Annotated in this window: 51 protein-coding genes and 3 pseudogenes (1 of these 54 running past the window's edge); 30 read left to right on the top strand and 24 right to left on the bottom strand. The window is 45.8% G+C overall.

Annotated features, from left to right (window positions below; translation table 11 throughout):
• Nucleotides 1-48: 48 nt before the first annotated feature.
• Together HMPREF0671_RS03600 and tsaA are read right to left on the bottom strand one after the other, a co-directional pair.
• Entirely contained in the window at nt 49-531 is a 483-nt protein-coding gene (locus HMPREF0671_RS03600; protein ID WP_036896749.1) for a ferritin, read from the bottom strand.
• 462 nt (nt 532-993) lie between these two features.
• A complete protein-coding gene (tsaA, locus tag HMPREF0671_RS03605; RefSeq protein WP_036896750.1) occupies nt 994-1,653 on the bottom strand; it encodes a tRNA (N6-threonylcarbamoyladenosine(37)-N6)-methyltransferase TrmO in 660 nt (219 codons plus the stop codon).
• 42 nt (nt 1,654-1,695) lie between these two features.
• Here tsaA and HMPREF0671_RS03610 point away from each other — a divergent pair, with 42 nt between their 5' ends.
• On the top strand, nt 1,696-2,394 hold the full coding sequence (locus HMPREF0671_RS03610) for an HAD family hydrolase (RefSeq protein ID WP_036896751.1): 699 nt from the start codon (nt 1,696-1,698) through the stop codon (nt 2,392-2,394).
• 4 nt (nt 2,395-2,398) lie between these two features.
• On the opposite strand, the gene HMPREF0671_RS03615 is transcribed toward HMPREF0671_RS03610, so the two are convergent.
• Nucleotides 2,399-2,866, bottom strand: a complete 468-nt coding sequence (locus tag HMPREF0671_RS03615) for a nucleoside deaminase (RefSeq protein ID WP_036896754.1) — start codon at nt 2,864-2,866, stop codon at nt 2,399-2,401.
• 241 nt (nt 2,867-3,107) lie between these two features.
• On the opposite strand from HMPREF0671_RS03615, the gene HMPREF0671_RS03620 reads away from it, so the two are divergent.
• The 3 genes from HMPREF0671_RS03620 to HMPREF0671_RS03630 all read left to right on the top strand — a co-directional run bounded on the left by HMPREF0671_RS03620 (nt 3,108) and on the right by HMPREF0671_RS03630 (nt 5,299).
• On the top strand, nt 3,108-3,602 hold the full coding sequence (locus HMPREF0671_RS03620) for a pyridoxamine 5'-phosphate oxidase family protein (protein WP_036896756.1): 495 nt from the start codon (nt 3,108-3,110) through the stop codon (nt 3,600-3,602).
• Between the two features lie 218 nt (nt 3,603-3,820).
• A complete protein-coding gene (locus HMPREF0671_RS03625; protein ID WP_036896757.1) occupies nt 3,821-4,354 on the top strand; it encodes a hemerythrin domain-containing protein in 534 nt (177 codons plus the stop codon).
• A 63-nt stretch (nt 4,355-4,417) separates the two neighbouring features.
• On the top strand, nt 4,418-5,299 hold the full coding sequence (locus HMPREF0671_RS03630) for a PfkB family carbohydrate kinase (protein WP_036896758.1): 882 nt from the start codon (nt 4,418-4,420) through the stop codon (nt 5,297-5,299).
• On the opposite strand, the gene HMPREF0671_RS03635 is transcribed toward HMPREF0671_RS03630, so the two are convergent.
• From HMPREF0671_RS03635 to HMPREF0671_RS03645, 3 genes and pseudogenes are all read right to left on the bottom strand, one after another.
• Complete coding sequence (locus tag HMPREF0671_RS03635; protein WP_036896760.1) at nt 5,277-6,083, bottom strand: ABC transporter ATP-binding protein; 807 nt, start codon at nt 6,081-6,083, stop codon at nt 5,277-5,279. The genes HMPREF0671_RS03630 and HMPREF0671_RS03635 overlap by 23 nt on opposite strands.
• 110 nt (nt 6,084-6,193) lie before the next feature.
• Nucleotides 6,194-6,541 (bottom strand): DUF488 domain-containing protein, encoded by a 348-nt coding sequence (locus HMPREF0671_RS03640; protein WP_369793919.1) that lies wholly within the window; start codon nt 6,539-6,541, stop codon nt 6,194-6,196.
• A gap of 8 nt (nt 6,542-6,549) precedes the next feature.
• Nucleotides 6,550-6,948: pseudogene (locus HMPREF0671_RS03645) on the bottom strand (1-deoxy-D-xylulose-5-phosphate synthase N-terminal domain-containing protein); the annotation flags it as partial.
• A 247-nt stretch (nt 6,949-7,195) separates the two neighbouring features.
• Between HMPREF0671_RS03645 and HMPREF0671_RS03650 the strand changes: the two are divergent.
• Both HMPREF0671_RS03650 and HMPREF0671_RS03655 read left to right on the top strand, forming a co-directional pair.
• A complete protein-coding gene (locus tag HMPREF0671_RS03650; protein WP_036896766.1) occupies nt 7,196-7,651 on the top strand; it encodes an arsenate reductase ArsC in 456 nt (151 codons plus the stop codon).
• 24 nt (nt 7,652-7,675) lie between these two features.
• Nucleotides 7,676-8,651, top strand: a pseudogene (locus HMPREF0671_RS03655) (permease).
• Between the two features lie 27 nt (nt 8,652-8,678).
• Here HMPREF0671_RS03655 and HMPREF0671_RS03660 read toward each other — a convergent pair.
• Nucleotides 8,679-10,985, bottom strand: coding sequence for a glycoside hydrolase family 20 protein (locus HMPREF0671_RS03660; RefSeq protein WP_036896852.1), 2,307 nt, complete (start codon nt 10,983-10,985; stop codon nt 8,679-8,681).
• Nucleotides 10,986-11,127: 142 nt separating this feature from the next.
• On the opposite strand from HMPREF0671_RS03660, the gene HMPREF0671_RS03665 reads away from it, so the two are divergent.
• The gene (locus HMPREF0671_RS03665) at nt 11,128-12,999 is read left to right on the top strand and encodes an AAA domain-containing protein (RefSeq protein WP_036896769.1); all 1,872 of its coding nucleotides are present in this window, start codon (nt 11,128-11,130) and stop codon (nt 12,997-12,999) included.
• Nucleotides 13,000-13,001: 2 nt separating this feature from the next.
• Nucleotides 13,002-13,403 (top strand): hypothetical protein, encoded by a 402-nt coding sequence (locus HMPREF0671_RS03670; RefSeq protein WP_036896770.1) that lies wholly within the window; start codon nt 13,002-13,004, stop codon nt 13,401-13,403.
• 22 nt (nt 13,404-13,425) lie between these two features.
• Here HMPREF0671_RS03670 and HMPREF0671_RS03675 read toward each other — a convergent pair whose 3' ends face one another.
• The 4 genes from HMPREF0671_RS03675 to HMPREF0671_RS03690 all read right to left on the bottom strand — a co-directional run bounded on the left by HMPREF0671_RS03675 (nt 13,426) and on the right by HMPREF0671_RS03690 (nt 19,311).
• Entirely contained in the window at nt 13,426-14,376 is a 951-nt protein-coding gene (locus HMPREF0671_RS03675; protein ID WP_036896772.1) for an alpha/beta hydrolase, read from the bottom strand.
• A gap of 98 nt (nt 14,377-14,474) precedes the next feature.
• Nucleotides 14,475-15,785: a phosphopyruvate hydratase gene (eno, locus tag HMPREF0671_RS03680; protein ID WP_036896774.1), complete on the bottom strand. Its 1,311-nt coding sequence runs from the start codon at nt 15,783-15,785 to the stop codon at nt 14,475-14,477.
• A 162-nt stretch (nt 15,786-15,947) separates the two neighbouring features.
• A complete protein-coding gene (locus tag HMPREF0671_RS03685) occupies nt 15,948-18,092 on the bottom strand; it encodes an FUSC family membrane protein (RefSeq protein ID WP_231725601.1) in 2,145 nt (714 codons plus the stop codon).
• 94 nt (nt 18,093-18,186) lie between these two features.
• Complete coding sequence (locus tag HMPREF0671_RS03690; protein ID WP_036896854.1) at nt 18,187-19,311, bottom strand: 5-methyltetrahydropteroyltriglutamate--homocysteine S-methyltransferase; 1,125 nt, start codon at nt 19,309-19,311, stop codon at nt 18,187-18,189.
• A 242-nt stretch (nt 19,312-19,553) separates the two neighbouring features.
• Between HMPREF0671_RS03690 and HMPREF0671_RS03695 the strand changes: the two genes are divergently transcribed.
• Nucleotides 19,554-20,051: an Lrp/AsnC family transcriptional regulator gene (locus HMPREF0671_RS03695; RefSeq protein WP_369793918.1), complete on the top strand. Its 498-nt coding sequence runs from the start codon at nt 19,554-19,556 to the stop codon at nt 20,049-20,051.
• Nucleotides 20,048-20,560, top strand: coding sequence for a phosphodiesterase (gene yfcE / locus HMPREF0671_RS03700; protein ID WP_036896779.1), 513 nt, complete (start codon nt 20,048-20,050; stop codon nt 20,558-20,560). Before HMPREF0671_RS03695 ends, yfcE begins: the two co-directional genes overlap by 4 nt.
• 86 nt (nt 20,561-20,646) lie before the next feature.
• Here yfcE and HMPREF0671_RS03705 read toward each other — a convergent pair whose 3' ends face one another.
• Nucleotides 20,647-21,693, bottom strand: coding sequence for an endonuclease/exonuclease/phosphatase family protein (locus HMPREF0671_RS03705; protein WP_036896780.1), 1,047 nt, complete (start codon nt 21,691-21,693; stop codon nt 20,647-20,649).
• A 184-nt stretch (nt 21,694-21,877) separates the two neighbouring features.
• On the opposite strand from HMPREF0671_RS03705, the gene HMPREF0671_RS03710 reads away from it, so the two are divergent.
• The 4 genes from HMPREF0671_RS03710 to HMPREF0671_RS03725 all read left to right on the top strand — a co-directional run bounded on the left by HMPREF0671_RS03710 (nt 21,878) and on the right by HMPREF0671_RS03725 (nt 28,093).
• Complete coding sequence (locus HMPREF0671_RS03710) at nt 21,878-24,409, top strand: TonB-dependent receptor (protein ID WP_036896781.1); 2,532 nt, start codon at nt 21,878-21,880, stop codon at nt 24,407-24,409.
• 12 nt (nt 24,410-24,421) lie between these two features.
• The gene (locus HMPREF0671_RS03715) at nt 24,422-25,264 is read left to right on the top strand and encodes a DUF5689 domain-containing protein (RefSeq protein ID WP_036896782.1); all 843 of its coding nucleotides are present in this window, start codon (nt 24,422-24,424) and stop codon (nt 25,262-25,264) included.
• 37 nt (nt 25,265-25,301) lie between these two features.
• Entirely contained in the window at nt 25,302-27,116 is a 1,815-nt protein-coding gene (locus HMPREF0671_RS03720) for a choice-of-anchor J domain-containing protein (RefSeq protein WP_156958359.1), read from the top strand.
• Nucleotides 27,117-27,196: 80 nt separating this feature from the next.
• A complete protein-coding gene (locus tag HMPREF0671_RS03725; RefSeq protein WP_036896783.1) occupies nt 27,197-28,093 on the top strand; it encodes a DNA/RNA non-specific endonuclease in 897 nt (298 codons plus the stop codon).
• A 348-nt stretch (nt 28,094-28,441) separates the two neighbouring features.
• Here the strand turns inward: HMPREF0671_RS03725 and dgt are convergent, their stop codons facing one another.
• A complete protein-coding gene (gene dgt / locus HMPREF0671_RS03730; protein ID WP_036896784.1) occupies nt 28,442-29,779 on the bottom strand; it encodes a dGTP triphosphohydrolase in 1,338 nt (445 codons plus the stop codon).
• A 119-nt stretch (nt 29,780-29,898) separates the two neighbouring features.
• Between dgt and HMPREF0671_RS03735 the strand changes: the two genes are divergently transcribed.
• The gene (locus HMPREF0671_RS03735) at nt 29,899-30,807 is read left to right on the top strand and encodes a LysR family transcriptional regulator (protein WP_036896786.1); all 909 of its coding nucleotides are present in this window, start codon (nt 29,899-29,901) and stop codon (nt 30,805-30,807) included.
• On the opposite strand, the gene murF is transcribed toward HMPREF0671_RS03735, so the two are convergent.
• Nucleotides 30,808-32,115 (bottom strand): UDP-N-acetylmuramoyl-tripeptide--D-alanyl-D-alanine ligase, encoded by a 1,308-nt coding sequence (murF, locus tag HMPREF0671_RS03740; protein WP_036896789.1) that lies wholly within the window; start codon nt 32,113-32,115, stop codon nt 30,808-30,810.
• A 939-nt stretch (nt 32,116-33,054) separates the two neighbouring features.
• Between murF and HMPREF0671_RS03750 the strand changes: the two genes are divergently transcribed.
• Complete coding sequence (locus tag HMPREF0671_RS03750) at nt 33,055-33,441, top strand: CidA/LrgA family protein (protein WP_036896861.1); 387 nt, start codon at nt 33,055-33,057, stop codon at nt 33,439-33,441.
• 9 nt (nt 33,442-33,450) lie between these two features.
• Complete coding sequence (locus tag HMPREF0671_RS03755; protein ID WP_036896793.1) at nt 33,451-34,164, top strand: LrgB family protein; 714 nt, start codon at nt 33,451-33,453, stop codon at nt 34,162-34,164.
• Nucleotides 34,165-34,334: 170 nt separating this feature from the next.
• Here HMPREF0671_RS03755 and HMPREF0671_RS03760 read toward each other — a convergent pair whose 3' ends face one another.
• Complete coding sequence (locus tag HMPREF0671_RS03760) at nt 34,335-35,153, bottom strand: pyridoxamine kinase (protein WP_036896794.1); 819 nt, start codon at nt 35,151-35,153, stop codon at nt 34,335-34,337.
• Between the two features lie 191 nt (nt 35,154-35,344).
• Between HMPREF0671_RS03760 and HMPREF0671_RS03765 the strand changes: the two are divergent.
• The 3 genes and pseudogenes from HMPREF0671_RS03765 to tatC all read left to right on the top strand — a co-directional run.
• Nucleotides 35,345-35,992: pseudogene (locus HMPREF0671_RS03765) on the top strand (AraC family transcriptional regulator); the annotation flags it as partial.
• A 207-nt stretch (nt 35,993-36,199) separates the two neighbouring features.
• A complete protein-coding gene (locus HMPREF0671_RS03770) occupies nt 36,200-36,385 on the top strand; it encodes a twin-arginine translocase TatA/TatE family subunit (protein WP_036896796.1) in 186 nt (61 codons plus the stop codon).
• A 4-nt stretch (nt 36,386-36,389) separates the two neighbouring features.
• Nucleotides 36,390-37,184: a twin-arginine translocase subunit TatC gene (gene tatC, locus HMPREF0671_RS03775; protein WP_036896798.1), complete on the top strand. Its 795-nt coding sequence runs from the start codon at nt 36,390-36,392 to the stop codon at nt 37,182-37,184.
• A gap of 317 nt (nt 37,185-37,501) precedes the next feature.
• Here tatC and HMPREF0671_RS03780 read toward each other — a convergent pair whose 3' ends face one another.
• Together HMPREF0671_RS03780 and HMPREF0671_RS03785 are read right to left on the bottom strand one after the other, a co-directional pair.
• On the bottom strand, nt 37,502-40,615 hold the full coding sequence (locus HMPREF0671_RS03780; RefSeq protein ID WP_036896800.1) for a glycoside hydrolase family 2 TIM barrel-domain containing protein: 3,114 nt from the start codon (nt 40,613-40,615) through the stop codon (nt 37,502-37,504).
• Between the two features lie 206 nt (nt 40,616-40,821).
• Nucleotides 40,822-41,778 (bottom strand): LuxR C-terminal-related transcriptional regulator, encoded by a 957-nt coding sequence (locus HMPREF0671_RS03785; protein WP_036896802.1) that lies wholly within the window; start codon nt 41,776-41,778, stop codon nt 40,822-40,824.
• Nucleotides 41,779-42,008: 230 nt separating this feature from the next.
• Here HMPREF0671_RS03785 and HMPREF0671_RS03790 point away from each other — a divergent pair, with 230 nt between their 5' ends.
• Nucleotides 42,009-42,275: a hypothetical protein gene (locus HMPREF0671_RS03790; protein WP_036896804.1), complete on the top strand. Its 267-nt coding sequence runs from the start codon at nt 42,009-42,011 to the stop codon at nt 42,273-42,275.
• Between the two features lie 85 nt (nt 42,276-42,360).
• Here HMPREF0671_RS03790 and nadD read toward each other — a convergent pair whose 3' ends face one another.
• From nadD to HMPREF0671_RS03810, 4 genes are all read right to left on the bottom strand, one after another.
• Nucleotides 42,361-42,924: a nicotinate (nicotinamide) nucleotide adenylyltransferase gene (gene nadD / locus HMPREF0671_RS03795; RefSeq protein WP_036896806.1), complete on the bottom strand. Its 564-nt coding sequence runs from the start codon at nt 42,922-42,924 to the stop codon at nt 42,361-42,363.
• A complete protein-coding gene (gmk, locus tag HMPREF0671_RS03800) occupies nt 42,921-43,628 on the bottom strand; it encodes a guanylate kinase (RefSeq protein ID WP_232223163.1) in 708 nt (235 codons plus the stop codon). Before gmk ends, nadD begins: the two co-directional genes overlap by 4 nt.
• 16 nt (nt 43,629-43,644) lie before the next feature.
• Nucleotides 43,645-44,112 (bottom strand): endonuclease domain-containing protein, encoded by a 468-nt coding sequence (locus HMPREF0671_RS03805; RefSeq protein WP_232223164.1) that lies wholly within the window; start codon nt 44,110-44,112, stop codon nt 43,645-43,647.
• A 280-nt stretch (nt 44,113-44,392) separates the two neighbouring features.
• Nucleotides 44,393-45,268, bottom strand: a complete 876-nt coding sequence (locus HMPREF0671_RS03810; RefSeq protein ID WP_036896808.1) for a YicC/YloC family endoribonuclease — start codon at nt 45,266-45,268, stop codon at nt 44,393-44,395.
• A gap of 89 nt (nt 45,269-45,357) precedes the next feature.
• Here HMPREF0671_RS03810 and tsaB point away from each other — a divergent pair, with 89 nt between their 5' ends.
• From tsaB to HMPREF0671_RS03845, 7 genes are all read left to right on the top strand, one after another.
• Entirely contained in the window at nt 45,358-46,050 is a 693-nt protein-coding gene (tsaB, locus tag HMPREF0671_RS03815) for a tRNA (adenosine(37)-N6)-threonylcarbamoyltransferase complex dimerization subunit type 1 TsaB (RefSeq protein WP_036896810.1), read from the top strand.
• A gap of 28 nt (nt 46,051-46,078) precedes the next feature.
• Entirely contained in the window at nt 46,079-46,681 is a 603-nt protein-coding gene (locus tag HMPREF0671_RS03820; protein ID WP_036896812.1) for a DUF4290 domain-containing protein, read from the top strand.
• On the top strand, nt 46,681-47,991 hold the full coding sequence (gene murA / locus HMPREF0671_RS03825; RefSeq protein ID WP_036896814.1) for a UDP-N-acetylglucosamine 1-carboxyvinyltransferase: 1,311 nt from the start codon (nt 46,681-46,683) through the stop codon (nt 47,989-47,991). The genes HMPREF0671_RS03820 and murA overlap by 1 nt, the downstream gene beginning before the upstream one ends.
• Nucleotides 47,984-48,511 (top strand): ribosome maturation factor RimM, encoded by a 528-nt coding sequence (gene rimM / locus HMPREF0671_RS03830; protein ID WP_036896816.1) that lies wholly within the window; start codon nt 47,984-47,986, stop codon nt 48,509-48,511. The genes murA and rimM overlap by 8 nt, the downstream gene beginning before the upstream one ends.
• Before the next feature lie 13 nt (nt 48,512-48,524).
• Nucleotides 48,525-49,685 carry a 1-deoxy-D-xylulose-5-phosphate reductoisomerase gene (locus HMPREF0671_RS03835; protein ID WP_036896873.1) on the top strand — a complete coding sequence of 387 codons (1,161 nt, stop codon included), beginning with the start codon at nt 48,525-48,527 and terminating at the stop codon, nt 49,683-49,685.
• 42 nt (nt 49,686-49,727) lie between these two features.
• Nucleotides 49,728-51,104, top strand: a complete 1,377-nt coding sequence (rseP, locus tag HMPREF0671_RS03840) for an RIP metalloprotease RseP (protein ID WP_036896818.1) — start codon at nt 49,728-49,730, stop codon at nt 51,102-51,104.
• A gap of 291 nt (nt 51,105-51,395) precedes the next feature.
• Nucleotides 51,396-52,631, top strand: coding sequence for an OmpA family protein (locus HMPREF0671_RS03845; RefSeq protein ID WP_052052815.1), 1,236 nt, complete (start codon nt 51,396-51,398; stop codon nt 52,629-52,631).
• 92 nt (nt 52,632-52,723) lie between these two features.
• Here HMPREF0671_RS03845 and HMPREF0671_RS03850 read toward each other — a convergent pair whose 3' ends face one another.
• The 3 genes from HMPREF0671_RS03850 to HMPREF0671_RS03860 form a co-directional block, all read right to left on the bottom strand.
• Nucleotides 52,724-53,614 carry an FKBP-type peptidyl-prolyl cis-trans isomerase gene (locus HMPREF0671_RS03850; RefSeq protein WP_036896821.1) on the bottom strand — a complete coding sequence of 297 codons (891 nt, stop codon included), beginning with the start codon at nt 53,612-53,614 and terminating at the stop codon, nt 52,724-52,726.
• A gap of 84 nt (nt 53,615-53,698) precedes the next feature.
• The gene (locus tag HMPREF0671_RS03855) at nt 53,699-54,574 is read right to left on the bottom strand and encodes an FKBP-type peptidyl-prolyl cis-trans isomerase (RefSeq protein ID WP_036896822.1); all 876 of its coding nucleotides are present in this window, start codon (nt 54,572-54,574) and stop codon (nt 53,699-53,701) included.
• A 29-nt stretch (nt 54,575-54,603) separates the two neighbouring features.
• The gene (locus HMPREF0671_RS03860) at nt 54,604-55,209 is read right to left on the bottom strand and encodes an FKBP-type peptidyl-prolyl cis-trans isomerase (protein WP_036896879.1); all 606 of its coding nucleotides are present in this window, start codon (nt 55,207-55,209) and stop codon (nt 54,604-54,606) included.
• A gap of 256 nt (nt 55,210-55,465) precedes the next feature.
• Between HMPREF0671_RS03860 and HMPREF0671_RS03865 the strand changes: the two genes are divergently transcribed.
• Together HMPREF0671_RS03865 and HMPREF0671_RS03870 are read left to right on the top strand one after the other, a co-directional pair.
• Nucleotides 55,466-56,158 carry an NAD-dependent deacylase gene (locus HMPREF0671_RS03865; protein WP_036896824.1) on the top strand — a complete coding sequence of 231 codons (693 nt, stop codon included), beginning with the start codon at nt 55,466-55,468 and terminating at the stop codon, nt 56,156-56,158.
• A 551-nt stretch (nt 56,159-56,709) separates the two neighbouring features.
• Nucleotides 56,710-57,437, top strand: partial view of a phosphorylcholine transferase LicD gene (locus HMPREF0671_RS03870; protein ID WP_052052817.1) — the 5' portion only. The gene runs 187 nt beyond the window's last position; the window shows 728 of its 915 coding nt (coding positions 1-728); it begins with the start codon at nt 56,710-56,712; its stop codon lies beyond the right edge, outside the window.

Genomic DNA, 57,437 nt, shown 5'->3' on the forward strand with positions numbered 1-57,437 from the left:
GATTTGATGAATTCATCAAATCGCCCCTCTTGGTATATCGTATGTGAATTATACGCGTGCACCGTACTGTTGGTCAAGACCGAAGATAGCAGATTCGCCCATCTTCTTGATGCGGTCTACGATGCCACTTGCAGTAGCTTCCTCTTCCACCTGTTCGCGAACAAACTGCCAAAGGAAGTCTTGTGTAGCCTTATCGCCTTCGGCAATAGCCTTATCCAAAAGGTTATCGATGAACTTGCTTACATGGCATTCGTGCTTATAAGCGTCTTCGAAAGCCTCCAAAGGAGAGTTCCATGTCTGACGAACAGCAGCAATCTGGTTTACAGTAGCTGTTCCGCCACGCTTGATAATGTAGTTAGCCATTTGGTAAGCGTGGTCCATTTCTTCAGCCGATTGCTTTTTCATCCATGTTGAAAAACCCTCAAATCCCTCTTTCTCCATGTAGAACGACATTGAAAGATATAAGTTAGCAGAGTAAATCTCGTTTACTATCTGTCCGTTTAGCGCTTCTTGTAATGTTTCTGAAATCATAATAGTAATTGTATTAATTATTTATTTGGTGCAAATATACGAAAAAGAATCTATCGTTGTGTCGTTTCCTATAGAATTTTAATATTTTTATATTTGCATGTCGAAAAGAAGCCATTATGAATTCATAAAGGCAGGTTGCTCATCTAAAACTCTAAATTTCTTGCTCTTAACTCATCACTCCTCACCCAAAACTTGTCTATTTGTCAACTCAATACAATCTTCCTCTCTTTGGGATAGAGTTGAGGAGAAGTTATTGCAGGGGCGTATCAGCATCGCTGTTTGGGCTTTTCAGCAATGCTGCATGGGCTAGGCAGTAATGCTGAGAAGTGGTTGCAGCAATCTCACCCCGGCTCTTTCCCAAGGAGAGGGAGTATTGGATGTGGGATGAATTCTTTTGCTTGTGAGTCTATAAGTGGATGAGTTATGGGACAAGGCAGGCTAAGATATGTGCTCACATATAATTTATGGTAGCACGGTCAGTACTCCATCGGCTACGCGGAAGTGTACATCGCGGCCACCGAAAGGCATGCCATAGATACGGGTGGGGTCTTCTTGATAGTGCGGACGCGGGTCGAGTTCGAGCGAAGCTTGCAAGGCCGACAGTTCATCGGGGCTATACACCTCTTTTAATAGGTCGATATTCTCTACTCGGAGTCGCTTGATGGGCTGCCGATCTACGAATCCACTGCGGGCATCGGGGTGACAGTCGGCATACACTACGTAGGGTTTGATGTCGTAAATAGGTGTTCCATCCATCAAGTCAGCGCCTTCGACATGAATTACGGGGCCTTGTGTGGTGTTCCATTCCACATGTGACAGACGTACGCAGGAGAGTCCGATGTTATTCGGACGGAACGGACTACGCGTGGCAAACACACCCATCTTGACGTTTCCTCCGAGCAGTGGAGGTCGCACAACAGGACTGTTGGCACGCTGACGGTTGGCCGAAAACTCCCAAATGAGCCATAGATAGTCAAACTCTTCGATGCCTCTGAGCGAGTCGGCATTTCGATATTCGGGTGTAAAGACGATGGTGCCTTGCAGCGACGGAGCCAGTCCGCTCTGTTTGGGAATGCCGAACTTCGATGTAAAAGGTGAATGGAAAGTGGCTATTTGAATCATGTTATATGTCGGATTTTGGTTATATTTGCACGAAATTGAATCATGGAGAAATTACAAAACATACGGGCTATCGCCTTCGATGCGGACGATACGCTGTGGGATTGCCAGTCGCATTTCGACCAAGTAGAGCGTCGTTATTGTGAATTGTTGGCCGAATATGGTGGGGCAGAGGCTATTTCGGCTTCGCTCTTTGATGTAGAAACGGCCAATATGGACGACCTTGGCTATGGCGCGAAAGCCTTTATGCTGTCGTTGGTAGAAAATGCCGTGAAGGTGAGTGAGGGACAAGTAAAGGCCGAAATCATTGCCGAGATATTGCAACTGGGTCGCCAATTGCTGCATATTCATGCTCGTCCGTTGGCCGAGGTGCCCGATACGCTGGCTCGGTTGCGAGCCTGTGGGCGTTTTCGTATGGCTGTATTCACTAAAGGGGAGCTACTAGACCAAGAGAAGAAGTTACACCGATCGGGGCTGGAACCGTATTTCGACCAAGTCGCTATCGTCTCTGATAAGACGGAGAAAGCCTACCATCAGCTTTGTGAAAACCTAGGTGTGAAGACCGAGGAACTGGTGATGGTGGGCAATTCGTTCCGCTCTGATATAGCTCCAGTGCTCCAAATCGGTGGCAAGGCGGTGCATATACCGTTCCATGCGACGTGGCAACACGAGCACATGGAGGCTTTTGTACATGAGAATCTGCGGACGATTGAGCGGTTCGGTGAACTGCTCAATATCCTCTAATCGGCTAATACTCGGTCTTGCTGTCGCTCTGTTGCCATAGTTCGAAGGCTTCTCTAGCCTCTTCGGGTAGCAGTTTGATGAGTGCTTTTTGGCGGTATTGTGGTGCCAAAGAAATCTCGCGGTAGATGAACTCGTCGTCGAAGCCTATTCGGGCAGCGTCTTTGCGGTTGTTGGCATAGAAGATTCGGTCGATATGCGCCCAATAAATGGCTCCCAGGCACATCGGACATGGTTCGCAACTGGTGTAGATGTCGCAGCCTGTAAGGTCGAAAGTGCCCAGCTTGGCAGTCGCTTGACGGATGGCATTGACCTCTGCATGCGCCGTAGGATCGTGGTCAATGGTGACGCTATTGGACGCTTCGGCAATGATTTCACCATCTTTTGCGATGACGGCACCGAAGGGTCCACCACCGTTTTTTACACTATTTATCGACAAGGCAATGGCCTTGCGCATCAATTCTTTATCGCTCATAGCTTGTTATATTGATTGTAACTTTTTACCAAAGAAAGGCAAATGGGAGCAATGAAAACTTGTTTTCAAATTGCCGAATGCAGCCTTTCTTCTACAAAGATAGGAATCTTATTAGGCTTATCATGCTAATCGGCCTAATAATCTTAACTAACATTAACTCTAAAAAGGTAACATTTGTGCCTTTAGGAGTGTCTGAATCTTTCTACTTTTGCTACCGAAGAATCCTCAAAACCACGTGATAATGAAATATGTGAACGAGACTATCAGGCGACAAGACCGCCTCATGGACAAGGAAAGAGCTATCGAACTGCTGCGTACAAGTGAGTTCGGTGTGTTGTCAATGGCCGATGCCGACAGTACACCTTACGGTATTCCGGTGAACTATGTATGGGATGGAGCCGACAGTATCTATATTCATTGTGCGCCCGAAGGTCGCAAATTACGTATCATCAACAATCATAATAAGGTGTCGTTTTGTCTTGTAGGGCGTGTACACCTGTTGCCCGGACAGTTTACAACAGAGTATGAGAGCGTGGTGTTGACGGGTATTGCCCACGTGGGATTGGACGAAGAGGAGCGCATGAGGGCCTTACATCTACTTATAGATAAACTATCGCCCGACTTCAAAGAGATTGGAGATAAGTATGCTCACAAGAGTTTTCACCGCACAGAGATTATCCGTGTGGACTTCACGGAGTTCAGTGGGAAACGCAAGAAAGTGCATACTGCTGATTAAGAAGATAAAGAATAACAGGTAATTTAAGTTTTGCGAACTTGTGTATGGATAGAAGTTAGTGGGAGTAAAATCCTCTTTGAGGCTTGAAGTTAACAGACGTTTGTTTATTAACTCCTTTATTACTCCAACGTTTTTAAGACGTTTAACTTCCGGATAACTCCAAATTTGAGCATTCATGCGAAACTTATAAATAGTAATTTTAAGGTAAAAAGATTGATATGAAGACTATTTTGGATTTTGAACAGTGGCCACTCGACCTGCTCATCGACTATGTATTGAAGATTCACCATCGCGGTATTCGCGAGCAAGGACCGGAACTCCTAGAACAGTTACAGCGTGTGGCACTGGCTCATAAGGCTGATGCTCCCGACTTACAGAAGGTTGTCGACCACTTCAGAAACAGCCTTGAAGACCTTGATATGCACCTACAGAAAGAGGAAAATGTACTGTTCCCCTTCTGTATGGAGATGTATGAGTCTTATCGTAACGGCCAACAAGCACCGATGTTCCATTGCGGTTCGGTGCAAGGACCTATCTCTGTGATGATGGCCGAACATGCCGATGAGACCGAAAGACATAACCGTATAGCGCAATTGACAAACGATTATACGGCTCCTGAGGGTACCGATGACGATTATCGGGAGGCAATGAGAGGGTTGAAAGAGTTTCGTGAACACCTCGAAGAGCACACTACAGTGGAGAATGAGGTGCTGTTCCCGATGGCTATGCAAGTGGAAATGGCTGGAAGATAAATGTCTTTTTATTTTGAAAAGCCTGCAAATTAGTTTATCTTTGTAGCCTTAACAATTCACTAAATGAAAGATATTTGCTGCGTAGGCCATATTACTCGTGATAAGATAATCACTCCTAAGCAGACTGTAAAGATGGCCGGTGGAACGGCATTTTATTTTGCTTACGGTATTAATCAGCTTCCCCGAAAGGTGGACTTTCAACTCTTGACGAAGGTAGGGGAGGGTTCTATGGACGAGGTTGAGAAGATGAGACAGGCCGGAATTGAGGTGGTTTGCCATCCAAGTAAGCATACCGTGTACTTTGAAAACAAATATGGGGCTAACTCTAACAACCGAACGCAACGCGTATTGGCTAAAGCTGACCCATTCACAGTGGCTGAAATGTACGATATCGAGGCTAAAATCTTTCATTTAGGTTCGCTTCTCGACGACGACTTCTCGCCTGAAACGGTGAAATATCTATCCACAAAAGGACGTATATCTATTGATGTTCAGGGCTATTTGAGGGAAGTTCGGGGTGAGAATGTGCATGCTGTTGACTGGAAAGATAAGGAAGAAATACTGGCTTGCACAGATATATTGAAACTCAACGAGCACGAGATGACAGTCATATCCAACTCGAAGAACCCACGTACGGTGGCTATCCAGTTGCACGAAATGGGTGTCGATGAGGTAGTCATTACACTTGGAAGCTATGGTTCGTTGATTTATTCAGACGGCAAGTTCTATGAGATTCCTGCTTATAAACCTCAAGAGGTGGTCGACGCGACGGGTTGTGGAGATACTTATTCGGCCGGTTATCTGTATTGTCGGTCGCAAGGTTTGGACTGTTTAGAGGCCGGAAAGTTCGCCGCTGCCATGTGTACTTTGAAGCTAGAGCATTCAGGTCCGTTCGATAGAACGATAGAAGAAGTCGAAGAAATTATTCGTGCGGAGAGGCGCTAATGTCTTTTTGAAGATGTATCGCTAATGTCTCGGCATCGAATTCGATGCCGTTTTTCCCAACATATCGGCTTAAAGTGCCGTTTTCGGCCAACTGTTCGGAGGTGCCGATATGTAGTTTTCGCTCGCTATCCAATAACCATAAGCGGTCGGATAATTGCAAAGCTAGTTCTAAATCGTGTGTAGATAGGAATATCGTTTTATTGTGTTGCGCGGCCAATCGACGCAGCAGTTGCATCATGTCTACCTTGCTTGGAAAGTCGAGAAAGGCTGTCGGTTCGTCTAAAAATACAATAGGTGTCTGTTGAGCTAGCGCCTTTGCAATCATGATCTTTTGCCTTTCGCCGTCGCTCAGTGTCTGTATCATACGGTCACTCATGTGCTTCATGCCTACAAGAGTGAGTGCTTCGTCTACGGCTTGGCGGTCTTCGGAGTGCAATCTGCCCCAGAATCCTGTGTAAGGAGCACGTCCCATCTCTACCATCTCGCGTGCCGTGATGTTTTGGATAGTCATTTTTTGCGTGAGAACTACGCTGACCAACCGAGACAGTTCCGCATCGGAAAGACTTGACAACGGCTTTCCACAAATGTCTATACTGCCCTTTAACGGTGGTTGGAAGCCTGCTAATGTGCGCAAAAGGGTCGATTTGCCGACACCATTAGCTCCAAGCAAGCAAGTCAATTCGCCTGCCTGCAACGCGGCCGTCAAGTTGTTGGCCACCTCTTTTACATTGTTGCCTTGTCGATAACCTATTGCTAAGCCACAGAGTGTAATGGTTTCGTTCATATTTACAAAGTTAATGCAAATGAGTGCAATGGAAGTTAACTTCCTAATTGCCGAGTGCCGGTTAACTTCTACAAAGGTAGTGGAAACGTAAGACAATCAGAAATAAAAGCTCAAATACTTAATATGTTGAGCAAAACAACGGCATTATTGTGGGCTTCATCGTGTGCACTGTAAAGTAATGTCACGTCTCCTTGCTCGCTCTCTTGCCTTATCATCGTCTCAAAATCGGCAAAACGAGGGTTTGCTTGTAGTTCTTCTTGGTAACGACGAGCAAACTCTTCGAACTTCTCAGGGGCGTGTCCGAACCACTTACGCAATTCGTTGGTTGGCGCAATCTCTTTTTCCCATAAGTCTATATGGGCTGTTTCCTTCTTCAATCCGCGTGGCCATAGCCGGTCAACGAGAACCCGATAGCCGTCTGTATCGGCTACCGGGTCGTATATACGTTTGGTTTTTATCATTTAATCATGATGTCGCGTGCTTTCTGTAAACCCGATGCCAATGATACGGAAGTTGAGGTGTGTCCAATCTCAAAATTGTCGTATACAGGCGATTCAAGAGGTGAGCTGAATCCAGAAACGCTGTCAATCTTGCTTGAATCCAAGAACCCTTCGGCACGTCCGGTGAGCATCTTGTGCGGATAACTCTGGTGAGAAATATCAAAAACAATTTTATCTTCGGGAGCGTTGAATACGTAATGAAGCGCTACAGTAGCCTCTGTGAAACCCAAATTAGGGCCCACATGACCACCGTGCTGGCTCACGCGGTTCAAGATTCCGGCACGTATTTCATCGGCAACAGTGTTGAGTTGTTCTACAGAGAGTCCCTTCAAATCCTTGGGACTGTTGATTTTTTCAATATACATATGATGTTATAGTTTGTTTATCTTGCTTTTTAAATCTGATGATTCACGGTGCAAAGGTAAATAAAAGACTCGTGCATGATACTATAAATATTACATTTATAAGTACCAATATTACAGAATGATTTCTTGATTCAAATGATATTGGGCTTAAGCCGAAGCTTTGCAGGAAAGTAAGTAAGAGATTGTGGAATGATGAAAGGGGAAATTATGCAATTATTCCTAACTTAGTCTTATTTTTATTAAAAAGATGTCACGGATTCTAATATTATGTACAGGCAACAGTTGTCGTAGCCAAATGGCACATGGTTTCCTGCAATCGCTTGATAAAACATTGGAAGTCTGTTCGGCAGGCACACAACCTGCTGCCCATGTTAATGCTATGGCGGTATCTATGATGCAGGAGATAGGTATTGATATCAGCACCCATACGCCCACATCGGTAGAACGTTATCTAGACCAATGTTGGGATTATGTCATAACGGTATGTGATCATGCTAACGAGACTTGCCCTATATTCCAAGGTAAAGTGGGCAAACGAATGCATATAGGCTTTGAAGATCCCTCTAAGGTGACAGGCTCCCCGGATTTTATATACAATGAATTTGTTAGGGTTCGCGAAGAGATTAAGCGTGAATTCACAAAGTTCTATTTTACAGAGATTAATTCATCTGATTTGCCAAAATGTATATGTAGTAACGGCTAATATTCCATTCAATACGATATAAACATGTTACAGGCTTTTGCAGATTGGCTTTCCTTTCGTTGTATTGGACTAGATTCCCACAGTTCATTGGGCATCGCAGTCAATTTTTTCTTTTATGATACGATGAAGATTTTATAGTTACTCTTCTTTATCAGTATCATCATGGGTATCGTCAATGCTTATTTTCCGATAGAAAGATTGCGCAATTACCTTGTCAACCATAAACTTTATGGTATGCAATATGTTCTGGCTTCGGTCTTTGGTGCAATCACTCCATTCTGTTCTTGTTCGTCTATTCCTCTTTTCATCGGCTTTGTGAAAGGCGGCATTCCATTGGGAGTGACGTTGGCTTTCCTCATTACTTCACCCTTAGTCAATGAGGTCGCTGTCGCTATGTTTCTTGGAACATTCGGTTTCCGAATTACAATAATTTATGTATTGAGTGGGTATCTTGCTTGGCGTAGTCGGAGGATTTATACTTAACAAGATACATCTAGATAACTATCTGAGCGAATGGGTTAGGCATATCCAACAGAATTCCACTGTCCAAACAGAAGAATGGGAGCACGACCATGTTACTTTTGTTCAGCGGATGCCATCTATCATCCGCGAAGCATGGAATATTGTGAAAGGTGTCATCATCTATATTTTTGTAGGAATTGGAATCGGGGCAGCCATGCATGGGTATGTTCCGGAAGGCTTTTTCGCTGAATATATGGCAGCTAATCAATGGGTTGCAGTGCCACTCAGCGTCATATTGGCTGTCCCCATGTATGCTAATGCCGCAGGAATTGTACCTGTCATTCAAGTGCTTGTGGCTAAAGGTATTCCCATGGGTACAGCCTTGGCGTTCATGATGGCAGTAATAGGACTTTCGTTACCGGAAGCTACACTGTTGAAAAAAGTCATGACGTGGCGACTCATTGGTATTTATTTTGGGACAGTCACACTTTTTATCGTGATACTAGGCTACTTCTACAACTTTATATTTAGTCTGTAGAAAAAGAACATTCCATTCTTCTCATCTTTATTCCACTATCACCTCGTCGAAGAAGAAACGGGATTTTTGGCCGGGACGGACGTGGGATGGGGGACAAATACCAGCTCCACGCACTTGTATCTTGACATATCGAGCCTTTGATTGGAAGGCGAAAGAAAGGTCTTCACGGAAAGTTCCATCGGCAAACAAGTCGGCTTCATCGCACTGGTAGGTTGCTATGGGACGGAACTTTCGCCCATCCTTAGATGCCAAAACGTCTATTTGAGCCGGCCGATGTACGGCTACTCCATAGTTATTGATACATCCTAGACGGATGTATTTAATGGGTTGGATGCGTTGTAGGTCGATGATGAATGATGCGCTATCGGTATTATTCCACGAGCACCACTCTGAATCGGTGTACTTCATGGTACCTCGTACCCCGTTGGTCAATGTGTAGGGTAGGGTGGCGCCCATAGTTTTGATGGGGCAAGCTGTGGCTTTGTTCCAATGAATGGGGAATGACAAGGTCTCACCTTCCTGATGGTTATCGCGGAAAGTGGCAGCCTGAATGGTGACATCGGTAGACACTTCGAGTGGTGAGGTGTATAGGGGAGAGGTCGGGCTAGGTGGTGTGCCATCGAGAGTGTACCGTATTTGCACGTCGGGACGGATACAGTCGAGTGCCACTTGTAGTTTCCCATTGTGCGGAACGACCGATTCTTGAATGTTAAACATCGAACGTGCCGGTACGATACCCATGTTTCCGAGTTGTTCGCAGTAGTTGTCGGTGGCTTTCAAGAATCGATTCCAATCTTTATGTACGGGCATAGTCCACGCTGTTTCGGCCAAGGCTAGCATGCGAGGGAAGAGCAGATAGTCGACATCGGCAGTGGTCTGGCAGAATTCTGTCCACAAAGAGCCTTGTATACCAAGTAGTTGTTGTGTGATGGCGGACGTCCAATCGCGTTGTACGGGTTCGTAGTCGTACACATCTTTCAGCGTGTTGTTGCCGAAATAGGTAATCGGTTCAAAGCGTTGGGGGCCCTGATAGCGGATGAGATAGAGTTTTTGAGCCGGTGTCATAACGATGGGATGTCCCTGTCGGGCAGCTTTTAGAGCGGCTTGTCCCATTCCTCGCCAACCGAAGATGACAGCCCCTTCGGGTAGTGTTTGGCTGTTAGTCAGTTCGTCCCAGCCTATCACTTTGCGCCCTTTGCTGCGTATATATTGTGCTAATTGTGACATGAAATAGCCCTGTAGGTCTTCTTCGTTGGTTATATGTTCGTGCTTCATGCGTGCTTGACAGCGCGGACAACGTTTCCAATAAGTTTTGTCGGCCTCGTCGCCACCGATGTGAATGTAATGCGAGGGGAACAACTCCATCACCTCATCGAGTACGTTGTGGAGGAAAGAATATACGCTGTCGTTACCTGCACAGAATATAATCTTGGCACGAGCAACACCCAGTCCGGGTAGTACACCGGTGGGTTGGTCAACTACCGGACACTTCAATGCCGGGTAAGCGGCCAATGCAGCGTTGCTATGGGCAGGTAGGTCGATTTCGGGAATCACCTCTATTTGCCGAGCAGCAGCGTAGGATACAATCTCTCGAATGTCGGTTTGAGTGTAGAATCCCTTCTCATAAACCGGTTCACCGGGCTCCGGATTGCGTCGTTCGGGGAAGAGTTTGCCCGGCCTAACCACGCGTTTAGAGCCTACAGACGTGAGCCGTGGATAACGTTTTATTTCAATACGCCACCCATTGTCGTCTGTCAAATGCAGGTGAAGTCGGTTGAGTTTAAGCATCGACATGCAGTCGATGATTTGTAGAAGATGGTCTTTGGGAGTGAAAAAACGTGCAACATCAATCATTACACCACGATAGCCAAAGCGTGGCGAGTCTTTGATGGTAACAGCAGGTACGCACCATGGTGATTGCGTAGGCATGAGTTGGCGAAGCGATTGTATCGCATAGAAGACTCCACTATTACCAGCCGAGCGGATTGTGATATGTTTGGTATCGACGTCAAGGATATAACTTTCGTCCGCTAGACTGCTATCTGTGATGATGCGTATGTCGGCTTGGTCGGTCGATACCATCTTGGATGTAAAGCCAAAATCTCGCCGTAACGCGTCGACGAATAGCTGTATGACGGGCTGTTGCGATGGGTGAGCCACGCCAATCGTGGTAGATGGGGAGAACAGGAAAGTACCTTCGCCAACTTGAATCTCTTGTGGTTGAGGGATAAGATGGATGGTCGGTGATGGCTGTGCAGCTTTCAAGGGCATGCAACTCCATGCCAAGCTAACTAGAAAAATGCGTATACTTATGGATAAAAACGTTTCTCTCATTAGGTTATAACGGGATTGAATGATATTGTATAGATGCAAAATTACGAAATAAAATAGAGACCGACAACGTAACTTTCTCAAAAAAAAGCGATGACGACAGGCTTTGTTGTTAGCATATTTATTGCTATTTTTGCATGCAGCTATGAGTGAAACGTCGACCATACAAAGTCTTAAACAGCAACGATTGTTGCTAGAGTTGGAATACAACACAGAGAAAGAAGCCTTTCGGAAGCAAACCGAAACGATGGGATTGCAACGAAAGGTGAAGCGTGGCGATGCTTGGTATCCGCTGAGAGTGGGCAAAAGCTACTATAATTCGCTGAACCAACTGTCGTTGGAAGTGTTTCGTACGACCGATGAGGAGATAGAATGTAACTTCGAGTATGGCCGACCGGTGGTATTCTTTCGCGTCGATGGTGAGAGCGGACGCATACATTATTTCCCTTTTACTGGTTCGGTGGGCTATGTAGAAGGTGAGCGCATGGTTGTCACTGTGCCCGACTCGGCTTGCTTGTCGGATGTGCAGGCCTGTACATCTATGGTGGGTGTGCAGCTATTTTTCGACGAAACAAGTTACCGACTGATGTTTGAAGCACTTGACAAGGTGACCCGTGCCGATGGAAACCGATTGGCCTATCTGCGCGATTTGTTCTATTCGCATCGCCCGGCCGAACGATTTACTTTTGCAGCCACGCGTTTCCCATGGCTCAACGCTACGCAGGAGAAGGCCGTGAACGAGGTGTTGTGGGCTAAAGATGTGGCGGTGGTGCATGGTCCACCGGGCACTGGGAAGACTACCACATTGGTAGAAGCCATCAACGAAACACTGATGCGCGAGAGTCAGGTGCTCGTTTGTGCACAGAGCAATATGGCCGTAGACTGGATTTCGGAGAAGTTGGTAGACCGTGGTATTAATGTGCTGCGTATCGGTAATCCATCGCGTGTGAATGATAAGATGTTGTCGTTTACCTATGAGAGACGCTTCGAGTCGCATCCGGATTATCCCCAGCTGTGGGCTATACGGAAAGCTATACGTGAGTTGAGAGGCCAACGGCGTGGCCGAGACGACCGTTACCATCAGAAATTGGAACGTTTGAAGAGTCGAGCAGCGGAACTTGAGATACGCATCAATGCCCAACTATTTGGCGAAGCTCGTGTTGTTGCATCTACATTAACGGGTGCAGCGAACCGTTTACTCGACCGTCAGAAGTTCGGAACGCTCTTCATCGACGAGGCAGCGCAGGCTCTTGAAGCTGCTTGTTGGATAGCTATTCGTAAGGCAACACGTGTCATCTTGGCTGGCGACCATTGTCAATTGCCGCCTACCATCAAGAGTATTGCGGCATTGGAAGCTGGACTAGGCAAGACGCTCATGGAACGGATTGTGGAGAACAAGCCCGAAGTGGTGACGCTGCTCAAGGTGCAATACCGTATGAACGAGCAGATAATGCGTTTTTCGAGCGACTGGTTTTATGGCGGACAGGTAGAGAGTGCGCCGCAAATCAAGTTCCGTGGCATTCTGGATTATGATAATCCTATTGAGTGGGAGCGTACGGAAGTGACGACAGGAGAGACTTTCGTGGGAGAGAGTTTCGGCCGAATTAACAAGGAGGAGGCTGAATTGACGTTGCAAAAACTGGAGGCTTATTATCATAAGATAGGTAAGGAGCGCGTGTTGGAAGAGCGTATCGACGTGGGGATTATTTCTCCCTATCGTGCCCAAGTGCAATATTTGCGACGCCTCATCGGTAAGCGCGAATTCTTCAAATCCTATCGACATCTCATCTCGGTAAACACCGTTGACGGATTCCAAGGGCAGGAACGCGATGTGATTCTGATTTCGTTGGTGCGCAGTAACGATGAAGGGCAGATAGGATTTCTCAATGATTTGCGACGAATGAACGTGGCTATCACGCGTGCCCGAATGAAACTCATCATCCTAGGTGACGTAGATACGCTCACCAAGCATCCTTTTTATAAAAAGCTATACGAAAGTATTCAAAACGAATCATAACGATGTTACAACGCGACTACTACCTCAGACTCATACAAGAGTTTATGGCTGCACTGGCCAAAGTACTGGAAAAGAAAGAGTTTACGGCTCGAAAAGAAGAACTGCATAAACTATATGAGCAGTATGTAGGGCCTTATGCGTTTTACGGTACGGCCACTATTGACGAAGTGATGCAGGCACTTGAGGGTGAAACCCCGGAAAAACGCATCATGAAACTCGAAATGTTATCAGAGTTATACTACCATGAAGGTTGTATAGAAACCGGACCGACACGTGACATCCTGCTCTCTAAAGCCTTCTCGCTCTTGGATTATTTAGAAGCCAATAGCGGTACCTACTCCATGGAACGACATGCCCGCATAGCAGAACTACAACGGGAATACGGGAAGAAAGAGGGGGAGTAGATCAGCAAAAATAGGCTTACTGTTATTCCATATATTTTCCAACGAATCGTTTTACGATCTCGGTATACTTTTGACGATGGTCGGTATAGCTCATGGCATGAGCCGAGTGGGGGAAGAGGGCGAGTTGTTTGGGCTGCGGTTTGCCCGTATAGAGCGGGTAAACCATACGGGTGGGTACGTAGGTATCGGTCGTACCATGGATAAAGAGCAACGGTTTGTTGCATTTTGCAACTTGCTTTAATGCTGAAGCTTCAGCAAAAGACCAACCGTAACGCAGCTTGCAAAGTGCACTCGTGGTGTACATCAAAGGGAATGAGGGGAGGCTGAATTGGTTTGAAAGTTCCCCTCTAAACTCATCCCACACGTCGGTATAGCCACAATCTTCTATGAAACAGCGAATGTAAGACGGGGTGTTTTCACCTGATAACATCATCACTGTGGCTGCTCCCATGGATATACCATGAAGCACTTGCTTCGTTCCGACGAACAGCGAATCGGCAAACGCTGACCAGCGCAAGACATCTTTGCGGTCTTCCCATCCCATTTGTATATGGTCGCCATCGCTTAGGCCGTGTCCATAGAGGTCGGGCAACAGCACGTTATACCCCATTCGGGCGTAGATATAGGCTATATGCAGCATCTTCACGGCACTGTCTTTATACCCATGGATGAGCAAGGCTGTGAGTGGGGTACGGCTCGGTGCATAGGCATAGTAGGCGTGCATACGCTCACCATTCACCTTATATATAATGGTGTCGTGTAGTGCATGAATATGCAGCAGGCTGTCTATCCACGGTTTAATTTCGGGATTTGCAGCTACCACTTCCTGTAATTGTGTCTTCACATACGTTTCCCGGTTGTCTCTAGGAGACAGGGAGAACGAGAGCATGTAGCACGATGCGGCTGTGATGATGATGATTAGGGTTCCCAAAAGGATGCCCAGCCATCGGCCGATATACGATTTCTGTTTCATAAGTAAACGAAAAAAGGATAGCTTCATGGTATGAAACTATCCTTTATTTATTTGAGCTCAATACCTTCTCTCTTTGGCGAGGGAGGCGTAGGGCTGTTTTACTTCATCTTAGTATAACCATACTTAGCTGAGCAGCACAATTCTTCCTCGATGCGGATGAGCTGGTTGTACTTAGCCATACGGTCTGTGCGGCTCATAGAACCGGTCTTAATCTGACCGGAGTTGGTAGCTACGGCGATGTCAGCGATAGTAGTATCCTCTGTTTCGCCCGAACGGTGAGAAGTAACAGTGGTGTAACCGTGACGGTGAGCCATCTCGATTGCGTCAAGAGTTTCAGACAATGAACCGATTTGGTTGACTTTAATCAAGATTGAGTTAGCTGCACCCATCTTGATACCCTTTTCCAAGAACTTCACGTTAGTTACGAACAAGTCGTCACCAACCAACTGGCAACGGTCACCAATCTTAGCTGTCAGCTTCACCCAGTTCTCCCAGTCGTTCTCATCAAGACCGTCCTCGATAGAGTCGATAGGATATTTTGTGATAAGTTCTTCCAAGTAAGCGATTTGCTCTTCAGCTGTAAGCTTCTTGCCATTCTTTACGTCCTTCGGCATACCGTTCTTGAGTTGACGATAGTCGTAGAACCACTGACCGTTTTCCTGAACAGCAAATTCAGAAGCAGCACAGTCCATAGCAATCTTCACATCATCACCCGGCTTGTAACCAGCGTCCTTGATTGAAGCGATGATAGTGTCGAGAGCGTCTTCGATACCATCAAAGCTAGGAGCGAAACCACCCTCATCTCCAACAGCAGTAGAGAGTCCGCGCTTCTTCAAGTTCTTTGCCAATGCGTGGAAAACCTCAGCACCCATACGGATAGCTTCTTTCTCGTTCTTAGCGCCTACAGGGCGAATCATGAATTCTTGGAATGCGATAGGAGCGTCAGAGTGAGCACCACCGTTGATGATATTCATCATAGGTACGGGCAAAGTATAGGTATTGCAACCACCAATGTAGCGATACAAGGGGATATTGAGAGCCTTGGCAGCAGTCTGAGCAACAGCCAAAGAAACACCGAGAATGGCGTTAGCACCGAGCTTACTCTTTGTAGGAGTACCGTCGAGTTCAAGCATCTTGTTATCGATCTTGCGCTGTTCGAGTACGCAGAAGCCCTTCAATGCTGGAGCGATGACGTTGTTTACGTTCTCTACAGCTTTCAAAACGCCCTTGCCACCGAAACGGTTCTTGTCGCCGTCGCGAAGCTCAAGAGCCTCGTTTTCACCGGTAGAAGCACCAGATGGTACGCTAGCGCGACCCATCACACCATTTTCCAATGTTACTTCTACTTCTACTGTAGGATTGCCACGAGAGTCAATAATCTCACGAGCATGTACTTTTTCAATTACCATAGTTGTTTTCTTTATTTTATAAAATACAAATATATTCGTATTGTCTATGTATGCAAAGTTAGCATAAATTTCGCACATAGCATTCTCCCATGCGCAGTAGAGAGGTGCATTTTATATAAATTAACGCATGCGCGAGATTGATACAGTGCGTATACTGCTTTCTTAGCGTCTTCTGTTTTTACTGATGCTCTCTTTCAACAGTTCTGCGGCCACTTTCGAGATGTTGTATAAGATGACCATGTTGTGGTTGTCGGTGGTGGAGAGTTGCTTGACGAAAGCGGTATTCCAAGCCTTTACCTCATCTATTGTGACGGGATGGTCGGTCTTTATCGGAGTGGGAGAGAAGTTATGCTGCACTTGTTCTATCACGCGAGTGATGTATCGACATGTCTCAATATCCTCTGCTGTGAGTGGTTTGCTGTAATAATGCGCCCCAAGAGCCGATACATACGACAGCAAAGAGTGGTGCATATAGGTCAGTGCATAGGCCTCTCGCTGTAGCTTCCGCTTCTTCTTGGGTTCGGCATGCATACCCTTCCAAGCCTTTGCCAAGGCGTTATCAGCCTGATGAGCGGTGCGTCTGTTGTGATAATAAGCGGCTCCTCGCACATCGTTCTCGTAGATGGTGTTGAAATAGCGTAGCGTCTTGGTGATGGCATCAGTCATCAATTGCTGTAGATGGCGATATTGCCAATCGGGCCAAATATACCTTACGGCCAAGAAAGCCATGATAGAACCGAGCAGCGTATCGAGCAGTCGGTAGGTCATGACGGCTATACCGGTGCCAGTCTGTAGGTTGAATGCGGCAATCACGAACATGGTAATGAAGACCACGGCATACGTGTAGCGCTTGCGAACCCAATAGAAGAACGTGAATATAGAGAATAATAAAAGTACGATTTGACCAGCTACGGTGGGTAACAAATGAGCCCAAATGACGCCTAAGGCTACTCCGACAAAGGTTCCGAAGATACGTTCGAAGAGGCGTTGGCGCGTAGCTACGTAGCTCTGTTGGCACACAAAGAGAATCGTCAGTACCACCCATGCGCCTTTGTTCATGTGGAAAGCCTCGACAAGGGCGTATCCCGCCACTAGGCAAATAGACAGTCGCACGGCATGGCGGAATCGCGGATGGTTCTCGTTGAAGAGAGCCCGAAGTCGTTGTTTCAGTGATGCCGGCTTGTATTGTAGTGTTTCTACGGGTACAGGCTCGCTGTGATGGCTGTCGTCGGCGTGTTCCAAGAGCAGCGAAATGCGCGACAGGTTGGAATAAAGCATGGACAGTGCGGCGTATTCGGGGTCGTCGGTACTCTCCTCCAATTGGTGTCCTACCACCTCTTTCGTCCATCGTAAGTCGGCCGGTAAGGCAAATCTTTCGCCCATAATAATCGTGTCGGCATAGTGCCGAATAGCTTCCGACAAGCAATAAAGATATTGCCCGAGTCCTTCGAGTAACAAAGGGTGTTTGCAACGACGGCTCAACACATCGTAACGTTGATGGGTTGAGGCTGCACGCTCGTGCAGTTGTTGCAACAATATCCATTGATGGTAAAGTGGAGCGAGCCCCTCTGTGCTTTTTCCACCAAGTACATCGAGGCACGAATAAATCACGTCTTTGCAGCTATCTATGCCGCGTCCCACGGCAATATTGCGCTCGGCCAGTTGTGTGCGCCCCGCTTTATACTCGTCTTTCGTACATGGGAAGAGTTCGGCTTTTACGCTTAGATAGTCGGCTAAATGCCCATAAGCCACGACCAACTGCTCTTTCAGCAATCGATAAGGACGTAGCGAAAGTAGCAAGAGAGAGATGCTGCCGTACATCAAACCGCCAAGTGGCAGCAGAATGGGTTGATAGTACCACGGTTTAATGCCCGCGCCGAGCATGGCATAGACCGACACGAGTAGCGCACCAAAGGTCACCCCTTGATACCGAGTACTTAGTCCGCCGAGTAGAATCAGTATGAACGACGTGGCTCCCAAGCCGATACCAAACAGCCACGGATAGTCTTTCAGCAGTTCGACGCTTGTACTTACAATCACGAAACTCACGATGGTAACGGCTAAACTGCGCATGCGGCCGAGTGGATGGTCGTCGTTTTCGGCTAAGGCAGCGCCTACTGCCCCTAGTGCCAACGTACATCCTACGAACGGTTCGCCAAATAAACAGCACGGTATCAACATCAAGGCGATAGCCAATGTCACCTTGAGAGCCCACAAATTGTCGGGATGTGTCCAGAAACAATCTATCCAAATCCGTCGTAATTGCCGTATGAAGGCGTTGTATGTCTTTGCTAATAATTTGTTCATACTTGTCTGCAAAGGTAGTGATTTTCCACGGATTAGGACATAAAAAATGACGTCTGAACGATAAAATCGTTCAGACGCCAACTCACAACAATTATTATTCAAACACCGTGGCAGCAATCTTCTGTACCAGTGCTATCTTTTTCCATTGCTCATCTTCTGTCAACTTGTTGCCAATCTCGCACGAAGCGAAGCCACACTGCGGACTTAAGCAGAGTCGTTCGGCCGGTATATACTGCTCGGCTTCCTTGATTCGGTCGATAATAGTCTGTTCATTCTCAAGTTCGGCACGCTTGGTGGTAATCAGTCCGAGCACCACTTTCTTGTCAGCGGGTATGTATTTCAAAGGTTCGAAACTTCCCGAACGCTCGTCGTCGAACTCTAAATAGAATGCATCCACATTCTCGTGGGCGAACAGATAGGGCGCGATGGCATCGTAACCTCCCTTACATGCGTAGGTGGAATGGTAGTTTCCACGACACACGTGGGTGTTGATTGCCAAGTCGGCAGGTCTGCCTTCGAGTGCCAGATTGTTCACGTGCAGATACTTCTTAGCCTCGCTTTCTATAGTAGCACCGTCGCCCATCTTCGCCTTCCAGTAATCTTCGTCAACTATCATGCCCCAAGTGCAGTCGTCGAACTGGATGTTTCGGCAGCCGGCCTCATACAAGTCGCGAATCACGGTGCGATAAGCGGCTGCTAAATCTTCCACCAATTCATCAAAATTAGGATAGATAGACTCCGTTTGCTTGGCATTGTCGCCACGGAAAAGCTCTGCTAATGTCTGTGCCGGAGCAGGGATTGTCTGTCTGGCCACGACTCCCGGACGTTCAAATTGCTTCACGTATTTGAAGTGTTCTACGAATGGATGGTTTTCTCCGGAGATTTCTCCGACCAGTTTGATAGACCCTTTTGTGGTCTCTTCGCCATGAAAGAAGTAGCCATGTTCGAGTTCAATGTGCTCTATTCCCTGCAATCCCCACATGAAATCGAGGTGCCAATAGCTGCGACGATATTCTCCGTCGGTGATGACATGTAGCCCTGATGCTATTTGTTTTTCTATCAACTCTTTGATGAGCCGGTCTTCCACGGCTTTCAGTTCGGCATCGCCAATCTCTCCATTGGCATACTTGGCTCTTGCAGTCTTCAATTCTTCCGGTCGCAAAAAACTCCCTACGATGTCGGCACTAAACGGTGCTCTAGTCTCTTCTCTCTTACTCATAGTCTCTATTTTATCTCGTTTTACCTTATTTCGTTGTTGTGAAGGCAAAGGTAAATGGTTTTACTTTTACTAGCAAATAATTTTGGTAAATAGGAATATTATGCTACTTTTGTCGGAAATATAATGCTTTGTGTAGAATATTATTCTATAAAAATGTGTTATTGGAGAGATGAATAAAGGACTAAAAGAGACTTCCGCAATGGTTATGATGGCTATTGTAAGTCCCTTATCGCAATCGTATAATGATGGAAAATCTAGACGAAACCGATATTCGCATCCTACGCGAACTACAACAAAATGCCCGACTCACAGTGAAAGAGTTGGCTGCCAAGGTGCATCTATCGCCCACTCCAGTCTTCGAACGACAGAAAAGACTGGAGCGAGAAGGTTATATCAAGCGGTATGTAGCGCAGCTAGACAGCCGTAGACTTGGTACGGGTATCATCGTATTGTGTAACATTCGGTTGAAACAACACTCCCAACACTACATTCAAGAGTTCATGGATGCTGTGCAAAATATAGAGCAAATCACCGAATGTTACAATATCAGTGGCGACTTCGACTTCATTATTAAGGTGCATGCTCGCGATATGCGCGATTATCAAGCGTTCATGTTGAATACGCTCGGTACGATAGATTGCATCGGAAGTCTGAACAGTGTCTTTGTCATTGGCGAAATCAAAGGCAGCCAAGGCATCCCTCTCCCACGTATCAACAGTCAAAACAAACACAACGTATGAAATATCTTATCATCTCAGACATACACGGTTGTCTGCCGGCATTGCAAAAAGCACTGAAATTTTACCGTGAAGAGCATTGCGATATGCTTGTTATTCTAGGCGACATCTTGAACTATGGACCGCGTAATGGGTTGCCCGAAGGACTCGACCCACAAGGTATTGTGCGCGAACTCAATGCCATGGCCGACGAGATTGTGGCTATTCGAGGCAATTGTGATTCCGAAGTCGACCAGATGTTACTTGATTTTCCTATTATGGCCGACAGTATGTTGCTCGTTGATAGTGGCCGTCGTATCTTACTTACTCACGGTCATATCTACAACGAAACGAATATGCCACGCGGTCCATACGACGCCATCGTCTATGGGCATACGCATCTCTACAAACTCGAACAGCATGGCTCGCTCACTGTTTGTAACACCGGTTCCATCACTTTTCCTAAAGGTGGTAATCCGCCTACGATGGTTGTGTATGAGAATGGAGAATTTAAAATTATCGTATTACCATAAGACGAGGTAATACGATAATTTCTCTTTGATGCTTGGCGAGAGGTTTCGCCATATCAAGCTGGGGGATAAAAAGGGGTGGAAAAGAATTATTTCTGTTCTTTTACCAAATATACGACTACCGGAAGGTGGTCTGAGAAACCATCAAGCCATACTCCGCCGGCTGTCGTACGCAATGGAGCACCCTTGTATTTTCCTGTTTGTTGGAACAGATAATCACGACGGAAGATCTGTTTTTTCCAATATTTCAGTGTTGAGAAATCTTTCTTTCCGTCCTTATCAAGCAGTGTCGGTGAAAGAACTATTTGGTCGAAGAGATTCCAACTGCCGTTGTACATCAACGTACCGGTACCTTGTTTCGCGAGAATATCGTAGAACGGGTTGTACATATCGTTCGGTCCAACTTCGGAGATGTCGCCCTTGGCCGCCAATCCTACTTTCATGCTGGCGTTCATGGGGTCGTCGTTCATGTCGCCCATCACAAACACTTTCAGGTCGGGATTGGCTTGCAACAAGCTGTCTTTTATCTTCTTCACCTGTCTACCGGCAGTCTCTCGATAGGGTGAAGTGTTGAAACGGCTAGGCCAGTGGCATACGATAACGCACACAGAATCGCCACCCAAGATTCCTTTCACGGTGAGATAACCGCGTGTATGGAATGCGGTGTCACCTTTCACTTCGTCTTTATATTGATAAAGGTGGCTCCATGTAGGCGTGAACAAACTTGGATTATACAGCAAGGCACAGTCGATGCCACGGCTATCGGGGCCTTCTATGTGTACAAACTGGAAGTTGCGGGCTTTCAAAGGTTCTTGAGCCACGAGGTCGGCCAAAGCCATTGAATCTTCCACCTCGCTCACTCCGATAAGCGAACAGCCCACGCCGGGCAATACATCGGTCCCCATATCGGCCAACGCCCTACTCATATTGCGAAGTTTATGTGTGTAGCGTAGCTTGTCCCACTTATAGATTCCATTAGGTAAGAAGTCGTAATCGCGCTTTCCCTCGTTATGAACAGTGTCGAAAAGGTTCTCTTGATTATAGAATCCTACAGCATAAACGTTGAACTTTTTCTGCGCTGTAGACATGATAGACACAAAGAGACATGCCATCAGCATCAAAGTTGTTTTTCTCATTACTTGCTTTTTTGCTTTTTGATATTACGTTAACCGACAAATATTTTAAAACTATACTTGTCTTTGCAAATGTCGTAAAATTATGCGAGAAATATCCCTTTTTTATGAATAAAAGTAATTTTATAAGGTGGAAATTCAAAAATAAGTACTTATTTTGCAAACAAAGTCAAATTTAAAAACAACCATGCAAAAGAAGATTAAACTTGCTGCGATAGCGATATGCTACTCATCGTTGGCATTTGCACAGTCTGTTGGTAATGGCCAAAAGAACGAAGTTCAGAACGAATCGGCTTTCACCTTTACCGAATCACAGCTTGGAGAAGATGACAATATCACCCAGAATGTGACCATCATCAATTCCAATTCCAATGTCTATGCCAGTGGTGTGGGTTATCTTTTCTCACCAGTGCGGTTCAGATACCGTGCTTTCAATCAGAAATACAACGAGGTCTATATCAACGGTATGCCCATGAACGATATGGAAAGTGGTCAATTCCGCTTCTCGTTGATTGGTGGATTGAACAACCAGACACGTAATTCTGATACATCACTCCCGTTTGAGAACAATGCTTATATGGTATCTGCCATGGCCGGTTCTACCAATTACGATTTCCGTCCGGCAAACATGCCGAGAGGTCATAGAGTCTCTATAGCAGCGGCCAACCGTAGTTATACCGCTCGTGGAGTGTACAGTTACAACAGCGGTCTCAATAGTAAAGGCTGGGCATTCTCTGTCGGTCTTACTTACAGATGGGCCAGTCGAGGCTATGTAGAAGGTACTTTCTACAATTCGTTGTCTTATTTCTTGGGTGTTCAAAAGGTGCTTGGCTCTCGCATGCAGCACTCGCTGAGCTTCACCACATGGGGTAATCCCACCGAGCGTGGTACTCAAGGAGCTGCCACAGACGAAAGTTACTGGTTGGCCAACGACTATCAGTACAATCCATATTGGGGTTATCAGAATGGTAAGAAGCGCAACTCGCGCGTGGTAAACGAGTTCTCTCCTTCTGCATTATTTACATGGGATTGGAAGATAGATAACGATATGAAGTTGACAACCACTTTGGGTGGTAAGCTCGGCCACTACAGTAGCACCAAGCTCAACTATAATAACACCGACAATCCACAGCCCGATTACTATAAGCTTCTGCCTAGTAGCTACTATGATGTGTTCGATCCAACCGACACCGGTAATCGTACCGAGGCTTCGTTGGTGGGATGGACAAAGGCTTATAATTACCTTACGGCATCGAAAGCCAATCGGCAAGTCAACTGGGATCGCTTGTATTTAGCCAACGCCAATGCCTCGGCTCAGGGCTCAGATGCTATGTACTATGTGGAAAATCGTCACAGTAACCAAAGCATGTTGACCCTTGCGTCGACGCTTAATGCCAATATTAATAAACTCACGACATGGAATTTGGGTGTGATTCTCGCTACCAGTAGAACACATCATTATAAGACTATGGAGGATTTATTGGGCGCAACATCGTTCCACAATATTAATACTTACGCTTTAGGTACATACGCTCCGGGCGCTGATGAATTGCAATACGACCTTAACCATCCCAATGCTTTGGTAGGAAAGGGCGACATCTTCGCCTACGACTACAACATCTTTGTCAATAAGGGGTATGCTTGGACAAGCTTCACCCGCACATTTGGTCGTCTTCATGGATTGGCAGCTATCAAGGCCGGAGGCACTAGTATGAGTCGAGATGGCAAGATGCGCAATGGTCTCTTCCCCAATAATTCATTTGGTGGAAGCGGTACGGCAACCTTCGCCGAGGCAACCGGCAAACTGGCTTTGACGCTGAATGCAGGTCGTGGACACACGTTCTCCATGGGCGCAAGCTATGGTTGGAATGCTCCTACGGCTTCCGTAGCTTTCCAAGCTGCCGAGATGAACAACGATTTCGTCACCAATCTGAAGAACGAGCGTGTATTTAGTTCTGAGATAGGGTATCAATACCTCTCTTCTTGGCTCCATGCCAATGTCAGTGCATACTATAGTTATGTAGACCGTGTGACCGAATGGATTCCTATCTACTTCGATGATATCAATTCATTCTCTTATGTTTCGCTAACCAACAACGCCAAACGATTCTACGGAGTAGAAGCCGGACTCGACTTTAAGTTGTCGTCTGCCTTCAATCTCAAGTTCCTTGGAACTGTGAGCGAAGCCAAGTATGCCAACAATGCCAACGTTCGTTACCTCAACAGTACAAAGGGAACTTACGACACAGATGTGTTGTTGAACAAGGGAATGCGCGAATCGGGTACTCCTCTCACGGCTTTGAGTGCAGGCATTAGTTATCATCAAGGTGGCTGGTATGTCGACCTCAACGGCAACTACTACGACCGAATCTATCTCTCTTATTCCCCTTATTACCGCTATCAGAAGGTACTTGCCAAGCTCGGACGTGTGGACGAGAGCAACAATTACATCGTATCTTCGCAAGATAAGGGCAAGGGTGGTCTCATGCTCGATGGGTCTATTGGTCGAAACATCTATCTGAAGAAAGGTTCACTCTCTATCAACTTGATGGTAACCAACATTCTTAACAACCGTCGTATCGTGACCGGTGGTTACGAACAGAGCCGTTCCGATGCTACAGCTTCGGGCAATACACGTGGCTATAAGTTCTCTGCCAATCCTAAGAAGTTCTATGCTTACGGCACGAACGGTATGCTTAACATCACCTATAAATTCTAAACAGACATCGCAATGAAACAAATTCTATATTTCATCGTGGCCGTACTGACTTTCATGGCTACCGGCTGTATGAACAACGATTGGGATAATCCCGATAACAAGAATGCATTTGGCAATGAGAAAATCCAAGAAAGCAATGTCATAACCATTGACAAACTCAAATCTCAGTATGCCGATTACATTTATCAAACGACTAATACATACACCGAAATCACCGACGATGTGCAGATAAAGGCTCGTGTTACGGGTAACGATGTGGGTGGAAACATCTATAGCGAAATCTCTGTCGACGACGGAACTGGTGCTCTTCTCATCTGTATCTCGCAGAATGGACTCTTTGGTTTCTTGCCCGTAGGTCAGGAAATCTTGATAGATTTGAAGGGGCTTTACATCGGTGGATACGGTCAGCAGGCCGAGATTGGTATACCATATACCAATGCACGTGGCAAGAGTTACGTGAGTCGAATGAGCCGTTATATTTGGAATGAGCACTTTAAACTCATTGGTACGGCCGACGCTTCAAAGGTTACGGTCGAAGATTTCGATGGTAACAAGATGAAAGATGCCAACTATCTCAAGTCTAATAGTGGCAAGTTGATGACCATTAAAGGCGTGAAGTTCAATGAAGGTAACGGTACCGACACCTATGCTTCTACCGGAACGCCTGATGCAGCCAACTGTGTGAACCGTGGTCTTGCTGGTTATAATGCGTCCAATCTTGTAGTTCGCACAAGCACCTATGCTGATTTCGCTGCTTCAAAATTACCTACTAAGACTGTCGACATCACCGGTATCTTCACCCGATACGGCAATACATGGCAGATACTCGTGCGTACCGAAGCCGACGTGAAGTAAATATCAATTACCCAAGTAAACAAAAAACAACCATAATATGAAAAAGATTTTTTATTCAATGATCGCAATGGCTATGGCAGCCATGATATTTACAAGTTGCGAAAATGTTCCCGCTCCATACGAAGTTCCCGGCAGTGGAAACACAGAAACGGCTGCTATTTTAAAAGAGACCTTCGCTTCTAGCTTTGGTTCCTTTACCGTTGAGACTCCGAAAGGAATCGCATGGGTTATCAGTCACAACACTGCTACGGCTACAGGATATGTAGATAAGAAGAATACCGAGAGCGAGAGCTATCTAGTTTCGCCAGAAATAGACCTTACCAAAGTCGAAAAAGCTAACTTGCAATTTGATTATATCTTGCAGTATGCCAATAATGAGGGAGCCGACAAAGTGCTTATTACCAAGAATTATACCGGAAAACCTACCGAAACTCAATGGGAAGACATCACCGGAACATTGACGCCGGGCACTCCGGGTGAATGGTCTACATTCGCACACTATGCTAAGAACATCGACGCTAAGTATCTTGGTGGCAAGTGTCGCATTGCTTTCTACTACAGTGGCACAGCAAAAGGTTCTAGGACATGGGAAATTAAGAATGTCGTAGTGGCTTCAGGCGAAGTTGAAGAACAGAAAGAAGTACTCCCACCTGTTACCGGTACGGGTGAAGGAACAAAAGATTCTCCTTACAATGTAGAGAAAGCTACTAGTCTTATTGCTGCAAAACAAAACGATAGAAACGCAGAAGTCTATGTTAAGGGTATCATTACCAAGGTAGACAGTGTAAGTGCTAAATACCACAACGCTACTTATCAGATTGCCGATACCAAGGATGGTACGAACACCCTTATTATATTGGGTGGTCTGAACTTGGGCAAAGCTAATTTCAACAACGAGAAAGAAGTGCCTGTAGGTAGTACTGTTGTCGTAGTTGGTAAACTGGTAGAATATAAGGGACTGAAAGAGATGTCTGCTAAAAACTACATCTATTCTGTCGATGGCAAGACCGCTCCGGAGAAACCTGATACCCCAATTGGAGAGGCAAAGGGCGATGGTAGCGAGGCTAAACCTTTCAACGTAGCCGGTGCCTTGGCTGAGATTACAGCGAATCCCAAGGACGAGAAGACTGCTACCGACTCTTATGTGAGCGGTGTAGTTTGTAAAGTTGATAAATTTAATAAGAGTTATAACAGTCTCACCTATTATATCTCAGACAACGGTAAAAATGAGAATGCTCTGCAAATATACAGTGGATTGAGAACTAAAGATAATCCTTTCAAGGCAGCAACCGACTTAAAGGTGGGCGATAAAGTAACAGTGAAAGGAAAACTGATAGATTTTAAGGGAACCAAGGAGGTTGCCAAGAACAGCATTATTACGAAGTTTGAGACTGGCTCTGGCACCACTACTCCCGATGTAAAACCTGCTGAGGGCAGTGGTTTGACTATCGAAGGCACCACAGTTACATTGACCAACAGCAAGTTCACAGCCGGTCCGTCTGTCACAATAGATCTTAGCAAGGCTGGACTTACAGATAAGAAAGAAGTTGCTCAAGTTGCATTGAGCGATGGAAGTACCATCGAATTTAGCAAGGGAACAGCTTCTACCAATGCTAAATTTTATGCTCAGAGTAAGGGGATCCGTTCATATGCGGGTGGTATTATCACCTTTACAGGTAAGAACAATATTGCTAAGATTGTGATTACTTGTGATAATTTCCAAGGTGCAAATGTTGGTAATGCTGATGCTTCTGTTGTTTACGATGGCAAGAAGGTAGTATATACCAATTCAAAGACAGACCCAAAGAAGCAGATTCGTCTACAAACTGTCACTATCTATTACGCTAAGTAATAGCTTATCATATATAGGTGTGCCAAGAGAAATACACTTTTGGTGCACCTATTTCTTTTTATTTATTATCCATTTATTTCATGTTCAGGAAACTATTTACTATCTGCACGGCTGCATTCCTTTTTGTAGCGTGTTCAAGTAACGACGATATAATCCCCGACAATGAAACCAATAACGCCAATGCCAACGACGCCTCTGTATTCCCGGAATACGCCCGTTTGGAATTTCCCAAGCTTAAAGGGGGAGCCAACAATCGTGTCCTTATCCATAAAAGCAATGATGGTTTCGGTGTCAACTACTGTACCGAGTGGGACGATAGCAAGAAGTCGCAGCGCTGGTCGTGCTATCAACTTTATAAGAGCAACCTTGCTACAGGTAAGGGAGTAAAGCGTTATGTGGCTGATAGGCGGAAAGGTGAGTTGCAATACTTCCAAGATGAACTTATTCCGGCTATGTACCGATTTGCTTATGACCCATATTATAGAACTGGATACGACCACGGCCACATCTGTCCTTCTGCCGACCGACTCTATACGCAGACTGCTAACATCGAGACATTCTATCTTTCCAACATGCAACCGCAGTCGCATGCGTTCAACGATGGAGTGTGGAAAAACATGGAGACTGCCGTTCGCCAGTGGGGGACTCGAAATAATTATGGGTTTGCCGACACCCTTTATGTGTGCAAAGGTGGTACCATTGATAAGAACGACTATATCCTAAAGAGGCTGTCTAGCGGCCTTATCGTGCCTAAATACTTTTGGATGGCTATCTTGCGCGTGAAAGATGGACAGTACAATGCCATCGCTTTCTGGGTAAAGCACGAAGACAACAAGGATACAGCTTTGGCCAAGTATGCCATTTCTATCAACGATTTGGAGAAGAAACTCGATATTGATCTCTTCTGTAATCTGCCTGATGACCGCGAAGAACGAATAGAATCTTCAGTGAATATCAATCTTTGGGGATTGCAGTAAATGCTGAGTTGTCGCACTGCATTCGCTCTTTAAGTTGACAAGTGTACAAGTGAACGAGTAGGCAAATAGACGAGTTAAGGTTTTAGTTTTAAAGTTTTTGGGTTGATAAGTTATTGGTTGAGTTTGTAAGTTCATGTGTTTTTGAGTTGAAAACTATTGGAGTGGGATTTAGAAAAGAGGAATTTCCTGCCTGAAAGGCAGCCTTTTCATAGCCGGATGCCTTTAGGCTTCCGGAGCACAATGATAAAGAAAGATCGAGTCTGAAAGACTCCCCTACATATAAAAGGTTATATATCAACTAATAAAAAAGATATTTCTTGTCAGGCGAATTGCATTCGCCCTGAATAATTACACCAACGGCAATGAACTGCCAATGAGCTTCTGATAGATGTCAAGGGCATAGACATCGGTCATTCCACTGACGTAGTCGATGACGGCCATGATGCAATTTTCGAGGTTGGCATTGCGAATATCGTACTGGCTGCTTACCAAGTTGATAAGCTGTTTGGAATGGAATTTATTGGGATTGACCACCGCATCGACGAGTGTATCCATCAATGTCTCCATGATTTTATAACCGCTCAGTTCGATGTCCAACACAGGTTTGCTAGTGTAAATCAGTCGGTACGACTCCTTGGCACATCGTTGATAGGCATCGCGTTGTAGCGGGTTGATGTGGTCGACAAGGCATCCTTTGAACGTTCCGGCAAGTATCTCGTCTTCGTGTTCAACGAAGGTTGCCACACATTCGCTTTCCAGTTTGCCGATAGCACAAGCTCGCATGTAGACCACGCGTTCGTTCTCGTCGGTTATATGTTCATCTTCGATACGTTGTTTTACACGTTCCTGTTCCTCCGGAGAGAGGAAACCGAGCAGCAAGTCGCTCGTCTGTTCGTAGGAGAGGATGCGTAGTTTATGCGAATCTTCAATGTCCATGACCTCGTAACAGATGTCGTCGGCCGCTTCAACGAGATATACCAACGGGTGTCGGGCGTATGCCAACGGTTCGTCGGGAGCCGAGTGGCGAATGATACCTAGTTCTTCTGCAATCTTACAATAAGTGTCTTGCTCAAATTGGAAGAACCCGAATTTGCCGTGATGACCATCTTGTCCTGACGAAAATGGGTATTTGACGATACTCGCAAGTGTCGCGTAGGTCATGGCAAAACCACCTACACGGCGACCATTAAACTGGTGGGTGAGCAGTCGGAAAGCGTTGGCATTACCTTCAAAATGGGTAATATCGCTCCAAAATTGACGGCTCAAGCGAGCCTTGAGAGCTGCTCCGGCCCCCTCTTCAAAGAAAGCTTGTATGGCTTTCTCACCGCTATGACCGAATGGCGGATTCCCCATGTCGTGCGCCAGACAGGCTGTGCTGACGATGGTTCCTATCTCTTCGAAAAGCGTACCGACCAGTTCGGGATGGCGTCGCTTCAATTGTGTGGCCACATCGTTGCCTAGCGACATGCCTACCGAGGCCACTTCGAGCGAGTGGGTGAGGCGATTGTGTACGAATACCGAGCCCGGAAGAGGGAATACCTGTGTTTTATTTTGCAGTCGACGGAAGGGAGCCGAGAAGATAAGACGATCGTAATCACGCTTGAATTCCGAGCGGTCGTCGTGCCGATTGGCATGTTTATATTCTTGTCCTAGTCGTTTGTTGGATATGAGTTGTAGCCAGTTCATGTGCTGATAGCGTCTTTTATAGGTTGACTGGGAGTCTGTCCCATCGCATTGTTTGACAAAAGTAGCAATAAAAAGTCATAACCTTGTGTCTTTTGATAGTTTTTTGTATTTTTGCAATGATGGAACTTCGACAACTCAAATATTTCTTGAAGACAGCTGAACTGCTCTCATTTTCGGAGGCGGCCAAGGCTTTGTCTATCACGCAAAGTACGCTTTCGCAACAGATAAAACATCTGGAAAACGAGCTTGGTGTGGAACTGTTCCACCGCAATAGTCACGAAGTGCAACTCACGGAAGCTGGCGAACACATGGTTCCCAACGCTCGTGCCACGCTTGTATCGGCCGATACCTGTGTGGAAAGCATCAACGAATTAAAGGCCATCATGACCGGGACGTTGAACATCGGAGTCACTTATACGTTCAGTCCGCTGCTTACCGACGCCCTGTTCGACTTCACTCGGCATTATCCGCATGTCCACATGAACATCATCTATAAGTCGATGAACGAACTCATGGAGATGCTGCAACAGCGTGAACTCGACTTTGTGCTGGCTTTCAAACCCTCCGAACGCTATGCCAATATAGATAGCCATGTGCTCTTTAGCACGCATCTGACGGCCGTGGTACGTACCGGTCATCCCTTGACGAAGCTATCTTCGGTGTCGTTATCGGAGCTTGACTACTACGATATGGCCTTGCCGGCTACGGGATTACAGGCACGTAATGCCTTCGACAAGATTCTTGCTGACAGCGACCATCATCCCCATGTGCTCATAGAGTTGAACGATGTGGAGATATTATTGAAATTGGTGCAGCTTAGTAATTACGTTTCGGTACTGGCAGAGACTACCATTCACGGTCTAGAAGGAATAAAGGGAGTGCCCTTGAAGAACTGTGAAGACCTGATGGAAGGTTGCATTCATGTGCGTAAGAATACGTATGTGAAGAACTCTGCCCGCGAATTCTACCGCATTCTCAGCGACTCTGAAGCTATCAAACGCTATTCCGTATTAGCCGATTTGATGTAATTACAGCAGTTCTTTCAACTGTGCTAGATGGATGCCGTTGCTCCCTTTGATGAGAATATAATATCCGCGAGGTTGCATTTTTGCAATCTCGCTTTTTACTTCCTCCACATCTTTGAACTTCCGGAAGTTGCATTGAGTCTTCCCGAATTCCTCTCCGACGAGCCATACAGTGCCTAATTGTTTCTCGGCCATGAGTTCTACCATCTTCTGATGTTCTTCCATGCTCGCCTCTCCCAGTTCTCTCATGTCGCCTAGAATGGCCATCTTATGCTCGTTTGGGATGAGACTGAAGTTTTGTAGAGCTGCCGCCATACTTGTAGGATTGGCATTATAGGCGTCGACGATGAGTTTGTTGTGCGCCGTTACGTCTAGTTGACTGCGGTTGTTGCTCGGAATGTAGTTGGCAAGTGCCTCGCTTATCAGTTCCGGAGCGATGCCGAAGCGCACACCGACAGCAATGGCTGCCAACATATTATCCAAGTTGTAGGCTCCGATGAGATGTGTTTTGACTTCGTACCACTGTCCATTGCTCGACTGCCAACGGAAATGTAAGAACGGCGTACAGTCGATTAACTCTCCGCGAGTGGTAATCTTGGCATCTTCGCTTTGCCCATAATAGATGGCTTCAGTGATGCCTGCGTGCTCCCGCATCTTTTCCAGATAGGGGTTATCTAAGTTGGCAAACACCTCGCAATGGTTAGCATGGAGATAGTCGTACAACTCTCCTTTAGTGCGCATCACGCCTTCAAACGATCCGAAACCTTGCAAATGAGCCTTGCCAACATTCGTTATCAGTCCGCAAGTAGGTTCCACCGTCTCCACCAAAGTTTTGATGTCGCCGGGATGACTGGCTCCCATCTCGATGACGGCTATCTCGTTTTGCTTCTTAAGACGCAACAAAGTTTTGGGCACTCCCACGTCGTTGTTGAAGTTGCCGAGTGTGTATAACACATCATAGCGCTTTTCCAATACGGCAGCAATGAGTTCCTTGGTCGTCGTCTTGCCGTTGGTTCCGGTGATACCTATCACAGGAATGTTGAACGTACGGCGGTGCTCGCGTACCATATCCTTGAATGCTTGCAGCACATCGGGCACCAATATATAGCGCATATCGCCCTCTACAGCATACTCGGCTTCGTCTACAACGGCATAAGCGCATCCTTTTTCCAACGCGGCAGCAGCAAACTTGTTGCCATTAAACGACTCGCCCTTGAGGGCAAAGAAGATAGAGCCGGCAGGGCAATCGCGGCTGTCGGTGGTAGCTTGTCCCTGTTTTAGGTACAAAGCATATAATTCGGTTGCATTCATGAACACTATTTGTTAGAGAATGAAATTCCTCTTTGAGGAGTTATGGTGGCTTCATTCGTATCATGGAGATACACGATGGTACCTTCATCTTATGCAAAGAAAGTGCAATTGAGCGCAATGAAAACTTGTTTTCAAATAGCCGAATGCAGCCTTTCTTATGCAAAGATAATGATATTTTCTGATTCTGTCGCGCCATGAGTGGGAAAATCGGAAAGCAACTTTGTAACCGTTGTTACAGTAACCATGGTTACAAAGTGAATAGATGGAAAATGGTGACTTCACTCGCATGCCTTTTTCTGTCTGTTATCTAGTCTACTTGCCAATTCCAAACTCTTTGTTTTCATAGCGAAGTGGTGGGTGTTCTGTTCACTCCGAGTAGCTATCTTGGTTAAAGGACAGCCCTTTGTAATGAGCGTAAGCCTAAAGGCATCCGGCTATGAAAAGGCTGCCTTTCAGGCAGTAAATTCCTTTTTTTCAATCCCACCCCAATAGTTTTCAACTCAAAAACCTATGAACTTATAAACTCAACTAATAACTCATCAACTCAATAACTTACAAACTAAAACCTAAACTTGTCTATTTGTTTACTCATTAACTTGTCTACTACTTCGCTGCAAAGCCGAGGCAGCGATGTTGACAAGACTTTGCAGTAATGCTGAATGGACTTGGCAGCAATACTGAGGAGCCGTTGCAGCAACCTCTCCTCAACCCTCTGTAGCCCCACCCCCGCCCTCCCCAAAAGGAGAGGGAGATGGTTTTGAGTTGATAAGTTCTTTAGTTTTGAAGCTGATGAGTTGTTGAATTTTGGGGAGAAAGACTTGATATTCATCACTTTTTGTATGTATTCTTTAAAGTAAAAGGGTGTTAATCATGCTACTATAGTCGAAAAGTGATACCTTTGCGGTCGCGTTTCGACGTTTGAAAAGTTTTATTGTATTCATGGCTAGACAGTTTTTTATCATCTTCGGATGCTTGGCATTGGGAGAGTTTGCAGTGTGGGCCACCGGCATCAAGTTGCCATCGAGCATCATAGGGATGTTGCTCCTGACCCTGTTTTTGAAACTCAAGTGGGTGAAATTGGAATGGGTTCGCCAACTGTGTGACTTCCTTATCGGTAACCTAGGATTCTTTTTTGTGCCACCGGGGGTGGCTATTATGCTCTATTTCGACATTATCAAGCCGCAGATAGTGCCTATCACAGTGGCCACTTTCGTGAGTACGGCCATCGTATTGGTGGTTACCGGTCATATGCACCAGTTGGTGATAGGCAGCGAGCGTACGTTTTTGAGATGGTATGTGTCACACTGTAGAAAGAATAGAAAATAAGCAACGCACATGAACCACGAATATTTATTGCAGATTTTTTCCAATCAATACGTATCATTGGCACTCACCTTTGCCATCTTTTTCTTAACGCGACGCCTGCAACGTCGCACTGGTTGGGTGTTGTTTAATCCCATCTTGATAACGATAGTAGCCATTATCGCTTATCTGAAGTTGACCGGTGTACCCTTTGAAACTTACAGAACCAATGGCGCACTCATCGAGTTTTGGTTGAAACCGGCCGTTGTGGCGCTTGGTGTCCCACTGTATTTGCAGCTTGAAGCCATCAAACGACTGTGGTTGCCTATCGTTGTTTCGCAATTGGTAGGGTGCTTGGTAGGAGTTGTAAGCGTCGTGCTGACAGCCAAACTATTGGGTGCTTCACAGGTTGTTATCGTGTCATTGGCCAGTAAGTCGGTCACCACTCCTATCGCTATGGAGGTGACTCAAGCCCTCAATGGCATTCCATCGCTCACTGCAGCCATTGTGATTGTAACGGGAATCATCGGTTCTATCTTCGGATTTAAGATGCTGGCAATTGGTCATGTCAACAGTCCTATAGCTCAAGGACTGAGTATGGGCACGGCTTCCCACGCTGTCGGAGCATCTACAGCGATGGATGTGAGTAGCAAGTATGGAGCTTTTGCCAGTCTAGGCATCACGCTCAACGGTATCTTTACTGCCCTGCTGACGCCCTCGATACTGAAGGTTATAGGGATTATATAAAGCCCCTTTCCAGCCTTTACCTTCCTCGTTTGCCGTTGCACGGGCTACACTGATAACGACTAATCGGTCGACGACCGATGGTTTTCTAATGAGGGAAAGAGTTTATATGATATTACAAGGTAGCTCTCCCTCCCTTTTTGGGGAGGGAAGGGGTGGGGCTGGGTGAGGTCTTACAAAATATCCAAATACTTCTCCAAGGGTATACCGCGATTCTTATCGACGTTGTCTTTATTCAAATCGATGAGTTTGTAGACGGCATCCATGGCCTTACGGGTACTCTCTGTGAGCTGTTCGCCATTGAGTAAATGACCAATGAGAACGGCAGAGAATATGTCGCCGGTACCCGGAAAATGCACTGGTATCTCGGTATAAGGTAATTGGAAGTAGGTGTCCGTTTCATGATTGTAACCTACTACCGATGGCTGTCCGCCGACAGGAATACTGGTGATGAGCACCGATTTGGCTCCTATATGGCGCAGACCATCTATCAAGGTATGCGCACCGTCCTTATCCACACCCTCCGGATGATAGGGTGAGTCTGTCAGATAACATGCTTCGGTGTGGTTAGGGAATACCAAATGGGCTACGGAAACCATTTCCCGCATGTTTTGGACTGTTGCCGGCGTCACCCCGTTGTAGAGTTTTCCCTCGTCGCCCATGATGGGATCGACGAAGATGGTGGTACCGGTGGCAGCCTGTTCGCGGCAATATTGCGATACCAGACGAGCTTGGCGTTCGGATACGATGAATCCTGTTGCAATGGCATCGAACGAAAATCCCAGCTCTTGCCAAACCGGAAAGACATTTTTGATATAGTCTGTGGTGTCGAGGATATGGAACTTTCCATAGTCGAGCGTGTTGGAAACGAGCGCTGTAGGCAGGTTGTAGGTGGGCAAACCCATGTACGAAAGGATGGGAAGCATGGCTGCTGTAGCTACCTTTCCGTACCCCGCCATATCGTTGATCAGAAGTATCTGTTTCTTGCTCATGTGTGTATGCATTATATTATGTGCAAAGATACGAAAAGGAGTGAAATATTTTTGTATCTTTGCCTAGAATGTTTTGCAATCGCAGAGTAGCTTTCCTGTGGGTAGGTAATTGTGGTTGGATATTCTGTAATATGTTTAACGACGATGCGAAAAAGACTTGCTACCTTTGTCGCCAGAAAGAGAAGAAGACTATGACAGAATCAAAAATTAGGCGTATAGACTCCATTGATGCTTACAATAAAGAGATGGGACTTGAGACGCGACACCCTTTGGTGACCGTTGTCGATATGTCGAAGGTTAACTTGGAAGCCGCTCGCGAAGAGCGAACGATTGAATATGGTGTCTATAGTATATGGTTGAAGCAGACCTATTGTGGCGATATTACCTACGGACGGCAGCCTTATGACTATCAAGAGGGGACGGTGACATCGTTCGCTCCGGGGCAGGTGATACATATAAAACCGGCTCCTGACTATACACCTAACGCTATCGGACTGCTCTTTCACCCCGACTTGATTCGCGGAACTTCGCTTGCTCAGAGCATAAAACAGTACGCTTTCTTTTCTTATTCGTCGCGCGAAGCATTACATTTGAGTGAGGACGAGCGTGCCATTTTCAAAGATTGTCTCAGCAAGATACAACAGGAACTGGAGCATCCTATTGACCAACACACGCGTAAACTGATTTGTCGGAATATCGAATTGCTCTTGGATTACTGCTTGAGATTCTACGAACGGCAGTTTGTAACGCGTAAAACAGCTAATCTTGGAGTCTTGGAAAAGTTTGAATCGTTGCTTGATGGCTATTTTAAGGGGCATCGACCGAAACAAGACCGACTCCGACATTGCCGCATGGCTAGGATATGCCAACACAACCTTGATGTATTCGCTCACTCGCTTCAACGAGACGACCCGCCGATTTTCCTATAAATAGGCTCTTATTAATATTTGCTTTAGACACCGGTATCTAAAAAATAGACAGTAAATGGGTGAATATCAAGAATAATTCTTATTTTTGCAAAACCAATAACTTAAAACTGTATCAATATGTTAGGCACACCGGAGATTATTCTGATAGTACTTATTGTCTTGCTTCTCTTTGGAGGTAAGAAGATTCCTGAACTAATGAGAGGCCTTGGTAAAGGCGTGAAGAGTTTCAAAGAAGGAGTAAACGGTATTGAGAACGACCTTAATCCAGACGCTCCGAAGAAGACGGAAGAGAAGAACGACTAGATACATGGCGGAAGAAGAGCTCTCCTTTTGGGAGCATCTTGACGTGTTTCGCAACTGCCTAATCAAGGTTATTTGCGTGACCGTAGTGGCTGGTATTGTCGCATTCTGCCTGAAAGAGCAGCTCTTCGACATTGTGCTGGCACCGAAAGATGCCCACTTCATCACTTACAAACTATTGGGTGCTGACGATTTCAGCATCCATCTAGTAAACGTAGGACTTACCGAGCAGTTCATGGTACACATGAAAACAGCTCTCTGTTTCGGTGTGTTAGTGGCCTTACCTTATGTACTTTACGAGCTCTATGGGTTTGTATCGCCGGCTCTTTATCAGCAAGAACGGCGTTATTCGGCACGTGTTGTGATGGCCGGATACCTGCTTTTCTGCGTAGGAATACTTATCAATTACTTCTTATTTTTCCCCTTGACGGTTAAGTTCTTGGCTACTTATCAAGTGAGTAGTGATGTAGAGAACCTGTTATCGTTGCAATCTTACATTGACACCTTGTTGATGATGAGTTTTGTTTTCGGCTTGGTATTCGAGATACCTGTCGTCAGTTGGCTCATGGCTAAGCTTGGTGTGCTTCGTTCTTCGTGGATGCGCCACTATCGTCGACACGCTGTTGTGGTGATATTGATAGTTGCTGCCATCATCACACCTACTTCCGACATCTTTACGCTCAGTATTGTTGCCGTCCCCATTTGGCTGCTCTACGAAATAAGTATCTTCTTGGTGCAGGGCGTAGAAGGCCCCGAAGTGGAGGAAGATGCTGTAGATGAAGAGGTAGAAGACACTATATAAGCCACGTAGAAAGTACATCACAGACTCTTAAATCCTTACTCTTTATTTCCTGCATGGGCTTGGCAACATCGCTGTCTTGGCTTCTCAGCAATGCTGCTACGGCTTTTCAGCAGTTTTGCCTAGCCCATGCAGAGAATGAAGGGTAAAAAGTTCGGAGTGAATAATGGGCAGTATGAGCCAATGAAATAGGTATGTTCATGCTGAAAGGTCATACCTCTTTTATCCGATAGATTACTGAAACAAGCAATAAAAAAGTCCATCTCGCAAAAGATGGACTTTTATGTTAGGCGACTATCAAGTCGCTATAGGTTTGTCGTTTATTTCAAAGGAATGAGCCAAGTGGTGAAGTCGAAGTTACCATACTTCACTTCGTACTTAGGCATAGCTTTGGCATGAGGCGACCAACTGTCGATACCACCGACACCAGCCATGCGCTTGTCGAGGAAGAGGTTGGTGTACTTGCTCTTTGCTACTTGCTGTGTATGGCGCTGTTCTTTTTCTTCTCCATCGTCCAAGTCGTCGATGTTGTAGTGTATAGCACTTGCCGAGAAAGCATTGTCAGATACCACGCGCAAGCCTGTACCGGCTTTTGTAGACTGTATCCACCAGCGCATATCAGTCTTGGTGCCACTCTCTTGTGGGCGAATATAAGAGAAGAACTGCTCATCGGCCGACTGTTTGTTGATACTGATGTTCATACATTCGCGACGGTCGAGGTAGTTTTCGATAGGTCCACGACCAAAGTATTCAGACTGATCCATATCGTATGGCATCTGAAGTACCATTCCGAAGCGGAACAGATTGCTTACCTTAGCTCCCGGAGTGGTCGTCATCTTCTGATTTACTTTGATTTCTCCGTTGGGATAAACCACATAGCTGAGTACCAATTGAGCCTTCACTTCGGGCATATCGTAGCGAGCTACGACGGTAGCCGTGCGTTTATCGCTTGTTGCGGTGAGGCTTTGTAGGTTCATAACTGGATGATGCCATGCTTTATAAGCGATGTTAAGATGGGCTCCCATATCGTTGTCAGTGACTGCACGCCAGAAGTTTGGCTTCAACGTACCGCCTTCACCGAGCATGGAAGTGCCGTTGACAGTGTACGAAGTGAGCAGACCTGTGGCCTTATCAATTTTCACATCTACACCGTTAGCAGTGATACTGATTTGTGTATCCTTCTTCTTATTCTGCAATTTCAGTTTGCCTTCAGCTGCCGGACCGGCATAGTTGTAGGTCGGGAGTGTGATGTGTAGCTGACGATAAGCCACTTCTTGGCCGGCTTTCATCAATGGTTCTGCAGTTTTCAATACGAAGCTTAGGTTGAGCAAAAGCTCTCCCTTGAAGGCTTGAGCATTGTAAGGCAGGGTGTATTCTACGGTCTGTTGAGGTGCCACTTTGAGGTCGTTGACCTCTCCTGTCTGCATAGCTTTACCGTCTTCTGTCATAGTCCATACCAGTTTATAATTGCTCAAGTCGCGGAAGAAGTACTCGTTGTGCACGCTAATCTTGCCGGCTTTGAGGTCAACGGGCTCTGCCCATATGTTTTGGTATTGGTAAGCCACTTCGTAAGCATGCGGATTAAGCTGGCGGTCGGGGCCAATGATACCGTTGCAATTGAAGTTGTTGTCGCTGCCATCATAGTTGTTATAATCGCCACCATATTTATAGATGCTCACACCATTGGCGTCTTTGCCGTGCAGAGCTTGGTCTACGAAGTCCCAAATAAAGCCACCTTGGAATTTCGGATATTTGCGGACGAGTTCCCAATAGTCTTTGAGTCCACCGCCCGAATTACCCATGGTGTGGTTGTATTCGCACTGAATGAGTGGCTTTTGGTCTTCGGGTGCTGTACTGAGAGCGTATTTTTCGCATGCTGCGGGAGTGCGATACATCGGACAATAGAAGTCGGTGTTGGCACCTTTCTCAGCACGTTCCCACTGTATAGGACGGCTACTATCAAAGTTTTTAATCCACTGGTAGGCTGCCGTAAAGTTTGGTCCATCAACTGTTTCGTTACCCAAACTCCAGTAGATGATGCTTGGATGGTTCACGTGCATCTCTACATTGTGCTGATTGCGTTCCAATATCTGTTTGGCAAAGAGTGGTTTCTTGGCCTCCGAATCGTCGCCGTACTGGAATCCGTGGCTCTCTTGGTTGGCCTCGGCACATACATATAGTCCGTACTCATCGCATAGATCGTACCACATTGGATCATTGGGATAGTGGCAAGTACGTACGGCATTGATGTTCAGACGTTTCATAATCTGAATGTCTTGAATCATTCTTTCTCGGCTAACGACGTATCCTCCGTCCGGATCCATCTCATGTCGGTTGGCTCCTTTGATGTAGATGGGCTTGCCATTGACAAGCAATTGGGCATTCTTTATCTCTATTTTACGGAATCCAATCTTCTGTGTGATGACCTCTTTCACGTTCTTTTTGCGGTCCTTTACGGTCGCTACGAGAGTGTAAAGGTAAGGACTTTCGGCCGTCCAAGTCTTCACATTGCGGAGCAAGAATTGCACTGTTCCGGATGTTCTTCCCTTGAAGTCGGTCTCTGATTTCAACACTTCTATGCCATTGGCATTGTAAAGTTGGAAGTCGATAATGGGTTGTCCCTTCACGTCAACACTGATCTGAGCCTCGCCATCTTGATAGTTGTTCTGCAAATCGGGGGTGATACGGATGTTCGTCATTTGCACATTGGCATCGCGAGCATATAGATAACTCTCGCGAGCAACGCCCGATAAGCGCCAGAAGTCTTGGTCTTCGCAGTACGAGCCGTCACTCCAACGGAAGCTTTGGAAAGCTATTAGGTTTGCTCCTTTCTTCAAGTATGGAGTAATATCAAACTCTGCTGCCACCTTACTATCTTCGGTGTAGCCCACATATTGACCGTTAACCCAAAGATACATGTTGGATGTCACGGAGCCGAAATGGGCGATAACTTGTTTCCCCGTCCAGTTATCGGGGATGTTGATAACGCGACGATAGCTGCCCACATGGTTGTCTTTGATAGGCACCTGAGGCGGATTGTCCTTGAAATGGCCGCGCCATGCGAAGCCCACATTGATGTAGACAGGGTCTCCATAGCCGTTTAGTTCCCATATACCGGGGACGTTCAGGCTCTTCCAAGAAGCGTCGTTGTAATCGGTTTTGAAGAAGTCTGTGGGGCGTTGGTCGGCATTTTCCACCCAATTAAACTTCCATGCACCATGCAATGAAAGATAGTTATCCGACTGGGTCATGTCGCCTTTCATTGCCTTCTCTGCCGATTCGTAGGCAAAGTAATTAGTATGAAGCTTGAAACGATTAACCTGATTGACTGCCATATCGTGCCATTCGGTGAATGTTGGTTGCACGGTCGGGGTGTTACTCGCACATACCGGCAACGCAGAAGTCAATGCAGCGATAAGGAAAAGTTTGTTCATAGATGTTGGTTTATTGGTATTTATTTGTGCAAAAATAACGATAAAACTCTGCATAAACAAAGGGAAATCGTCAAAAGATGTGAAATCTGAAAATATGACGAATGCTAGATACATTCGTCATAGAGGCGAGAAACGTCCATATGGTCGCATCTCTTATGGGGGTATAACAGTTCTGTTTCCTTGTTGAGTAGGACTAGGATAGGGCTTTATAGTTTCACGTTCGAGATGTCTACTAGATTGTTCACGATGGCATAGATGGTGAGTCCGGCCGATGAATGAATCTGTAGTTTGCGGGCAATGTTGCGTCTGTGCGTGATGACGGTGTTGAAAGAGATAAACAAATGGCCGGCTATCTCTTGGTTGGTCATGCCCTGTACGATGCAGATAACAATGTCTTTCTCTCGCTCACTCAGTGCATCTTTGGCATGAGGAGCTTTGGTGAGCATGGCTTCGATGTTGCTGCTGATGGCATTTTTGCCTATTTTCTCTTCGTAAAGTCGAATAGCCGGCACCATGATCTCGTCTTCCACGCGTGTGTGTTGCTTCAACCATTCCTCGTTACTATATAGTTTATAGAGGGTGGCCATGAGTTTGTTGTTGAGCAACCCGTTGCTAGGCAGATACTTGATGATGATGTCTTTCAGCTCATGGAGTTTGTCGTCGGTAGGCTCATGGTGTGTAGAATAGGTTTCTATATCGTAGTCGGTAGGCATCTGGTTAGCTATCAATTTCTCGATATAAGGGAACACGTTGCGCTCTTCATACTTCATGTGGCGATGCATCAAACGCGAGAAATCGTCGAACAAAGAAAGAATCAACTGCCCAATTTTGTCGTCGGGAGTCACCGATTCCACCAATTGCTCACGGATAGTGGGCAACTGGAATCCCAAATAATACTCATGACAAGCTCTCAAGTGTTTCAATAACGTGGGGATATGGATCTTGTCTATACTCGCCGTATTTTTATAACCGTTGATGGTAAAGTTGACAATTGTCAAGAAAGTAAATGTATCTACGTGTTGTTCTTCGCAGACTTCTTTTACTGTTTTGTCGCCAAATCCAAGGTTAATACCGAAACTTCCTAAGCTTTGCAACACTTCTCGGTTGTCGCTAATGAGACTAATCATCCGGTCGTTGGGCTCATAAATCTTGTGATTTACCATAATGTTCTTTGTCCTTCGTTACTTTCTTGCTCCCTTGTGGGCAAGTTTTTTCTTATTGCTCTGCATGCAAAGATAATTATTTTTCCACGAAGTCGGGTACATTTCGATATTTTAAGACGCTTTTTATACCTTTTCTTAACGTCTCAAAAACTATTAGAAAAGATGGAGCGTATTGTTTGTTTGCAGCTTCAGATGACTTATCTTTGTCTCGAAACCCAAAATAAGAGACTATGATACAGAAAAGATTTCAGGATGCAAAGTCTTATATTGTAAACTTAACAGAGCTGATTTGGAACTATATACGTCATCGCGATTGGTTCCCCGAAGGCAGTCTGTTAGCCATACAACCCGAAATTATTGAGGTGGTTATAGAACTTCCGGCCAACTGTAACGGGTGCGAATTATTCGATCCACAACTCTTTATCCGTCGCAATGCACTGGGTTATGCCGTCCCAAACATGCAAGCTATTCGCCAATTGGCACGTAGGTATTATTAAACGATGTATTCATGGGCTTGCTGCTATGGTTTTTCAGTGTTGTGTTAGATGTCGGGAAACGAAGCCCGCATTATCTATATGAAACTTATTTTAGCCTGAATGGCAACCATTGGTCGACGTTCTCACCGGCTTGCATACGCCTGCGAATTTCGCTACTACTGGTGTCGTAGAGTTCAGTTTTGAGCAGATGGACATTGGATGGCAAGGTAGTGGCGTCAATAGGATTGTTGCGACGAGGATAAATGAAGATGTCGTGGTCGCGCAGAATATCTTCATGATGTGCCCATTGTGGAAAACTGAGCCAGTTGTCGGCACCAATAATGAGACAGAATTGTCGGTTGGGATAGTCGTGATGTAGGTGTTGTAGCGTGTTCCAGGTATACGAAGGCTTGGGTAAGTGGAACTCGTAATCGGAGACAAAGAGTTGTGGCTCATCGGCCAAGGCTTGGCGCACCCATTCCAGTCGTTGCTCGTCGGGCATCAAGTCTCGCTGCCGTTTGAAAGGATTCTGGGGTGAGACGACAAACCAAACCTCGTCGAGATTGGCTGCTTTGAGTATCTGTTTAGCCAGCGCAACGTGTCCGATATGGATGGGATTGAACGAACCGCCATAGATACCGGTGCGAATGGGTGAGCTTGCGGAATTCATATTCCTAGGAAATCTTTGATGAGTTGGTAGGTCTCTTGTTTCGCTTTGTCGAGGTCATCGTTGATGATGACATGGTCGAAACAAGGTGCAAAGGCGAGTTCGTAAGCCGCACGTGCGAGACGTTGTTCTATGACTTCAGGCGCATCGGTGTTACGACCGACGAGTCGTTGGCGCAAAGCATCGATGGAAGGTGGTTGGATGAACAGGCTCATGGCACGGTCGCCATAGAATTGTTTGATGTTGCATCCACCCTTGACGTCGACATCAAACACCACATTTTGGCCGGCAGCGGACTGCTTCTCTACCTGCGATTTGAGCGTACCATAGAATCTGTCTTGATAAACTTCTTCGTATTCGAGGAACTCGTCGGCTGCAATCTTGGCACGAAACTCATCGGGCGTGAGGAAAAAATATTCCACTCCGTCTTGTTCTGTACCTCGTGGTGCCCTGCTGGTACAGCTGATGGAGAATGCCAGATTAAGTTCCGGATGTTTCGTCATGAGCCAATTGATAATAGTACTCTTGCCACTGCCGGATGGCGCAGAGAAGATGAGGAGTCGGCCTTTAACCTCCTCCGACCCCTCCCAAGGAGGGGAGAGCCTACGGGAACAAGTCTTTCCTGAGAAGGGAAGTGATGACATTGTGTCCTTAGGTTCAATACTTTCGACTGTAGATTTAGTCTTTATTCTTGTGGAATCATTCATATCTGTTGATATTATGTCATGTTCTTTTGGTTGGTCTAAACGATGTCGCTCTTTGTAATTTGGATTTATTTGTAGTGCCTTTTTGATTTTTTTGAATGACTACTTCGGGAGCTGTATTTACCTCTTCGTTAGTAAACCGAATGACTTGAAAGCCCTTTTGGTGGAGATATTCAGTTCGTTCGGCATCGTTCAATGGCTGACCATTAACGTAATGATAGCCTCCATCAACTTCTATGATGAGATTATGTGATAGACAAACAAAGTCTGGAATGTAATCTCCAATGGGATGTTGCCTACGTAATCTTACACCTAATTGCTTACCTCGAAGATATTGCCATAAAAGGAATTCAGAAGTTGTAGGGTATCGCCTGTTACTCTTTGCCGCACGACGTAGTAATTCGTAGTTGCCTGTTTTTGAGGTGAAGTAACCATAAGGTCCCTCACTGCATGCATCGTTTGGTATATTATCAGAGTGTTTCATCATGGGGATTATTATGAATCTGTTGGTCTACCCTTTCTTTGGGAGGTGTTGATACTATGTCTCTTTGCAGTTCTCCCTTGTAGAAAGAGACAAAGTGAGGTTTGTCTCCTATAGGTTTTCCTCTTTTAAAGAGAAGGTTGGAGATGTCCTTTGGCAGTTCTCCTTTGTTGGAAGAGGTTAAGTGAGGATTGTCCCCTGTAGGTCTTCCTCATTCTAAAGAGAAAGTAAGAGATGTTAGTTCCCCGTAGGCACTCCCCTCCTTGGGAGGGGTTGGGGGAGGTTTTTACAGTGCATTTAGCACTTGTTCCTTGATTTGCTCCAACTCATCTTTCATCTTGACGACGATATTTTGCATCTCCGCCTGATTGCTCTTGGACCCAGTGGTGTTGATTTCGCGCCCCATCTCCTGAGCGATGAAGCCCAACTTTTTACCTATCGGTCCTTCTTCGGCCATTGTTTCGCGGAAGTATTTGAGGTGATTGGTGAGTCGTTGCTTCTCTTCATTGATATCTAATTTCTCGATATAGTAGATGAGTTCCTGCTCCAAACGGTTGGTGTCGTAAGTCACACTGGGTATTTGTTCCAGTCCTTTGACAATGTTAGCCTTGATTTTCTCAACGCGTGCCTGCTCATAAGGTTCGATACTGGTAAGCAGTTGTTGGATGTTGTCCACCTTTTCGGTAAACTTCTGTTGCAGTGCAGCACCTTCTTGGTGGCGGAATTCCACGAGGGCGTCGATGGCTTCGTTGATAGTTTGGAGAGCTACGGCCCATTCGTCGTCGGACAATACTTCTACTTCTGTGCGTGTAGTGACGTCGGGCATGCGCATCAATGTGTTGTACCAATCCTGTGGTTCGGGGATGCCGGCAGTGGCAGAAATCTGCTTGAGTTGTTTGTAATAGTTCTCTACCAGTGCCGCATTGATGGGAGTGGCGTCGAGTGCAGCATCTTTCTCAATCCAAATAGAGAAATCTATCTTGCCTCGTTGCAATGCCTGTGTGATAATCTGACGTATCTCCATCTCCTTCTCACGGTAGAGTGGGGCGATGCGAGTGGATAGATCAAGTGATTTACTATTAAGAGATTTGATTTCTACATGAATCTTCTTCTCGTTGTAGATTGCGACAGATTTGCCGTAACCGGTCATAGATTGTATCATAATTCGAATCGCGTTAAATTTCTGCAAAAGTAAGAAAATTGCAGGAAAAATCTGTAAATTTGCGCTTTATTTAGAATATATTTGTAGTTATGTCGTGTATATTAAATATCGAGACGAGCACCGATGTTTGCTCGGTGTCCGTAGGACGCGATGGAGATTGTATCTTTAATCAAGAAGACCATAGTGGTCCTAATCACGCAGTGAAGCTCGGAGTGTTCGTAGACGAGGCTTTGGCATATATCGACGAGCAGGGTATACAGCTCGATGCGGTCGCTGTGAGCTGTGGCCCCGGTTCGTATACCGGTCTGCGTATCGGTGTCAGTATGGCTAAAGGCATTTGCTTTGGCCGTTCGGCTAAACTCATCGCTATACCGACCTTGCAGCTACTGTGTGTTCCGGTATTGTTGAAAGAACAGATGGAAGAAGAGAATGCTTTGCTCGTACCGATGCTCGATGCTCGAAGGATGGAAGTGTATGCTCAGGTAAATGACCGTGCATTGAAAGAAATACGTCCTATTCAAGCCGATATAGTGGATGCCGATACGTATAAGGAATACTTGGAACGTGGTCCGGTGTACTTCTTTGGCAATGGTGCAGCAAAGTGTATGGAGTCTATCAATCACCCCAATGCCCGTCTCATCAAGGACGTAGAGCCGTTGGCTAAATACATGTTGCCCTTGGCAGAGAAAGCTATGGCTGAGCAACGTTTTGAAGATGTGGCCTATTTTGTGCCTTTCTATCTGAAGGACTTTGTGGCAAAGATGCCGAAGAAATTGTTGTAAGATAAGCAAAAACCAAAAAATCCATTTCATGAATATCCAAGGATTAGACTATAATACCCAGCGCGAACGCTTGAAACTTCCGGAATACGGGCGAGAGATACAAAGCATGGTAGACTATGCGGTAGGACTCCCTACGAAGGAAGAGCGCCAACAGTGTGCTGAATCCATCATTGCCATCATGGATAGAATGTTTCCGCAAAACCACGATACTCAAGACTATTTGCAAAAGTTGTGGGATCATCTAGCTATCATGAGCGACTTTAAGCTAGATGTAGACTATCCTTTCGATGTGACAGAAGCAGTGAAGATGGGCGACAAACCTACGCCTGTGAGTTATCCGATGAAGTCGATTCCGGTACGCCATTATGGCTATATGCTGTTCGAGGTGTTTGAGAAATTGAAGACCATGGAGGAGGGTGTGGAACGTGATGAATTGATTCGCTTAACGGCCAACCAAATGAAACGTAATTTGGTACAGTGGAGTCATGGCTCCATTGATGACGAGAAAGTAGCGTCGGATTTGGCGCGTTTTACTGACGGTAAAGTGCAATTAGACTTGTCTACATTCAAGTTTGATAAGATTATCGACCGCGAGCCCCAGACTACTAATAACAAGCGAAAGAGGAAATAATGGAGTCTTTTGTGATAGAAGGAGGGCATAAACTCCAAGGAACCATTAAACCGCAAGGTGCAAAGAATGAGGCGTTGGAGGTAATCTGTGCCACGTTGCTGACCCCGGAAGCTGTTAGAATAAATAATATCCCGGATATTCAGGATGTAAACAATTTGATTAAGTTGTTACAGACGATAGGGGTGAAAGTGACACGGCACAATAAGAACGACTACACATTCCAAGCCGATGAACTGGATTTGAGCTACTTGGACAGTTTGGAGTTTGTGAAAGCCTGTGCAGCTTTGCGTGGTAGCGTGCTGATGATAGGCCCGTTGCTTGGGCGATTTGGTAAAGCTACGGTGGCTAAACCCGGTGGAGACAAGATTGGTCGACGTCGTTTGGACACCCATTTCCTAGGTTTTAAATATCTTGGTGCGAAGTTTTCGCGTGAAGACGAGCGCGAGGTATTTCATATAGAAGCTCGCAAATTGAAGGGATGCTATATGCTCTTGGATGAGGCTTCGGTCACAGGTACGGCCAATATCATCATGGCGGCTGTGCTTGCTATGGGTACGACGACTATCTATAATGCTGCATGCGAACCCTATATTCAGCAACTTTGCCATCTGCTCAATGCGATGGGAGCTTGTATCAGTGGCATTGGTAGCAATTTATTGACAGTCGTTGGCGTATCATCGTTGCATGGTGCGACACATCGTATATTGCCGGACATGATAGAAGTGGGGTCGTTTGTCGGTATGGCGGCCATGTGTGGCGATGGTATCAGAATCAAAGATGTATCAGTACGCGACCTAGGTATTATTCCCGATGCGTTCCGCCGACTAGGTGTGAAAGTCAAGATTGAGGGCGATGATCTATGGATTCCGCCTACCAACCACTATGAGATAGACTCTTTTATAGACGGTACCATCATGACATTGGCCGATGCTCCGTGGCCGGGATTGACTCCCGACCTATTGTCGGTATTGTTGGTTGTGGCTACACAAGCCCGTGGTAGTGTGCTGTTCCATCAGAAGATGTTTGAAAGTAGATTGTTTTTTGTCGATAAATTGATAGATATGGGAGCACAGATTATCTTGTGCGATCCCCATCGGGCTGTCGTTATCGGACATGACCGTAAGCGTACTTTGAGGGCCGGAAGAATGACCAGCCCCGATATTCGCGCCGGTATCGCGTTGCTGATAGCTGCATTGAGCGCGTCGGGAACAAGCAAGATAGCCAATATTGCACAGATAGATCGTGGCTATGAGAATATAGAAGAGCGTCTCAACTCGCTCGGAGCTAAAATAACTCGTGTGGATGATTAAGACTGAAGACGTATATAAGATAGGTAAGATAGGCAAGCCTCATGGGGTGAAAGGAGAGGTTTCGATGTCTTTCACCGACGATGTCTTCGACCGGGTGGAGGCAGATTACCTCGTCTTGGAGATGGATGGAATCCTCGTACCTTTCTTTATGGAAGAGTATCGGTTCCACGGTGAAGAGACGGCATTGGTGAAATTCTGCGATATTGAGACGCAGGAGCAGGCTCGACAGCTCACCGGTAGCATCGTATTCTTCCCTCGACATCTGTCTGATTCGGATGCGGAAAACGTGACATGGGCTGAGATTATCGGCTGGACGGTGCGCAATTCGCATGACGGGGAAGCTGTAGGAATCATCCGGCATGTGGACGACACCACTATCAATACGCTTTTTGAAGTGCTTGCTCCGGACGGGAAGGAGATACTCCTCCCTGCATCCGACGACCTGATAGCAGGCGTTGACCACGACAAACACGAAATAAGCCTGATGATACCCGATGGTATCATGTGGCTGGATGAATAAGAGAAACGACAATATGAAGAAACAAATATGTATCCTCGGTTCTACGGGTAGCATCGGAACACAGGCACTCGACGTTATCGAACAGCATAGCGACCTATACGAAGTGTATTGCCTGACGGCCAATAACCGCGTGGACGAACTGGCGGCGCAGGCTCGCAAGTTTCGTCCGGCAGCAGTGGTTATCGGCAATGATGCTCATTATGAGAGGCTGAAGGAATTACTCTCAGACCAACCGGACATCAAAGTTTATGCCGGACGGGAGGCTCTGGAGCAGATCGTCGAGGCCGAACCGATAGACATGGTGCTCACGGCGATGGTGGGATATGCCGGACTGGCACCGACCATTCATGCCATCAAGGCACGTAAGAAAATTTGTCTGGCCAATAAGGAGACGCTGGTTGTGGCCGGAGAATTGATTTGCCGGTTGGCTCAAGAATACCATGCGCCCATCCTGCCCGTCGATAGTGAGCACAGTGCCATATTCCAAAGCCTCGTCGGCGAAGACCATAATGAAATCGAGAAGATACTGCTGACCTGCTCCGGTGGGCCTTTCCGCAAGTTCACGAGTGAGCAGATAGCCCGCGTGACAGCCGCAGATGCACTCCGACATCCGACGTGGGAGATGGGTGCGAAGATAACTATCGACTCGGCATCGTTGATGAATAAGGGCTTCGAAGTGATGGAAGCGAAGTGGTTGTTCGGTGTTCCGGCCGATAAGATTCAAGTGCTTATCCATCCACAGAGCATCGTTCACAGTGCGGTACAGTTCGCTGATGGTGGCGTGAAAGCTCAATTGGGTGTGCCTGATATGCGACTTCCCATCCAGTATGCATTCTCTTTCCCCGATCGTCTGCCTCTGAATGGCGACCGATTGGACTTGTTCAAGCAGCCGTTGGAGTTCTTTGAACCGGATGTGAATAAGTTTAAATGCTTGGCATTGGCCTATGATGCCATTCAAAAAGGTGGTAATATGCCGTGTATCTTGAATGCCGCTAATGAGGTAGTAAACGAAGGTTTCCGTCGTGATAAGTGCTCATTCTTGGGCATGGCCGACATTATAGAGCAGACCATGCAGCAAGCTACTTTCGATGCTACGCCTACCTATGAGACTTATGTAGCTTCGGATGCGCAAGCACGTGCTATTGCCGGCGAGTTGATGGCAACGAAATTTTAATAATAAATAGAATCATTCATTTAGTCCAAACAACTATAGACAATGGAAATATTTCTGATAAGACTGCTACAATTCATGTTGGCAATCTCGTTACTAGTGCTGCTCCATGAGGGTGGGCACTTCTTTTTCTCTAAACTTTTCGGTGTTCGTGTTGAGAAATTCTACCTCTTTTTCGACCCTTGGTTTCATCTTTTCCAGTTTAAACCGCGCAAGAGTGATACGACATACGGTATAGGTTGGCTCCCACTTGGTGGATATTGTAAGATCTCCGGAATGATAGACGAGAGCTTCGACACCGAACAAATGAAGAAACCGGCCGAGCCTTGGGAGTTCAGAACGAAGCCTGCGTGGCAACGACTCCTTATTATGATAGGTGGAGTGTTGGTGAATTTCTTGTTGGCTCTGTTTATCTATTCGATGGTTTTGTTCCATTGGGGAGAATCGTATGTGGCTGTCAAGGATATGACCATGGGTATGAAGTTCAATAAGGAAGCCAAAGTTTTGGGCTTCCACGACCATGATATATTAATAGGTACGGAGAAAGGTGATTTCAAAGACTACGGAGCCGACTTGTTCCGCGATCTTTCTGAGGCGCAAAGCGTGCGCATTGTTCGTGATGGAAAGGCCATGACGCTGCCTCTTCCGGGCGAGATTAATCTGCTTGGTATGTTGAAGACGGAACCTCGGTTCGTGTCTCCTTTCGTCCCGGCACAAGTAGATAGCGTGTTGGCAGGTTCTCCTGCTGCCAAGATAGGGCTTGCTAAGGGCGATGTGATGGTCGCTGTCAATGGCAAGGCTGTTGATTCTTACAATGAATTTATGGGAGAATTGGGGCGCTTGTCCGATGTGATGATGGATGCAAAGACTCCTCAGGATAGTCTGAAAGTACGCACGGCATCCTTCGTAGTCAAGAAAGCCGGCATCGAAAAACTTGATACCGTCAATACTATATTGACTTCCGATTTGAAGTTGGGATTCATTGTGAAGAATCTCTTCGATACTTATCAAGAGACACATGTGACTTATGGATTCTTCGAGAGTTTCCCTGCCGGAGTACGATATGGTTGGGATGTATTGTCGGGATATGTCAGCGATATGAAGTATGTGTTCACTGCCGACGGTGCAAAGAGCCTCGGTGGATTCGGTGCTATAGGCAGTCTGTTCCCTCCAACATGGGATTGGCATGTCTTTTGGTTGATGACTGCTTTCCTCAGTATCATCTTGGCTTTCATGAATATCCTGCCGATTCCGGCACTTGATGGCGGACATGTGTTGTTCCTTCTCTACGAGATGATAACGCGACGCAAACCAAGTGAGAATTTCATGATACGTGCCGAATACGTAGGTATTGGTATTTTGATGCTGCTGATGGTACTTGCCAATCTCAACGATATATTGCGTTGGCTTGGTTATATGTAATATAAAGTCAGTGATTTTTAATAGATGAGCAGTGTATCTATGCCAAGTTTGCATAGGTGCCCTGCTTTTTTGTTGATCTTAACTCTGCTTAGTAATTTTTTGAAAGAGTAATTTAGTTTTTTATGGAGCAAAATAGTCCGATTCTTTCTATAATTCAATCAAATGCGTTCTTTATAGTTAAAAAAGTTGTACTATTATAAGAATTGTTGTAATTTTGTCCCATAATTTTAATTAAGCAAGTAGTACAAGATTTAAGTCTGGGGTACTTTTATTATTTTATTTATTTACATTATGCGTAAGATACTTTCTATTATTGCAGCCAGTGTTATAACACTGAGCGCAAGCGCACAAGGATTTGTGGGTAACAAGTTCTTTGATAACTGGTCTCTTGGAATTGAAGTTGGTGGTACAACAGCTACTAGCCATTTGGATCAAGTTCCCGGTTCTAATAAAGCTTTCAAACAAGGAGCTTTTTGGGGAGGCATGCGTCCTATCTTTGGTGCGGAATTAACTAAGATGATTTCCCCTGCTTTTGGACTCGCTATTCAAGATCATGCGGGAGTTAACTGGACGGATAGCAAGACAGTTGTAGATTACAACGACCTCGTTTTCTTGGCAAAGTTAAACTTGATGAACTTCTTTGGAGGCTACAAGGATACTCCTCGTACATTTGAGTTAGAAGGTGTATTGGGTGTGGGTTGGCGTTATTACTTCAATTCAGACCATATTGAGTATATCAATAATGGTAATCCCGGAACAGCTTATAAAGATGCTCAGGGCAATGTGTTGAACAATAGCTTCAGCGATGGCCGCGATTCTTGGATTACAAAGGCTGGTTTGAACTTCCTATTCAACTTGGGTGAGAAGAAAGCTTGGACTCTCTCTGTGAAGCCGGCTATCGTTTGGGATATGGATGGCTTTGCCGTTCAGCACAACAACGGTGCTCGTTTCGATATAAACCATAGCAATATTGAATTGATGGCAGGTCTTACTTACCACTTCAAGAGTTCTAACGGTGAACATCATTTTACGCTTGTTGAGCCTTGTGATCCTAACGTAATTGACGGCTTAACTTCTCAAATCAACGACTTGCGTAATCAACTTAATGACAAGGATGCACAAATTAACAACCTCAATGATGAGAATGCTCGTCTGAAAGAGATGTTGAATAAGCCTGCAGAGAATACTTCTGTGAAAGAATTCATTGCAACTCCTATTTCGGTATTCTTTAATATTGATAAGACAAATATTGCTTCTAAGAAAGATTTAGTAAACGTTCGTGCGTTGGCTAAGTATGCTAGAGAGAACAATTCTAACCTTCTTGTTACAGGTTATGCAGACAGTGCTACCGGTTCAGTTAAACACAACCAGTGGTTGTCAGAGCAGCGTGCTAAAGTTGTTGCTGATGAACTTGTCAACAATATGGGTATCGAACGTAGCAAGATTAAGACAGCTGCAAAGGGTGGTGTGAACGATTTGTCACCTATCTCATTCAACCGTCGTGCTACAGTTCAGGTTACAGAGTAATCTAGAATTATCATTCATATAAAAAGAGCGAATCCATTTGGGTTCGCTCTTTTTTTGTTGTAGGCTTATAATACGATTCTTTTCTTTCTTGCTTAGTCCTTAATTCCAACCAATTCTACGGTGAATACAAGTGTAGAATAAGGTTTTATCTTTCCGGCTTGACGTTCGCCATAGCCCAACTCTTGGGGAATAAACAACTCCCATTTGCTACCTATAGGCATCATGGTTAATGCCTCTGTCCAACCTTTGATTACTTGATTGCAACGGAAAGATGTTGTTTGTGGATTACGATTGTAACTGTTGTCGAATTCGGTACCGTCAATCAACTTGCCCACATACTTCACCGTTACCTCTTGTTTCTCTGTAGGTTTAGCTCCGGTACCGGCTTTTAATACTTTGTATTGTAGTCCGCTAGGTAGTTTGATGACTCCCTCCTTCGTAGCATTACGTGCTAACCAATCAGCATTCTCTTTCTTGTAAGCTGCGTTCTTTAGCTCTTGGTCGGCTGCCATACGTTCACGGTACATCTTATCGGCAGCCGCTACTGTGTAATAAGTGGTGTCGTTGGTTAGTGCAGCAATGAATCCTGCGTGGAACATATCTTGGCTTATGGAGTCGCGAGTACCCTCAAAACTAGTACGCGCATGGGTGATGATGCGTTCGTTTACCATGTTGGCAATCTGTCCACCAGCATTGTAAGCTTTGAACTTCGGATCGTTGGAATGGCTTAATGCATCGCGAAATCCTTGTACGAAGTCGGCCATATAAGTAGTATCTACTTCATACTGTTGCTTGATAAAAGAGAGGAGGCCTTGCGTAGCCGCCATTCCGGCTGCATAACTCACTGAGTCACTTGGGGTCGCTAGTTTGATAGTAGCTACCGGTTGTGCTGTTGTTTTCTTCTTCTTTTTGTCTTTAGCTTGAAGAGTCAAGGCTTGTGCGCCCATCAAGAGGGCGATAGATAGTAAAATAGTCTTTTTCATTTTCATGCTTATTTATATGCAACAAACCCCCTCTCCACAGTGGGAAAGAGGGTTTGTTAGTTTCTCATATTGTGAGTAAGCGACTTATTTAACGCTTAGCAATTCAATCTTGAAGATCAAAGCAGAGAAAGGTTTGATAGTACCTTGCTCACGCTCACCGTATGCTAAGTTCTGAGGAATGTACACTTCCCATACAGAACCCACCGGCATGTGAACCAAAGCGTCTGTCCATCCTTTGATTACCTGGTTGGCACGGAGGCTAACAGGGTTGCCACGTTGATAAGAACTGTCGAATACCTTACCGTCGATGGTCTTGCCTTCGTACTGTACTTCTACCATAGAAGTGTCTTTAGGCATAGCGCCCTTACCCTCTTTGATGACCTTATACTGTACACCGCTAGGTAATGTTTTCACACCGGCCTTGGTCTTGTTGGCTGCGAGGAACTTCTCACCGGCTTCTTTGTTTGGACCATATTGTTTCTCCATGTTTTTGCCCTTGATGCGTGTCATCAATGTCTGGGCGGTCATTTGAGCCTGCTCAATGGTCATTTTCACCTTGCCGGTTTTGCCGGTTGTACCAGCGATAAAGCCTGCCATGAAGTTCTTCATAGAGATAGTCTTGGTAGAATCATCGCCGAAAACTTCGTGATTGATACCCTTGAACATCTGCTGACTAATCTGCTGGCCAATCTGAATACCTGCATAGTAAGCAGCTTTCTTCTTGTTATCACCGGCGTTAGCACCTTCGTTCAAACCCTTGATGAAGTCTTCCATATAGGTAGTATCAATCTGCATACGACCTACTAGATACTCTTTCAAGCCCTGAGTCTGTGCCAAACCCATAGCATAACTCATGGTGTCGACATCATTTTTAAGATCAGCCTTAGGGGTTGAGTTGCCGCATGATGTCAGAGCGGCTACGCTGATAGCCAATGCGGCTACGATAGAAAGTCTTTTCATTGGTTTATAATTGAATTTTTAGAGTTTTCTTATTTCACTGCAATCAGTTCTACGTCGAAGATCAAAGCTGCGAATGGAGGAATTGATGCACCTGCACCGCGTTCGCCATAGCCTAACTGATAAGGAATGAAGAAGCGATACTTAGCGCCTTCCTGCATCAATTGGAGACCTTCAGTCCAGCCTGCGATAACTTGGTTCAAGCCGAATGTAGCTGTCTGTCCGCGGTCGTAGCTGCTGTCAAATTGTGTCCCATCAATCAATGTACCGCGATAGTGGCATTCCACTTGGTCGGTAGCCTTGGGGCTTTTACCGTTTCCTTCTAGCAATACCATATATTGCAGACCGCTAGCTGTGGTCTTTACGCCTTCTTTTGCAGCATTCTCTTGCAAGAAAGCTTCGCCCTCTTCTTTAGCCACTTTACCCTTTTCTGCGGCAGCCGCTTGTTGTTGAGCTTCTTTCTCGGCAAAGAAATTCTGTACGATGGTTTGCGCTTCTTGATCGTCGAGCTGTAACTTTGCGCCGGCAATCACATCTTTGATAGCCTGTGCAAAATCGTCGATATTCAAGCCCTCGGCACCCATTCCAGACAGTTGTCGGCCGATGCCCAATCCTAAAGCGTAACTAACTTTATCCATAAATCTATTTTCTGTTATTATAATAATGTGCTTATATTCCTGCAAAGTTAGCATTTTTATCTTACTTCCTTTCGTACAATAGCCAAAAAATCCTTAATTTTGTGGGAACAAGGGGGGAGTAAAGAAGTAGACAAGTTAACAAGTAAGCGTGTAGATTTGCCTAGAGAATGTGTAAGTGTATATCTATTTGGCTGTATCTTGTCTACTTGTTAGCTCGTCCACTTGTTAACTTTGAAGAACTCGTAAACTGTAAAATATGAAACATATTGTATTTCTAACTGGAGCAGGGATGTCGGTGGAGAGTGGATTTAAGACTTTTCGCGGCAATGATGGATTGTGGGAGAACTATCCGGTAGAGCAGATTGCTACCCATGAGGGATGGGAAGCTGACCCTACATTGGTGACTAATTTCTACAATATGTTGCGCAAGAAGCTCTATCAGGCGGCACCCAATGAAGGGCATCTACTCATCCACGAGTTGGAAAAACGGTTCGAGGTAACTGTCGTTACACAGAATGTAGATAATCTACACGAGAAAGCGGGGTCGTCGCGAGTCATTCATCTGCATGGAGAACTGTCTAAAGTATGCTCTAGTCGTGCCCCTTACGACAACCGATATATACGCGAACTGCCCGAAGATGATTGTCAAATAAAACCCGGAACCAAGGCCGAAGATGGTTCGTTGTTGCGTCCTTTCATCGTGTTCTTTGGTGAATCGGTACCCATGATGGAACCCGCTGCAGTGGCAGCACACCAAGCTGATATCTTTGTTATTATTGGTACATCGCTCAATGTCTATCCGGCTGCCGGACTGGTACAATATGTTCGTCCCGAAGTTCCGGTTTATCTCATCGACCCAAATCCGGTGAATGCAGCTGGTGGTCGAATCGTTCAGATAGCCAAAGGAGCGTCCGAAGGTATGAGGCAGCTCGCTAAAGTATTGGAATAAACATGTTATTCATAGTCGGAGGGTGTCGAACGTAAGCGAAGATAGTCTCCGGTATGCGTATATGTACTACAATCATGGAGTAAAGAGATTGCAAATTTCCCCCGCGGACGAGACATGTCGCGTCCCTACAGAAGCCCCACCCCATCCCTTCCCATAGAGGGGAGGGCGACAGAAATAAAGCTTCCCCGTCCCACAACTAAATAACTTATCAACTCAAAAACTTACAAACTAAAGCCTAAACTCGTCTACTTGTCCACTTAAAACCTTCTCCCTCCCCTTTTGGGGAGGGCTGGGGTGGGGCTGTTGCAGCGGTTCCTCAGTATTGCTGCATGGCCTCTTCAGCATTCTTGCAAAGCCGAGACAGCATCGCTGCCTCGGCTTTGCAGCAAAGTAGTAGACAAGTTAACGAGTGGATAAGTAGACGAGCTTGAAGTGAGAAGTGGGGGCTTTTATTATCAAAATGATAATAGAGTTTCAAATAGTCTATTTATTTTCACTTTTTATGTTTACCTTTGTTGCTAAATAGAACAGCTGAAGTAATTACTTAAAAGATGAACTTAGATAGTGAATATCGTGATGGATACCTCGTCTCTGTAGAGATGAAAAAAATCTGGGCAATAGAACTAGATTTGCTTAAAAAACTCGTTGATATTTGCCGGAAGCACGATTTGCGTGTATGGATAGAAGGAGGTACGTTGCTAGGAGCGGTGCGTCATCAAGGATTTATCCCTTGGGATGATGATATAGACGTCACGATGCCTCGTCCGGATTATGAAAAGTTGCGGCTTATCTGTGCTAAGGAATTGGAGGCGCCTTACTTTTTGCAGACTCCTTATAATGATGAACATTATTGTTGTGGGCACGCTCAGTTGCGTAATAGTAATACCACGGCTGTGCGTCCGAGCGATTGTTACCGTCCTTATAACCAAGGAATATTTATAGATATATTCATCCTTGATGGCATGCCCGATGATATGGTAGAACGAAAGCAGCTGGTTAAGAATGTCCGCAGACGTTTGAGATGTCTCAAGTCGATAGATTATCCCATCTTGCTCTCAGGGCGTTTAGGGCTGTTGTTTCGCAAGTACTGGTGGCGTCGCCAGGTGATGAAGTATGGATTTGCCCAACTATATCAGTATGTAGACGATTTGTTGTTGCAACATTCTTGGGATGATAGTCGGCAATTGGGACATGTGGCCTTTGCAGGAGATAGGTTTATATGGGATAAACACATCTTTGACCATACGACGATGCTATCTTTTGAGGGGTTACAAGTGCC

This window comes from Prevotella sp. S7 MS 2 (assembly GCF_000762865.1).
Lineage (GTDB): Bacteria > Bacteroidota > Bacteroidia > Bacteroidales > Bacteroidaceae > Prevotella.

Bases quoted from the DNA above. Each gene is read 5' to 3' on its own strand.
- nadD (WP_036896806.1), bottom strand. From the start codon at position 42,924: ATGAATTCCGCAAGCTCACCCATTCGCACCGGTATCTATGGCGGTTCG.
- HMPREF0671_RS03600 (WP_036896749.1), bottom strand. From the start codon at position 531: ATGATTTCAGAAACATTACAAGAAGCGCTAAACGGACAGATAGTAAAC.
- HMPREF0671_RS03785 (WP_036896802.1), bottom strand. From the start codon at position 41,778: ATGGTAAATCACAAGATTTATGAGCCCAACGACCGGATGATTAGTCTC.
- tatC (WP_036896798.1), top strand. From the start codon at position 36,390: ATGGCGGAAGAAGAGCTCTCCTTTTGGGAGCATCTTGACGTGTTTCGC.
- HMPREF0671_RS03690 (WP_036896854.1), bottom strand. From the start codon at position 19,311: ATGAGTAAGAGAGAAGAGACTAGAGCACCGTTTAGTGCCGACATCGTA.
- gmk (WP_232223163.1), bottom strand. From the start codon at position 43,628: ATGAATGATTCCACAAGAATAAAGACTAAATCTACAGTCGAAAGTATT.
- HMPREF0671_RS03665 (WP_036896769.1), top strand. From the start codon at position 11,128: ATGAGTGAAACGTCGACCATACAAAGTCTTAAACAGCAACGATTGTTG.
- HMPREF0671_RS03855 (WP_036896822.1), bottom strand. From the start codon at position 54,574: ATGAAAAGACTTTCTATCGTAGCCGCATTGGCTATCAGCGTAGCCGCT.
- HMPREF0671_RS03810 (WP_036896808.1), bottom strand. From the start codon at position 45,268: ATGATACAATCTATGACCGGTTACGGCAAATCTGTCGCAATCTACAAC.
- HMPREF0671_RS03770 (WP_036896796.1), top strand. From the start codon at position 36,200: ATGTTAGGCACACCGGAGATTATTCTGATAGTACTTATTGTCTTGCTT.
- HMPREF0671_RS03625 (WP_036896757.1), top strand. From the start codon at position 3,821: ATGAAGACTATTTTGGATTTTGAACAGTGGCCACTCGACCTGCTCATC.
- HMPREF0671_RS03865 (WP_036896824.1), top strand. From the start codon at position 55,466: ATGAAACATATTGTATTTCTAACTGGAGCAGGGATGTCGGTGGAGAGT.
- HMPREF0671_RS03695 (WP_369793918.1), top strand. From the start codon at position 19,554: ATGATGGAAAATCTAGACGAAACCGATATTCGCATCCTACGCGAACTA.
- HMPREF0671_RS03820 (WP_036896812.1), top strand. From the start codon at position 46,079: ATGAATATCCAAGGATTAGACTATAATACCCAGCGCGAACGCTTGAAA.
- HMPREF0671_RS03705 (WP_036896780.1), bottom strand. From the start codon at position 21,693: ATGAGAAAAACAACTTTGATGCTGATGGCATGTCTCTTTGTGTCTATC.
- HMPREF0671_RS03835 (WP_036896873.1), top strand. From the start codon at position 48,525: ATGAAGAAACAAATATGTATCCTCGGTTCTACGGGTAGCATCGGAACA.
- eno (WP_036896774.1), bottom strand. From the start codon at position 15,785: ATGGTAATTGAAAAAGTACATGCTCGTGAGATTATTGACTCTCGTGGC.
- HMPREF0671_RS03650 (WP_036896766.1), top strand. From the start codon at position 7,196: ATGTCACGGATTCTAATATTATGTACAGGCAACAGTTGTCGTAGCCAA.
- HMPREF0671_RS03710 (WP_036896781.1), top strand. From the start codon at position 21,878: ATGCAAAAGAAGATTAAACTTGCTGCGATAGCGATATGCTACTCATCG.
- HMPREF0671_RS03620 (WP_036896756.1), top strand. From the start codon at position 3,108: ATGAAATATGTGAACGAGACTATCAGGCGACAAGACCGCCTCATGGAC.
- HMPREF0671_RS03755 (WP_036896793.1), top strand. From the start codon at position 33,451: ATGAACCACGAATATTTATTGCAGATTTTTTCCAATCAATACGTATCA.
- HMPREF0671_RS03685 (WP_231725601.1), bottom strand. From the start codon at position 18,092: ATGAACAAATTATTAGCAAAGACATACAACGCCTTCATACGGCAATTA.
- HMPREF0671_RS03790 (WP_036896804.1), top strand. From the start codon at position 42,009: ATGATACAGAAAAGATTTCAGGATGCAAAGTCTTATATTGTAAACTTA.
- HMPREF0671_RS03635 (WP_036896760.1), bottom strand. From the start codon at position 6,083: ATGAACGAAACCATTACACTCTGTGGCTTAGCAATAGGTTATCGACAA.
- HMPREF0671_RS03675 (WP_036896772.1), bottom strand. From the start codon at position 14,376: ATGAAACAGAAATCGTATATCGGCCGATGGCTGGGCATCCTTTTGGGA.
- HMPREF0671_RS03670 (WP_036896770.1), top strand. From the start codon at position 13,002: ATGTTACAACGCGACTACTACCTCAGACTCATACAAGAGTTTATGGCT.
- HMPREF0671_RS03630 (WP_036896758.1), top strand. From the start codon at position 4,418: ATGAAAGATATTTGCTGCGTAGGCCATATTACTCGTGATAAGATAATC.
- HMPREF0671_RS03805 (WP_232223164.1), bottom strand. From the start codon at position 44,112: ATGATGAAACACTCTGATAATATACCAAACGATGCATGCAGTGAGGGA.
- HMPREF0671_RS03845 (WP_052052815.1), top strand. From the start codon at position 51,396: ATGCGTAAGATACTTTCTATTATTGCAGCCAGTGTTATAACACTGAGC.
- HMPREF0671_RS03750 (WP_036896861.1), top strand. From the start codon at position 33,055: ATGGCTAGACAGTTTTTTATCATCTTCGGATGCTTGGCATTGGGAGAG.
- rimM (WP_036896816.1), top strand. From the start codon at position 47,984: ATGATTAAGACTGAAGACGTATATAAGATAGGTAAGATAGGCAAGCCT.
- HMPREF0671_RS03715 (WP_036896782.1), top strand. From the start codon at position 24,422: ATGAAACAAATTCTATATTTCATCGTGGCCGTACTGACTTTCATGGCT.
- HMPREF0671_RS03660 (WP_036896852.1), bottom strand. From the start codon at position 10,985: ATGAGAGAAACGTTTTTATCCATAAGTATACGCATTTTTCTAGTTAGC.
- HMPREF0671_RS03860 (WP_036896879.1), bottom strand. From the start codon at position 55,209: ATGGATAAAGTTAGTTACGCTTTAGGATTGGGCATCGGCCGACAACTG.
- HMPREF0671_RS03735 (WP_036896786.1), top strand. From the start codon at position 29,899: ATGGAACTTCGACAACTCAAATATTTCTTGAAGACAGCTGAACTGCTC.
- tsaA (WP_036896750.1), bottom strand. From the start codon at position 1,653: ATGATTCAAATAGCCACTTTCCATTCACCTTTTACATCGAAGTTCGGC.
- HMPREF0671_RS03610 (WP_036896751.1), top strand. From the start codon at position 1,696: ATGGAGAAATTACAAAACATACGGGCTATCGCCTTCGATGCGGACGAT.
- murA (WP_036896814.1), top strand. From the start codon at position 46,681: ATGGAGTCTTTTGTGATAGAAGGAGGGCATAAACTCCAAGGAACCATT.
- HMPREF0671_RS03780 (WP_036896800.1), bottom strand. From the start codon at position 40,615: ATGAACAAACTTTTCCTTATCGCTGCATTGACTTCTGCGTTGCCGGTA.
- HMPREF0671_RS03725 (WP_036896783.1), top strand. From the start codon at position 27,197: ATGTTCAGGAAACTATTTACTATCTGCACGGCTGCATTCCTTTTTGTA.
- yfcE (WP_036896779.1), top strand. From the start codon at position 20,048: ATGAAATATCTTATCATCTCAGACATACACGGTTGTCTGCCGGCATTG.
- dgt (WP_036896784.1), bottom strand. From the start codon at position 29,779: ATGAACTGGCTACAACTCATATCCAACAAACGACTAGGACAAGAATAT.
- HMPREF0671_RS03760 (WP_036896794.1), bottom strand. From the start codon at position 35,153: ATGAGCAAGAAACAGATACTTCTGATCAACGATATGGCGGGGTACGGA.
- murF (WP_036896789.1), bottom strand. From the start codon at position 32,115: ATGAATGCAACCGAATTATATGCTTTGTACCTAAAACAGGGACAAGCT.
- HMPREF0671_RS03850 (WP_036896821.1), bottom strand. From the start codon at position 53,614: ATGAAAAAGACTATTTTACTATCTATCGCCCTCTTGATGGGCGCACAA.
- tsaB (WP_036896810.1), top strand. From the start codon at position 45,358: ATGTCGTGTATATTAAATATCGAGACGAGCACCGATGTTTGCTCGGTG.
- HMPREF0671_RS03615 (WP_036896754.1), bottom strand. From the start codon at position 2,866: ATGAGCGATAAAGAATTGATGCGCAAGGCCATTGCCTTGTCGATAAAT.
- HMPREF0671_RS03720 (WP_156958359.1), top strand. From the start codon at position 25,302: ATGAAAAAGATTTTTTATTCAATGATCGCAATGGCTATGGCAGCCATG.
- rseP (WP_036896818.1), top strand. From the start codon at position 49,728: ATGGAAATATTTCTGATAAGACTGCTACAATTCATGTTGGCAATCTCG.